A 54889-nucleotide genomic window follows, 5' to 3' on the forward strand; every position below is an offset into this window, starting at 1 on the left:
ATTCCGTGTTTCAGAAGCTGAGCTTGAAGGTCGTGAAGTTGGCGCTACTATCGGTGTAGATCTGTTCACAGTTGGTCAAATCGTTGATGTAACTGGTCAGTCTAAAGGTAAAGGTTTCCAAGGTGGTGTTAAGCGTTGGAACTTCCGTACTCAAGACGCTACTCACGGTAACTCTGTTTCTCACCGTGTTCTAGGTTCTACAGGTCAAAACCAGACTCCTGGTCGCGTGTTCAAAGGCAAAAAAATGGCTGGCCATTTAGGTGCTGAACGCGTAACTGTGCAGGGTCTTGAAATTGTATCTATCGACGCAGAACGTTCAGTTCTAGTGGTTAAAGGTGCGATTCCTGGCGCTACTGGTGGCGACGTAACTGTTCGTCCTACGATCAAGGCCTGAGGGGAAATAACGTGAATTTAAATACTGTTTCCGGCTCTGCTGTTGAATTATCAGAAGTTGCGTTCGGTCGTGAATTTAATGAAGCTCTTGTACACCAAGTTGTTACAGCTTACTTAGCTGGTGGTCGTCAAGGTTCTAAAGCTCAGAAATCACGTGCAGACGTTTCTGGCGGTGGTAAAAAACCATTCCGTCAAAAAGGTACTGGCCGCGCTCGTGCTGGTTCTATTCGTAGCCCAATCTGGGTTGGCGGTGGTAAAACTTTTGCTGCTCGTCCACAAGACTGGTCTCAAAAAGTAAACCGTAAGATGTACCGCGGTGCTATGCAATGCATCTTGGCTGAACTTGTTCGTCAAGATCGCTTAGTTCTAGTTGAAGAGTTTGCTGTTGCAGCTCCAAAAACTAAAGAATTGCTTGCAAAACTTAACGACTTGAATGCTACTCGTGCATTGATCGTTACTGATGCTGTTGATGAGAACTTGTATCTAGCTGCTCGTAACCTTCCACACGTTGATGTGGTTGATGCGACTGCAATCGATCCTGTTAGCTTGATCGCGTTCGATAAAGTTGTTATGTCTGTAGCTGCTGCTAAGAAAATTGAGGTAGAACTCGGATGAACAACGAACGTTTATATCAAGTCCTGCAAGGACCTGTTTTCTCAGAAAAAGCACAAGTTTTAGGTGAAACTGCTGGTGTTCAAGTATTCAAAGTTGCACTTGATGCAAACAAACTTGAAATCAAAAAAGCAGTTGAACAATTGTTTGGTGTAGAAGTTGTTAAAGTTAACACTACGATCACTAAAGGTAAAACTAAACGCTTTGGTAAAACATTAGGACGTCGTTCTGATGTTAAAAAAGCATACGTCACCCTGAAAGCTGGCCAAGATGTTGAAATGGCTGACTTGGGCGATGCCGCTGAAAGCGCAGCGGAATAAGGACGAAAACTATGCCTATTCAAAAATGTAAGCCAACGTCTCCAGGACGTCGCTTTGTAGAGAAAGTGGTTCATGATCACCTTCACAAAGGCGCGCCTTATGCTCCACTAGTTGAAGCTAAAAAACGTACTGGCGGCCGTAATAACAACGGTCACATTACGACTCGTCACGTTGGTGGCGGTCACAAACAACACTACCGTTTAATCGACTTCAAACGTAACAAAGACGGCATTCCAGCTGTAGTTGAGCGTATTGAATACGATCCAAACCGTACTGCGCACATTGCGTTGTTGAAGTATGCTGACGGTGAACGTCGCTACATCATCGCGCCTAAAGGTTTACGCGCTGGTGATTCAGTTCAATCTGGTAACGATGCTCCAATCCGTCCAGGTAACTGCTTGCCACTTCGCAACATGCCTATCGGTTCTACTCTTCACAACATCGAACTTAAAATCGGTAAAGGCGCGCAGTTAGCTCGTTCAGCTGGTACTTCTGTTCAGTTGTTGGGTCGTGACGGTTCTTACGCTATCGTTCGTCTTCGTTCAGGCGAGATGCGTAAAATTCATGTTGAATGCCGCGCTGTGTTGGGTGAAGTATCTAACTCAGAAAGCAACCTTCGCTCACTAGGTAAAGCTGGTGCATCACGCTGGCGTGGTGTTCGTCCTACCGTTCGTGGTATGGCGATGAACCCAGTTGATCACCCACACGGTGGTGGTGAAGGGCGTAACAAAGGTATTCAACCTGTAAGCCCATGGGGTCAAAAAGCTAAAGGGTACAAAACACGTACCAACAAGCGTACGACTAAGATGATTATTCGCGACCGTCGCGTTAAGTAACAAGTAAAGGAATCTGACAATGCCTCGTTCTCTGAAAAAAGGCCCATTCGTCGATGCGCACTTGTTCGCTAAGGTTGAAGCGGCTATCGCGGCTAATAACCGTAAGCCGATCAAAACTTGGTCGCGTCGTTCGATGATCCTCCCGGATTTTGTTGGTTTAACAATTTCTGTACACAATGGCCGTAACCATGTTCCAGTGATCATCTCTGAACATATGGTTGGACACAAGCTTGGTGAATTTGCACCGACTCGTACCTACCGTGGTCACGGTGTTGACAAGAAATCTAAACGTTAATAGGTGCTATGATGGAAGTAACTGCTAAATTACGCGGTGCCGCTATCTCGGCACAAAAAGCTCGTTTGGTTGCAGATCTTATCCGCGGCAAATCTGTTGCGCACGCCCTTAACATCTTAAACTTCAGCAACAAAAAAGCTGCAGTATTGGTTAAGAAAGCGTTGGAATCTGCAATTGCAAACGCTGAACATAATAACAGTTTAGATGTAGACGACCTTAAAGTTTCTACGATTTACGTTGATGAAGGCATGAGCCTGAAACGTATTATGCCACGTGCTAAAGGCCGTGCAGATCGTATTACTAAGCGTACTTGTCACATCACCGTTAAGGTAGGGGTTTGATATGGGTCAGAAGGTTCATCCAATCGGTATCCGCCTAGGTGTTGTGAAACGTCATAACGCTAACTGGTATGCGAGTCCGAAACAATACGCTGAATACTTGCTTAAAGATTTGCAAGTTCGTGAGTTTTTAACTAAAAAACTTAAGAATGCAATGATCAGCAATATTCTTATCGAACGTCCAACAGGCGCTGCTAAAGTAACTATTAGCACTGCTCGTCCTGGTATCGTAATCGGTAAAAAAGGCGAAGACATTGAGAAATTACAACGCGAATTAACATCTATTATGGGTGTTCCTGCGCAAGTAAGTATCAACGAAATTGATCGTCCAGACTTAGACGCGCGTCTAGTTGCTGAAGCTATCGCTTCTCAATTGGAAAAACGTGTAATGTTCCGTCGTGCTATGAAGCGTGCGGTTCAAAACACTATGCGTGCTGGTGCGAAAGGTATCAAAGTAGAAGTTTCAGGCCGTTTAGGTGGTGCTGAGATTGCTCGTACTGAATGGTATCGTGAAGGTCGTGTACCTCTACATACTCTTCGTGCAGATATCGACTACGCGACTATGCGTGCTGAGACTACTTACGGTACGATTGGTGTTAAAGTTTGGATCTTCCGTGGTGAGATCTTGGGTGGCATGAAACAAGTCATGAACCCAGCTCCAGCTGAAGAACGTCCAGCTAAACGCGGTCGCGGTCGTGGTGAAGGTCAAGAGCGTCGTGGTCGTCGCAATGATCGTTCTGCTGAAAAAGGAGAATAATCCATGTTGCAACCTAAACGTACTAAATTCCGTAAGGTGCAAAAAGGCCGTAACACTGGTCTAGCTCACCGCGGTAGCTCAGTATCTTTTGGTACTATCGCACTTAAATCAATCGAACGTGGTCAAATGACTGCACGTCAAATTGAAGCAGCGCGTCGTACAATTAGCCGTCGTATTAAACGTGGTGGTAAAATCTTTATCCGTGTATTCCCGGACAAGCCAATTACTTCTAAACCACTTGAAGTGCGTATGGGTAAAGGTAAAGGTTCTGTGGAATACTGGGTTTGCCAAATCAAACCAGGTAAAGTCTTGTACGAAATTGATGGTGTTAACGAAGACCTAGCTCGCGAAGCGTTTACGCTTGCTGCTGCTAAACTTCCGTTTAAAACCACTATCGTGACTCGGACGGTAATGTAATGAAAACTAAAGATCTACGTGAAAAGTCGGTAGAAGAGTTGACAGCTTTGCTTGATGAGCAACAGCTAAACCAATTCCGTCTTCGTATGGCGAAAGCAACTGGTCAATTGGGTAAATCGCACGAAGTGCAATTGACTCGCAAGACTATTGCTCGTATCAAGACCCTCCTTACCGAAAAACAGGGGAACGGACAATGAGTGAAAATACAGTCCGCACGTTAACAGGCAAAGTAGTAAGCGACAAGATGGAAAAATCTATCGTTGTTCTTATCGAACGCCGTGTTCAACACCCGTTGTATGGCAAATCAATCCGCCGTTCAACAAAATTACATGCTCATGATGAGAACAACACAGCTAAAGTTGGCGACGTTGTAACCATTAAAGAAAGCCGCCCAATGTCTAAAACTAAGTCATGGACTTTAGTTGAAGTTGTTGAAGCAGCTGCTGAGTAATTAACGTTCTTGTTGCATCATCGGTCAATTTCGAGTACTCTTTGAGCCTTTCGAAATTGTGACCGGTGATGCTCGGTTTTGGAGTAGGGCAATGATTCAGACCGAAACTATGCTCGACGTAGCAGACAACAGTGGTGCTCGCCGCGTACAATGTATTAAAGTACTTGGTGGTTCACATCGTCGTTATGCTTCTGTTGGCGACATTATTAAAGTTACTGTAAAAGAAGCAATTCCACGCGCACGTGTTAAAAAAGGTGACGTGATGAATGCAGTAGTTGTACGTACAAAATTCGGTATCCGTCGTCCAGACGGTTCAGTGATTCGTTTCGACGATAACGCTGCTGTTATTTTGAACAACAACAAAGCGCCGATTGCAACTCGTATTTTCGGACCAGTGACTCGTGAACTTCGTACTGAACAGTTCATGAAAATTATTTCATTGGCTCCTGAAGTTCTATAAGAGGCGATCATGGCTAAGATTAAAAAAGGCGATCAAGTAATTGTGATCGCAGGTAAAGAAAAAGGCAAACAGGGTACTGTTCTGTCTGTTTCTAATGACCGCGTTAAGGTTGAAGGCCTTAACTTGGTGAAGAAGCATCAAAAGCCGAACCGTGTTACTGGCGCTGAAGGCGGCATCGTAACTCAAGAAGCTTCGCTTCACATTTCAAACGTGGCAATTTTTAATGCTACAACCCAAAAGGCTGACCGTGTTGGTTACCAAACGATTGATGGCGTGAAAACTCGCGTATTCAAATCTAATGGTGAATCAGTGGCGGTAGCGAAGTAATAGGTTGAAAAAGGCAATGGCCAGACTTAAAGCACGTTACAACGACGAACTTAAAGCTCAATTAAAAGAACAATTGGGAATTAAGAATGTGATGGAGATCCCTCGCATCACTAAAATCACTATCAACATGGGTGTTGGTGCAGCTTCTGCTGACAAGAAACTCCTTGATGGTGCTCTTTCTGATATGCAAGCTATCGCTGGTCAAAAACCAGTTCTTACGTTAGCTCGTAAATCTATCGCTGGTTTCAAAATCCGTGATGGTTGGCCGATTGGTTGTAAAGTTACTTTACGCGGCGAACGTATGTACGAATTCTTAGACCGTCTGATCTCGATTGCGATTCCTCGTATCCGTGACTTCCGTGGTTTCTCTGCGAAATCATTTGATGGTCGTGGTAACTACTCAATGGGTCTTAAAGAACAGATCATGTTCCCTGAGATCGATTTTGACAAGATTGACCGTATTCGTGGTATGGACATTACCATCACTACGACTGCTCGCACCGATGACGAAGGCCGTGCGCTAATGCGTGCATTCGGCTTCCCGTTCAAATAAGAGGTCGAAATGGCTAAGAAAAGTATGATTAATCGCGAATTGAAACGCGAAGCTACTGTTGCTAAATACGCTGCAAAACGTGCTGAATTAAAAGCAATCATTGCAAACGTAAATGCTTCAGATGAAGAACGTTTCGATGCGATGATGAAATTACAAGCATTACCACGTAATGCATCTCCAGTACGTCTACGTAACCGTTGTGGTTTAACTGGTCGTCCTCATGGTTACTTCCGTAAGTTCGGCTTAAGCCGTAACATGGTACGCGATAAAGTAATGCAAGGTGATGTACCTGGCGTTGTTAAGGCAAGCTGGTAAGGAGCACTATAAATGAGTATGCAAGATACCGTTGCCGACATGCTAACACGTGTTCGTAACGCACAAATGGCAAAGAAACAAACTGTTTCTATGCCTAATTCTAAGTTGAAAGTTGCGATTGCTAACGTACTTCAACAAGAAGGTTATATTTCAAACGTAGAAGTTGCTGAAGTTGAAGGCAAAGCAACTCTTACTTTGACTTTAAAATATTTTGAAGGCAAGCCAGTTATCGAAACTGTGAAACGCGTAAGCCGTCCAGGTCTACGTCAGTATCGCGGTAAAGATGCACTTCCAAGCGTTAAGCAAGGTTTAGGTATTGCAATTGTTTCTACAAGCAAAGGCATCATGACTGATCGCGCTGCACGTGCTGCAGGCGTTGGTGGTGAAGTTATTGCTTTTGTTTCTTAATAGGTGATTCCTCATGTCTCGTGTGGCTAAAGCCCCAGTAACTGTACCTAACGGTGTAACAGTTACTCAGAACGGCCGGCAGGTCGAAGTGAAAGGCAGCAAAGGTACATTGTCTTTCAACCTGCATGCGCTGGTCGAGCTAAAACAGGAAGACGGTACTCTAGTTATTGCTCCTAAAGCTGAATCTAAAGACGCTTGGATGCAAGCTGGTACTGCTCGCGCTGTGCTTAACAACCTTGTAAAAGGTGTAAGCGAAGGTTTCGAACGTAAGTTACAACTTATCGGTGTTGGTTATAAAGCTGCGGTTAAAGGTAACGTTGTTAACCTTAACCTTGGTTTCTCTCACCCGATCGACTATACGCTTCCTGAAGGTGTAACTGCTGAAACTCCAACTGCAACTGAAATCGTACTTAAATCTGCTGATAAAGCAGTTCTAGGTCAAGTCGCTGCAGATATCCGTGGTTACCGTCCACCAGAGCCTTATAAAGGTAAAGGTGTTCGTTATTCTGACGAAGTTGTACTTCGTAAAGAAGCTAAGAAGAAATAAGGCGCGAGGTTCTTATGAACGAAAAGAAACAATCCCGTTTGCGTCGTGCGAAAAGCACACGCTTGCACATCCGTGCATTGGGTGCGACTCGTTTGTGTGTAAACCGCACTCCGCGTCACATCTATGCTCAAGTTATCTCAGCAGATGGCGGCAAAGTATTAGCGCAAGCTTCTACTCTAGACGCTACTCTACGTGCGGGTACTACTGGTAACGTTGAAGCAGCTCAGAAAGTAGGTGCTTTAATCGCGGAACGCGCTAAAGCAGCTGGTGTTACTAAAGTTGCATTTGACCGTTCTGGTTTCAAATATCATGGTCGTATCAAAGCCTTGGCTGATGCTGCCCGTGAAAACGGCTTGGAGTTCTAATCATGGCTAAAGTTGAACAAAACGAAGGTCTTGTTGAAAAGCTGGTTGCCGTTGATCGTGTAGCCAAAGTTGTTAAGGGTGGTCGTATCTTCTCTTTCACAGCATTAACTGTTGTGGGTGATGGTAATGGTCGCGTAGGTTTTGGTCGTGGTAAAGCGCGTGAAGTTCCAGCTGCTATTTCTAAAGCACTTGAAGCTGCTCGTCGTAACATGATTACTGTTGACCTTGTTGATGGTACTGTTCAGCACCCTATCAATGCTCGTCACGGTGCAAGCCGCGTTTACATGCAACCTGCTTCTGAAGGTACTGGTGTAATTGCTGGTGGCGCGATGCGTGCAGTTTTAGAAGCTGTTGGCGTACGTAACGTATTAACTAAATGTTATGGCTCTACAAACGCTGCTAACGTAGTAAACGCGACTTTTAATGGTTTGCGTGATATGACTTCTCCTGAGAAAGTTGCTGCGAAACGTGGTTTAACAGTAGAACAAATTCAAGGGTAATCAATCATGAAAACGATTAAAGTTACCCAGACTAAATCTGCATCGCACCGCTTGAAAAATCACAAGCTGAGCCTGAAAGGTTTAGGTCTGCGTCGTATTGGTCATACTGTAGAAGTGCAAGATACGCCTTCTAACCGTGGTATGATCAACCAAGTCTACTATATGGTTAGTGTAGAGGAATAAGCCATGACTCTGCGTTTGAATACAATTGCACCTGCAGAAGGTGCTAAGCGTGACAACCTTCGTTTAGGCCGTGGTATCGGTTCTGGCGTTGGTAAGACTGGTGGTCGTGGTATCAAAGGTCAAAACTCACGTAAGAGCGGTGGTACTCGTCCAGGTTTCGAAGGTGGTCAAACTGCACTTTATCGTCGTTTGCCTAAATTCGGTTTCACTAGCCAATTGGCTTTGAAAACTGCTGAAGTACGTTTATCTGAGCTTGCTAAAGTTGAAGGAGACATCGTGTCTCTTGAAACTTTAAAAGCTGCGAACGTTGTACGTAAAGACATGACTCGTGCTCGTATCGTACTTTCTGGTGAAATTACTCGTGCATTCACTGTACAAGGTGTCGCATTGACTAAAGGCGCTAAAGCTGCTGTTGAAGCTGCTGGCGGTAAAGTCGAGGAGTAATCCCCAGTGTCTATGACTCCTAGTTCTTCAGGTCATGTCAACATGATGAAAGGCCAACCATTTCATGTGAAATACCGTGAAATTATTCGTCGAATGATGTTTCTCATTGGTGCGTTGTTGGTATTTCGACTAGGAGCGCATATTCCAGTACCAGGGATTAATAATGCTGCGCTAGAAAATCTGTTTAATGCAAACCAAGGTACCATCCTTGGTTTGTTTAACATGTTTTCAGGTGGTGCATTAGAGCGAATGTCGATTCTTGCTTTAGGGATCATGCCATATATCTCTGCATCGATTATCGTGCAGTTGATGTCTACTGTGGTTCCTCAGCTCGAAGCCTTGAAAAAAGAAGGCGAGCAGGGCAAACGTAAGATTAACCAATACACACGACAAGGCACGCTGTTCCTTGCACTTGTGCAAGCAATCGGTATGTGTGCTGGCCTGATCAGCCAGGGAATTACCCTGACCTCTGGTCTAGCTTTTTATGTTCCTGCAGTAACCTCATTGGTTGCGGGGACCATGTTCCTAATGTGGCTGGGTGAACAGATTACCGAGCGTGGGGTGGGCAATGGTATTTCCATGATCATCTTCGCAGGTATCGTTGCAGGATTGCCGACTTTAGTTATGCAGTCTCTAACTTCAGTTGATAATGGCCAGTCTAGTCTAATTGGACTAGCAATTTTTGGTCTGTTATCGATTGCTGTACTAGCAGCGATTGTGTTTATCGAGAAGGCGCAACGTCGTATTCCGGTGAACTATGCCCAAAAGCAGCAGGGACGTCGTGTATTTACTGCACAGCAAACGCATTTGCCATTAAAAATTAATATGGCGGGTGTAATTCCGGCAATTTTTGCCAGCTCTTTACTTTTGTTCCCAGCGAGCTTAGGTCAGTGGGTTGGTAGTTCGGATCCAAGTGCAGGAATTATCAAGCGTAGTCTACAAGACTTGGCATTGGTGTTATCGCCTGGTCAGCCGTTGTATTTGGTGCTCTTTGGTGCGTTAATTATCTTTTTCTGTTACTTCTATACAGCACTGGTATTTAGTCCTAAAGAAGTGTCAGAGAACTTGAAACGCAGCGGAGCTTACGTGCCTGGTATTCGTCCAGGTGAGCAAACTGCTCGTTACTTAGATCATATTCTCAATCGTTTGACCTTTATTGGCGCGATATACATCACTGTCATCTGTTTAATGCCGATGATTCTGCAAAGCTCTTTTGGTATTCCATTTAGCTTGGGCGGAACATCGTTGCTGATCGTGGTAGTGGTGGTGATGGACTTTATGGCTCAGCTTCAAGCACATCTCACCTCGCACCAGTATGACAATCAAACGTTAATGAGAAAAACGACTGCTCATCCTAAGGGATAAGCGCACTTAGAGGTTTCATCATGAAAGTACAAGCTTCTGTAAAGAAAATTTGTGGTAGCTGTAAAGTTATCCGTCGTAATGGGGTTATCCGCGTAATTTGTAGCGCAGAACCTCGTCATAAGCAGCGTCAAGGTTAATCTGATCAAGACCTGTTGATTTCAGTAGGCGAATTGGGTTATTATCCGCCCCTCAAGATTTTTGTGGGGCGGTTGATTATCTCTACTGCCTTTTTGGAGAAAATTGAATGGCTCGTATTGCCGGTGTAAACATTCCGGATAACAAGCATGCTGTTATCTCTCTAACGTACATCTTTGGTATTGGTCGCCACACTGCTAAGTCAATCTTAGCTGCTGCGGGTATCCCAACTACTACTAAGATCCGTGAATTAGATGACGCTCAGCTTGATGCGATTCGTGCAGAAGTTGCCAAGGTTCCGACCGAAGGTGATTTACGTCGCGAAATTTCCATGAACATTAAACGTTTAATGGATTTAGGCTGCTACCGCGGTCTTCGTCATCGTCGCAGCTTGCCTGTCCGTGGTCAACGCACCAAAACTAACGCACGTACCCGTAAAGGTCCGCGCAAACCAATTAAGAAATAAGATTTCTGGAAGCTAAAAGATGGCTAAAGATACTCGCACACGCAAGAAGGTCACTCGTACCGTCTCTGAAGGTGTTGCACACATTCACGCTTCTTTTAATAACACCATTGTGACTATTACCGATCGTCAAGGTAATGCACTGGCTTGGGCCACTTCAGGTGGACAAGGCTTCCGTGGATCACGTAAATCAACTCCGTTTGCTGCTCAGGTAGCTGCTGAAGTTGCTGGTAAAGCAGCTTTAGATTACGGTTTGAAAAACTTGGACGTCCTTGTTAAAGGTCCTGGTCCAGGTCGTGAGTCTGCGGTTCGTGCATTAGGTGCAGTGGGTTATAAAATTAACAGCATTACCGATGTGACTCCAATCCCTCACAACGGTTGCCGTCCACCTAAAAAACGTCGCGTGTAAGGAGAAACATTCATGGCTCGTTATATTGGTCCAAAATGCAAACTCTCTCGCCGCGAAGGGACAGACCTGCAATTAAAATCTGGCGTTAAACCATTTGACGTCAAAACTAAAAAACACGCTAAAGCTCCTGGTCAACATGGTGGAGCTCGTGGCGGTAAACAATCTGAGTACTCACTACAATTACGTGAAAAACAAAAAGTACGTCGTATGTACGGTGTTTTAGAGCGTCAATTTAGTAACTACTACAAAGAAGCTGCTCGTGTGAAAGGCGCAACTGGTGAAAACCTGTTGAAACTGCTTGAAAGCCGTCTTGATAACGTTGTTTATCGCATGGGTTTTGGTTCTACACGTGCAGAAGCTCGTCAGTTAGTATCTCACCGTTCAATCACTTTAAATGGCCGTCGCGTTAACATCGCGTCTATCCAAGTTAAAGCTGGTGACGTGATTGCAGTTCACGAAGGCGCTAAACAACAATTACGTATCAAAAACGCAATTGAATTAGCTGCTCAACGTGGCATTCCTTCTTGGATGGAAGTAGATCATTCTAAACTAGAAGGTACGTTCAAAGCTGCACCGGATCGTTCTGATTTACCTGCTGAAATCAACGAAAGCTTGATTGTAGAATTGTATTCTAAATAATCCTTGAGGTAGCAATATGACGCGTACTGCAAATGAGTTTCTAACTCCGCAAGCGATCAAGGTCGAAGCGGCAAGCGGGACCTCGGCAAAAGTTATTCTAGAACCCTTAGAGCGTGGCTTTGGTCATACTCTGGGCAATGCTTTACGTCGCATCCTTCTTTCTTCTTTACCTGGCGCTGCTGTGGTAGAAGTTGAGATTGAAGGTGTTGAGCACGAGTACAGTACTTTGGAAGGCTTGCAGCAGGACATCGTCGAGCTCTTGCTGAACCTAAAAGGATTGTCTATTAAGCTGTTCGATCAAAATGAAGCTTATTTAACATTAGAGAAACAAGGTCCAGGCGACGTAACTGCGGCTGACCTTCGTTTACCTCATAATGTTGAAGTGGTTAACCCTGAACACTTGATCGGCACGCTAAGTGCATCAGGCAATCTGAAGATGCGCCTGAAAGTGGCTCAAGGCCGTGGCTATGAGACTTCTGACTCACGTTTTCCAGAAGGCGAGACTCGCCCAGTGGGTCGTTTACAGTTAGATGCATCTTACAGCCCGATCAAACGTGTGTCTTACACAGTGGAAAACGCTCGTGTAGAACAACGTACTGACCTTGATAAACTGGTCATTGATCTTGAAACCAACGGTACAGTTGATCCTGAAGAAGCAATCCGCAAAGCGGCAACAATCTTGCAACAACAAATTGCAATCTTTGTTGATCTTCAGAAAGATCAAGCTCCTGTGGCTCAAGAACCTCGTGAAGAAGTTGATCCAATTTTGCTTCGTCCAGTAGATGATCTAGAGCTAACTGTTCGTTCTGCTAACTGTTTGAAAGCAGAAAACATTTACTACATTGGTGATCTTGTACAGCGTACTGAGGTTGAGTTACTTAAAACTCCTAACCTTGGTAAAAAATCGCTTACTGAGATCAAAGATGTTCTGGCTTCCAAAGGCTTACAACTCGGCATGCGTTTAGAGAACTGGCCACCAGCTAGTCTCCGTATGGACGATCGTTTCGCCTATCGTAGCCGTTAATTAAGTAGGACTATCACCATGCGTCATCGTAATAGTGGTGTGAAATTAGGCCGTACAAGCAGTCATCGTAAAGCGATGTTCCAAAACATGGCTAACTCTTTGTTCGAGCACGAGTTGATCAAAACAACTGTGCCTAAAGCAAAAGAATTACGTCGTGTTGCTGAGCCTTTAATCACTTTAGCTAAAGTCGATACAGTAGCAAACCGTCGTTTGGCGTTTGCTCGTACTCGTTCAGCTGCAACTGTTGGTAAATTATTTACCGTTCTTGGCCCTCGTTACAAAGAGCGTAACGGCGGTTATCTACGTGTTCTTAAAGCGGGCTTCCGTGCAGGTGATGCTGCACCGATGGCTTACGTTGAGCTAGTAGATCGCGAAGTTAACTAATTTCGTGTAGAGCAGCAAACATTGTTCGAAAAGGTCGGTTGAATAAACCGGCCTTTTTTATTGTCTTGCATTTACCTATTATCAGACAGTTTAGTAATTTGTCCTGAAAAGATAAAAAATAATCACTTTTATTTAAACTTGACATTGTGTATTGTCAATTTTGTGCTTTAATAAAAATATATGACAATGCTCAGGTAAAAGAAGAATATGGAAAAGCAAGTTGATATTTTAATTGTAGGCGCGGGGATCTCGGGAATTGGTCTGGCAGCCCATCTTTCTAAACATAGTCCTCAACGCTCATTCGAAATCATTGAACGTCGTGAAAGCTTTGGCGGTACATGGGACTTGTTTAAATATCCTGGCATCCGTTCAGATTCGGACATGTCGACTTTTGGTTTCAATTTTAAGCCTTGGAAAAAAGAAAGCGTATTGGCTTCCGGTTCAGCAATTAAAAATTATCTTGCAGAAGTGATTCAAGAATTTAACTTGAGCTCAAAAATTCATTTTCAACATCGCGTCGTTAGTGCCAATTATGATTCAGTGACACGTAAATGGTCAGTCGTAGTTGAAAACGCTCAGGGCAAAAAGCAGACCTGGATCGCTAACTTCGTTCTTGGCTGTACTGGTTACTACAATTATGATCAAGGTTTCCAGCCGGAATTCCCGAATCAGGAAGCATTCAAAGGTACATTCATTCACCCGCAGCATTGGCCTGAAAATCTGGACTATAGCGGAAAAAAAGTGGTGATTATTGGCAGTGGTGCGACAGCGATTACACTGGTTCCTGCCATGGTGAAAGGTGGTGCAGGGCATGTGACCATGTTACAACGCTCTCCTACCTATATCGCCTCAGTTCCTTCGATCGACATGATTTACTCAAAAATGCGTAAATTAATGCCTGAAGATGTGGCCTATAAGCTGACCCGTGCGCGTAATATCGGCATGCAGCGTGGTATCTATGCACTCGCACAAAAACAGCCAAAACTACTGAAAACATTACTATTAAAATCTGTACAGTTTCAGTTGAAAGGGAAAGTGGATATGAAACACTTTACCCCGAATTATGAACCTTGGGATCAGCGCCTATGTGTAGTGCCAGATGGGGATTTATTCAAAATCCTGCGTGAAGGTCATGCATCTGTAGAAACAGATCATATCGAAAAATTTACTGAAACTGGGATTCAGCTGAAATCAGGTAAACATCTGGATGCGGATATTATTGTGTCTGCTACTGGTTTAAATATTCAGATTCTGGGTGGTATTCAGGCCACGATGGATGGCAAGCCTTTGGATACGTCGAAGCATATGCTGTATCAAGGGGTGATGGTCAGTGATGTGCCAAATATGGCGCTGATTATTGGTTATATCAACGCTTCCTGGACCTTGAAAGTGGACATTGCCGCAGAATATATCTGCCGTCTGCTCAATTATATGGATCAGCATGGTTATAATGAAGTGATTCCAGAAGGGGATGCTACGGAATTACTTGAAGATACGGTGATGGGTAGTTTAACTTCAGGCTATATTGCCCGTGCAGCGGATGTGATGCCGAAACAGGGTAAGCATGCACCTTGGAAAGTATCCAATAATTATCTGGCAGACCGTAAAGAGCTGAAAACTGCATCTTTTGAAGATGGAGTATTGAAATTTAAAACGAGATCCAGTGCTGTACCAGCCAAGCCAAGATTGGTGTCTTAAGTTAGACATAGATAAAAGGAGTACCTGATGTACTCCTTTTTCACATTTCAAATTAGAGTGATCTGGAAATCAGTTCCTTCATGATTTCATTGGTTCCTGCATAAATGCGGTTCGCGCGATTATCCAGATACGCTCGTGCAATCGGGTATTCCAGCATATAGCCATAACCGCCATGCAGTTGCAGGCATTCATCAACCACTTTGCTATACAGTTCAGAAATTTTGTATTTAGCAGCTGCGGCAGCATCAATTCCCAATTCCTGAGTAAGCTGTAGTTGCATACAACGGTCCAGATAAGCCCGACAAATTTCAATTTCGGTACGCAGTTCTGCCAGTTTAAAACGGGTATTTTGAAAAGCGCTGATCGGTTTGCCAAAGGCTTGACGTTCTTTGGTGTATTTCACTGTATGTGCGAATGCCGCTTCTGCCCCTGCCTGACATATGATGGCCACAATTAACCGTTCCCAAGCCAGTTCTTTCATCAGCATCATAAAACCCATGTCTTCCTGACCTAGCAGGTTTTCTTTAGGCACACGGACATTGTCAAAGAACAGTTCACAGGTATCCTGACCTTTCATGCCGATTTTATTTAAGGGTTTACCTTTACTAAATCCTGCACGATCTGCTTCGACCATAATTAAAGACAGGTTAGCAGAGCCTTTCTCGCTATGGCCCGTTTTACATACCACAATTGCCATATCACAAAGATAGCCATTGGTAATGAAAATTTTAGATCCATTAATCACATACTCATCACCTTCTAATACCGCACTGGTGCGTACTGCCTGCAGGTCTGAGCCAGTTCCGGGCTCAGTCATCGCAATTGCCGTGACCACTTCACCTGTTGCCATTTTCGGGAGCCATTGCTGCTTTTGTGTTTCATTGCAAAAGTTCAGAATATAATTGGCCACGATATCGGAGTGCAATGAAAATCCTGTCGCAGAGTCGCCTGCATAGGCCTGTTCTTCGATCAGGATCATGCTGTATAAACGATCCACCCCTGAACCGCCATAAGCTTCAGGCATCGTGGCACAGAGAAGGCCAAGTTCACCGGCTTTATTCCAGAGCTCACGATCGATATGCTGTTGCTGTTCATATTTTTCTGTATGAGGAGTCACTTCCTTTTCATAAAATTTACGGACCGTCTCCCGAAAGGCTTCATGTTCATCATTGAAAAGTTGACGTGGCAGCATGCTGGCCAATGGACGGATCGCGCTCGAATGCATCTTATAATTCCCTTATTGTGATATTTTATTTAACTTAAGATAGAGCAGACGAGGGAGCAATGAGCTGAATGTTCAAATCTGGGGAATCTACTGATGCTTTTGGTCATTTGTATGAAATACCTCGAAATTCAGCAATGGCTTAAGGTAAACTACTCAGGTTTGTAACGAGTTGGGAAAATTCGATGACTGATGACATCACCTTAGAAGAGCGCAAAGTGATTTATCGCGCGCGTCGTGGCTTGAAAGAGATCGATGTATATTTTGATCCCTACGTGAAAAACTATTATCTCAATGCTGATCCCTTCGAAAAACAGATGTTTGCTGAGCTGGTTGCACAGGAAGATCCGGACCTGCTGGACTGGTTTATGGAAGTGTCAGAACCCCCACGCCCTGAATTAAAAGATTTTATCAAGAAACTTAAATTTTACGTTCATGGATAATCGCTGTTTTAAGCTGAAACGCAGTAAGTGTGCACTGGTGTTTCAGCTTTTTATTTTTGCTGTATTGATGTTCCTGCTGTATCAGTTATTGCCTGTGACAATTTGGTTGGTTTGCGGCGTCATCGGTCTGGTCATTTACCAGTTGTTTTATCGTAAGACACCGCACATTGAGCAGTTTGAATATCTGGATGGACGTGAATGGTCACTGACAGCAGCTGCGCAAGGTACACGGCGAGTGTTGATCAGTCACGTGATTGATCACCAAGCTTATATCGTGGTGTATTTCCAGCATGCAAAAGCACGTCCGTTGCTCATCTGGTGTGACCAGTTGCCTTTTAAACAATGGAAATCTTTGAAAGTTTTAACAAAAATGCTTTAATTGTCAGACAACTGATATTCCGAAATTTTAAATAAATTGATTAAAAATAAAGATTTATCCGCCAACCCCGCTTGAATTGTCAGACAAAAAATCATATTTCTCTGCAAAAACAATGAATTGTATGACAATTTTTCGGCTGCTTTTTTTATAAGCAGGTACATTTAACTCACCAACAGCGAACACAGGAGATCATGATGGAATTTCCAATGTGGATGTTTTTGATCGTTGCGATTGTGATGGCCCTAGTCATAGGACGGCTGGGAACGGTGCTGAAGGACAGATTTTCACCTAAATAACAGAATTAAGCTCGAGAACCTATTTTCTTCTCGACTTGCCAAGTTGATAAGTAGCATGTGCTGAACCGTCGCAATGCTACTTTTTTTTTGCCCAAAATTTGGGATTTTATCTACTACAATCAATTGCAGCTGGGCGATTTAATGGCAAAGTGTCTGGTCTAAATTAGAGTAAATACTCTTTTATTCGTTATATGCTTCTGATATGTTTAGCAGAATAATGGACATAATCACAATTATAGAGGACAGGAAAATGTCGAGCGTCCGAAAAATATGCCAAGGTATGGCGACCATTGCAATAACAACAACAGTTCTAACAGGATGTTCTCAGGTCATTAAAACCGGTGCCAATGTGGCGCTGGGTTTCACTGAAAAGCATATTGTTCCACCAATCCTGGCGATGGATGATGCCGAGATGGTGTGTAATTCCGGGAATTCTTTAACGCCGGCTATCATGTCGACCAAGGGAATGGGGGCTGATCCGACTCGTGTTGCAGTACTGATGTATTCTGCAGCCGGAATTTGTGCCGAGCAGAAAGCGCTGGATGCAGAGCTACGGTATCTGCGTGCTTCTAAAGTCAATCAGGTGACTGAAGCTCAGGATGCGCGGATTGAGCAGAAACGCTGGGCTGCACTGGCTGCACAACGCCAGTATACGGGTTATCAGTTATTTCAGACCCGTTATGGGAAAAAATATAAAAAAGCGCTGGGGGAAAGCTGCCCACGCATGAACAGTGATATTGAACAGACAGTTTATCTGCTGGGCATGCTGAGTGGCTTGCAAGCCATGACCAATGACATTAATTCTGGTGGGGCCGTACAAGTACCCAAAGATATTGCGGCTGTGGTTGAGCGTGGCATGGCCTGTCTGGATAATACCAAATTCTGGGGCGCGCCAAATGCAACCCGTGCTGTAATCTGGACTTTATTGCCAGGGGCAGGTGATGGGAAACCTGATCCTTACCAAACTCTGAAACAGTCAGTACAAATTGGTGAGCAAAAAGGTGTACGTTTATCACATGCCTTATATGCTGTAGCCGCACAGGCCAGTGGGGATGATGCCAAAATTCGTGATGCGTTAAGAACCTTTGATCAGGCACGTAGTGATGAGAAGCCGGTCAATCCTCAGTTCAAGCTGATCGACAGTATGGCTGCCATTATGGTGAATGGTATTTCTGACCGTTACTGGACTGAAAATACCGGTATTCGTAGTGCAGATGATGGCATGCAAACCTTCTGGGATGAAACAGATAATTCCTCAGAACTGGATGATCTGTTCAGAGCTGATCTATAATTTAATGAAAAATTAAGTGAATGATGCTCATAGAGGTCATTTTCAATATGTTGAAAGGAGTTCAAGGAGCCGATGCAAGATCAACATCTTCGACGAAAAATTATTTTTCTGGCGGCTTTTGTCTCTCTTTCAGCGAGTTTGCAAATCTTTAACGATGCTTTCATCTACTGGCAGGAAAGCCTGCTCGGGGAATTCTGGCGGCTCTGGACTGCGCACTGGGTGCATGTCGGCTGGGCCCATTATTTTCTGAATATTCTTGCCTTTATCTGTTTGCCTTTCATTTTTCCCCGTGCATCTGTGTGGCATTTCGTCTCAATCCTTTTGATTCTGCCACCGTTGATCAGCCTGAGTTTTTATTTTTTCCTGCCAAATATTGAAGCATATGCAGGACTATCCGGGGTATTACATGGGGCCTATGTCGCAGTCGCCTGTGTGCATCTGCTTTATCAACGTGAACGTGGATTTGCCGTACTGGTATTATTTTTAATCTTTGCCAAACTAATTTGGGAAAATACCATTGGAAATCAGGAAACTGCACAACTTATTGGCAGTCCGGTACTGGTCGAAGCGCATTTGTTAGGGGTAATCTGGGGAGTAGTAGTCGCATTACTCTATATCTTGGGTAACTATGTTGGGGATAGCTGAAACTGTTGGCAGAAAAGACAAAAAGAAAAGATAAATTGTCATTTTTATTCTGCTGATTTTCATGCAGAGTCAAAACAGAAAATAATAATACTGACCCTTGTAAAGGAATTTTCGGGGCAGACAGAAAGACCAGCGCTTAAAAGAATGTAAGGCGCGAAAACAAGAATAGGAAAATACATGCACAACGATAATCAAAACAGATCAGGATTAGGTCTGTTACGTTATATCTGGACAGAGTGGATCTCGACCTTTGTCGTGCTCATCTTGCTCTTACTGACCTTAGTGATTGGAACCGGGGAAATGATTCATGGTCAGTTACTGCGTATGGGCGAGCGTCTGTATGGTGATCCGGCGACAGGCATGCAATATTCGTTTTTGCGTGCTGAACCGAAAGCACCACAATGTGATCGTAATATTAATGTCGATCAAAAAGTTCAGGAGCAGATGAAAGCAGATGCCGCCGATGAATATGCCGATTTCTTCGGTGTACGTTCTGAAGCGGATGTGCGTGCTGCAGTTATGCAGGCACAACAGGTCTGTGAAGAGTCCTACCAGTTCTATGATAAGGCAATAACGCATATTGAAGCGCATCCAAGTATTCGCGCTTATCGCAGTTTTGAAACCTCATTCTTTGGCATTTTCAAGTTTGGGACTGAAAACCGTGCCTTACTGTTGATTATCATGGTGGTATTTGCTGCAATCAGTGCGACATTAAAAACCCATCATATCGGTCTACGTAGCCCAGCCACCCGTATCGATTTCAAAGTCTATTCCGTGGCGATGCTGATCGCGAACAGTTTCCTAGTCTATTCTTCCTATAGCCAATATATGTCGGTGCTGAATTCCGGGGTGCCGATGGGAGACATGAAGTATGTCTACTGGCTATGGATGATTCTCTTTGGAACATTGACCCTGATCAGTTTGTACCAAGTCATTAAGCCACCCCAGGCGACCCGAGAAGGGGGTAGTTTCGGACTGGCTTTCTTAAGCGTGCCACTGTATGCCTATATGGCTATCAGTACCGGGTTTAACTTTGTCTTCTTGATGGATTACCCGATGGGTCAGGGCATCTATCTGGGGCAACTGGTTGAATTTTCGAGCATCTTCCTGAATCTGGCCTTATTTATCTGGGCCGGTATGTTGCTGAAACAAACCCGTGTCGTAGACATGTTCCTGAATATCCTGCGTCCATGGAATCTGGCTCCAGAAACCTTGACCTGGTTAATCCTGCTGGCAGCTGCACTACCTACTGCTTATACCGGTGCATCCGGGATTTTCGTGATTGCTGCGGGTGCAATCATTTATAAGGAAGTTTGGAATGCCGGTGGTCGCCGTCAGTTTGCCTTGGCAGCAACTGCGATGTCCGGTTCACTCGGTGTAGTACTTCGCCCATGTCTATTAATTGTTGTGGTGGCTTCATTGAACAAGGAAGTGACGACAGATATGCTGTATCACTACGGTGTCTACGTCTTCTTGCTCAGTTCAACATTGTTCCTGATCATTTCGCTATTCTTTGCTGAAAGCAAGTTCCGTATTGCTGCACCTGGTCTGGCTGCACCTCAGTCTGCACGTGCCTTTGTAAATGTGATTCCTTATATCGTGATTTTCATTCTGATCTGGCTGTTCTACAAATATGCCTTGTCTACAGATCTGAATGAATTTACTGCACCTGTCATGATGCCAGTCATTCTGTTGATGATCGTGCTATTTGATAAGTTACGTCATGAGCCTGCACCATTACCGCCAATGGGACATTGGGATGAAACCTTAACTACCACCTTAGGTTCAGCAAATACGCCTGCAATGGCGACCGCGGGTACAGCCATGAATGCTGAATATCGTGAAGCAGAGCATATTGAGCAGCAGGGCAGTGAGCTGGCTGTAGACCATGGTGTAAAACGTTCGACTGTTGGTAAAAGCTTGCGTCAAGTCGGCTTCTGGAAATCATTACACATTTCGACCAGTGAAACGGTTGGACACATTGGTGCGCTGGTGATCCTGATGGCACTGTCTGTCAGTGTGGGTGGCCTGCTGGAACGTATGGAAATTATGGAAGCGTTCCCGACAGATATCAGCAGTACCATTCTGGTGATTTCCATGATTGTTGGCCTGATGGTGTTCGTTGGCATGATTATGGATCCATTCGGCGCAGTGATCCTAATTTCAGCAACGGTTGCACCAGTGGCCTATCAGTATGGAATTCATCCGGTGCACTTCTGGATGATTACCTTGATTGGTTTCGAGCTGGGTTATGTGACACCGCCAGTTGCCCTGAATCATCTGTTAGCAAGGCAATCCATTGGTGATGCTGAGGTAGCCGAGGCGGATGCAGAAGTTCGACATAAGTCCTTCTATTACCGTTATGAGCGCTGGATTTTACCGATGATCGTGTTACTGCCAGCGATGTTGATCATTGCCTATGTACCTTATGTATTTAAGCTCTTCGGCTGGTATCAGTAATTTAAGCAAATAAAAAAAGCACTTTCGGGTGCTTTTTTTATTGTGGCCTTAACGCAGTCTAAGCTTATTTTGTAAAGCAGGACTACACAGTAAAATCCCACAAAAAATCAGCCCTAGTCCGAGCAGACTATAGAGATCCGGAACTTCCTGCCAGAATATAAAACCCCATAAGCCAGCAAAGAAAATCGCAATATAGTTCACTGGCCCAATCTGACCAGCAGGTGCCAGTTTATAAGCATTGGATAGAAATAACTGGCTGGTATTTGCCAATAAACCGGCTGCAATTAAATAACCGAGTTCAGTCAGAGTATAAGGACGCCAATGCCAGAACATTGGAACCATGGAAATCAGGGTGCCGATCAGACAGAAATAAAACACAATCCGTTCTGGTGGTTCGGTTTGAGTTAGGGCGCGTACAGTAACAAAAGCCATAGCAGCCAGGAAGCTGGCACTCAAGCCAATCACAGACATCAGGTTAAATAAACCGGAATCAGGCTTAGCCACGCACAACACGCCAATAAAACCGATCGCAGCAGCCAGTAACATGCTTTGAGTGACTTTTTCTTTTAGAAACAGCCAGGCAATCAGTGGAATAAAAATCGGTGAGGAATAGGTGAAGACCATGGCATTGGAGAGCTTTAAATGTGCAATGGCATAGAAAAAGCCATACATCGCTGTCAGACCTGCGACAGAACGCCAGGTGTGCATCCAGAGTTTTTCAGTTTTAAAAAAGCTAATGCCTTTATTAAAGATTAATGGCAGAAAGATAAACAGGCCGACAAAATTCCGGAAAAATACCACCGTGGCATTGTCAACCGTGTGTGAGGCGAAGCGGATACAGACGCCCATGACTGAAAACAGAAAAGCGGAACAGGTCAGAAAGACAATTGCCTTAACCAGATGCGAGGGAGAGGCTACACTCATGGGGGAACTTAGCTAGAAAATCTGTGGATATTCTAGCTGAAAATCCCTAACTCATTCTGACTATTGTGCCAGTTGTGCTTCGAGTAACTTGATTTGTTCCTCTTTGAGTTTAATCAGCTCATCCGCATCACTATGCTGTTGCTTCAGGCTTTTTTCCTGCTCATTGAGCTGTTGCTGGATATCTTCCAGTTTGGCAATTTCTTCTTTCGCCAAAGTAGCATTCTCAGTAAGTTCTTCTCTTATAATAGAGGCATCGACTAGGACATTTTCAGAAGTAGGCACAATTTCTTCCAGTTCAGCTTCTGCTTTAGGTGCTGCTTGTGTCACCGGTGCATGCATCAAGTTACCCTGATGTGCCGGTAATGTTTCATTTTGCGTGAGAAAAAACTGTGTAATTATTAAAACAGCAATAATCACAACAATTAATCCACTCACTATTCCCCATAAAAGTTTAGGATTTTGTCGATGATCTAGAGTCATTTAGGTTCCCGAAATTATTCTTTTGGCTGACGGGGTTTAAACTGAATCACACCAATTTCATCCGGAACGGCTGGTGACTCAGGTTCCTCGATATGGGTAGGACGGTTTTCTTCATACCCACATTCGATACATTCAATCCATTCAGCTTCACCAGAGGTCAGCATAACGATCCGATCTAACGCCTGACATTTAGGACATTTTGCGCCTGCAATGAAACGACGTTTGATAGCCATCATACTCACCCTGTGATTTACTTAAAAACGTAGTTTAAGCGTTTTTAGAGCGGTTCGTCCAACCTTGATGACGTAACAAAGCATCTATTTTTGGCTCTCGTCCACGGAAATTGATAAATGCGTCAAGTGCTGTATCTTTTCCGCCAACTGCTAGAATTTTTTGTCTAAACTGCTTTCCGGTTTCAGTGTTAAAAATTCCTTCTTCTTCGAAGCGATCGAAGGCATCACTGGCCAAAACTTCTGCCCATTTATAAGAATAATAGCCCGCTGCATATCCACCCGCGAAGATATGACTGAAGCTGTGCTGGAACCGGTTATATGGTGTAGTGGGTAAAACGGCGTATTTTTCACGAATCTCGTTCAAGGTTGCCTGAATCTGTTCAGCATTCAATGCCGGATTGGCACGGTGAATGCTCAGGTCGAATAAAGCAAATTCCAGCTGACGCAAAGTTTGCATACCGGACTGGAAGAAGCGAGCATCCAGTAAGGCTTTTAACAAGTCAGCAGGTAAGGCTTCCTTGGTTTCGATATGTTCGCTAAGCAGGTTTAAACTGTCCTGATCCCAAGCCCAGAATTCCATAAACTGGCTTGGTAGCTCAACAGCATCCCAATCCACGCCGTGTGTACCAGCCACAGCAATATTGTCCACTTCTGTCAGCATATGATGCAGACCGTGACCAAACTCATGGAACAGGGTAATCACTTCATCATGAGTCAGTAGTGCAGGGCGGTTACCGACTGGTGGAGTAAAGTTTGCCACCATATAACAGATCGGTTTTTGCAGACCTTCAGCAATTTGCATGCGTGACCGGAAGCCGCTCATCCAGGCACCGCCACGTTTGCCCTGACGCGCATAGAGGTCAAAATAGAAACCGCCAATCACTTCGCCTTGGTCTTCCAGTTCAAAATAACGTGCATCTGGATGCCAAACTGGCGCTTCACGTTCAATCACCTGAATGTCATATAAACGTTTCAGGATACTGAACAGACCTTGCAAGATTTTTGGAGCTGGAAAGTAGGGTTTGAGTGATTCCTGAGACAGATTAAACTGCTGCATTTTCAGCTTTTCAGAATAGTAACTGCTGTCCCAAGGTTTTAAGTCAGTAATACCATCTTCAGCAGCGATGGCTTTCAGTTCAGCCACTTCCTGTTCAGCAGGCGCACGGGCATGTTCTGCCAGATCACGCAGGAATTCATCCACAGCTTCGACATTTGGTGCCATTTTGCTGGCCAGTGAATATTCGGCATAGTTATTAAAGCCTAATAGCGCTGCTATTTCCTGACGTAGTTTCAGGATCTCTTCCATGATGGCTGTATTGTCAAATTCAGTCTGTTCGGACTGATCTGACGCGCGTGTGGTATAGGCTTTATAGAGTTCTTCACGCAGGCCACGATCTTGGGCATGAGTCATAATTGCCAGATAAGACGGAAAATCTAAAGTGGCAACCGGCTGATCCAGTTCACGTTGCTGGCCATATTGTTTTAACAGTTCAATATTACTTTCAGACAGACCAGCTAATTCTTCTTCCTTAAGTGGTCTGAAATAGGCTTGAGTTGCATCCAGTACATGATTGGAGAAATCTGAGGAAAGTTGTGATAAACGTGCAGAAATTTCTGCATAGCGTTTTTTTGCTTCACCCTCTAGCGCTACGCCTGACAATTTAAAGTCACGTAGCGCCAGTTTAATTGCACTTTGCTGAGCTTCCGGTAATTCATTAAAAACTGGTGCATCCTGTACATGTTGATAGGTTTGATACAGGGCCGTATGCTGACCTAGCTGAGTATAGTAATCACTTAGACCCGGTAATAATGCCTGATAGACATCACGGGTTTCACTATTATTCATGACTGCGTTCAGATGCGACAAAACGCCCCAGGACTCGCTCATATTATTTTCTAGCGTATCAACCTGTTTTAGGACCGCAAGTTGTTCCTGGACAGTATAAGGTGTCTGGGTCAGTTCATTTAGAAATTGCAAACCTTGCTGAATGCAGTTTTCAATTTTTTGTTTAAGGTCTGCCAGCGTAATCTGATCGAATTGTGGAACGGGTAAAGTTGCTTTTTCTAATGTCATGTCGTTTCTGCCGAAGTCATTTCCTATGTTAAATCTAGATGTAGGGCTTATTGGCAGGGAAATCAAGCTATCTATAATTTTTTCTCAATTTTTTGATTTAAGGTTGTTAAAGATTTATTGATATTTTTTAATTGTTCTAAGATGCCGCCATTGGATGAAGGAAGAGATTCTAGTTCATTTATATCGATAATAGAGATATTAGTGATTTTTGTTTTCCAGAGGTTCAAAGGATGTTTATAAAAATAAGTCACAGTGAAGGTGATAGATGTATTCTTTAATGATTCTTTAAGACCTCCATATTGTCCCCAACCATATATGTAACTTTGATTAGGTGGAAATACTGTTATTCCATTTTTAAAAATACCAGAATCAAAAAATTGCTTATTAGAATTTAATTTCTCAATTCCAAATGCTGCTTGAGGAATAGGCTGGTCGCTGAAGATTCTTACATTGTGAGCAATAGATTTACCGATATTTTTAATATGAAGTTGAATTAAAGATTCTTTTCCATAATGAGGTGTAGCAAAAATTAGAACCTGTGGCTGTTGATCTGATTTAAACACTGCATAGGTTACAAGTAGAGCTGTGAGGGAAATGATTAATGTAAGAATATTAACTGTATCCAATTTATAATTTTCCTTTTAATTAGTATATTGATTATAAATAAAAAGAGCGCCGTAGCGCTCTTTTTATGATCATCAAACATTATTCAGTCTTGGCTTTTGCATTCGACTTTTTCTTTTTGATCTTGGCTTTTTTCTTTACTTTATCTTTAGCCTTTGCTTCAGACTTTCCTGCAGATTTTTTAGCAGGCTTTTTGCTGTAGGAACTGGGCTTTGATTTGTCTTTTTTGCGTCGTATGGGCTGTTCTCCATCATCACTGGGCTGGGCTTTTTGCGCACGCTCATGATTATTGAAGACTTCCTCTTTTGCTTCCAGACGTGGTGCAGGTTTTTTTTCTGCGACACGTGGAGCACGGGCGCGAATTGGACGACCCGCATGAGTCAATTGCTGGATCAGCTCAAAATCAATTTTGCGTTCTTCCAAATTGACTCCTGCAACCTTGATCTTCACTTCATCACCTAGGCCGAAGATCTGACCACGGTTCTGGCCGACCAGACTCTGGCTGCTTTGATCAAAGACAAAGAAGTCATCGCCCAACTGGCTGACATGCACCATACCATCGACATAGAGGTCTTTCAGCGTGACAAATAAACCAAATTCAGCCGTTGCACTGATAATGCCAACAAACTCTTCACCTAAATGCTGCTGCATATAGTGACATTTCAGCCAGGTCGTTACAGAGCGGGAAGCTTCATCAGCACGGCGTTCTGTTGCTGAGAAATGCTCACCGGCATCATCTAAAGAGGCACCTGAAATTGGATATGGCTTTTTACTCAGATGGGCTTTGATAGCACGATGTAATAACAGATCTGGGTAACGGCGAATTGGAGAGGTGAAGTGCGTATACGCTTCATAAGCCAGACCAAAGTGACCAGCATTGTCGGCACCATAATAGGCCTGCATCATGGAGCGTAATAACACGGCATGAATACTTGGCGCATCAATCCGGTCTTTGGTCGCTTCAATGACTGCCTGATAATCGGCCTGGGTTGGCTGTTCCGGGAATGGCAGACCCAGCAGTTTCACGAAATCACGAACTTTCTGGATACGCGAAAACTCAGGTGGTTGATGCACCCGGTACAGCATCGGTATTTCATTTTTCAATGCATATTCAGCTGCTGCAACGTTGGCCAGCAACATACATTCTTCAATCAGCTTATGCGCATCATTACGGGTACGTGGCAGAATTTCATTAATACCACCCAGCTCATCGAAAGTCATATAGGTTTCAATGGTTTCGAATTCCATTGCATTACGTTCAGCACGCAAGCCTTTTAGAATTTGATACAACTGGAACAGGGTATTTAGTGATTTACGTACACTACGATCTTCAGTAATCGCTGTACTGTCACCTTCAAAATACTTCGCGACCTGGTCATAAGTCAGACGTGCTTTGGAATGCATCACCGAAGGATAGAATTCATACCCGGTCACTCGGCCAGCACGTGACAGTTTCAGGTCACAGACCATGCACAGACGATCGACATTCGGATTTAATGAACACAGGCCATTAGAGAGTGCTTCAGGCAACATTGGTAAAACGAAGTGTGGGAAATACACGGATGTTCCACGTTCTTGAGCTTCATCATCCAATGGTTTGCCCGGACGTACATAATGACTCACATCAGCAATTGCAACGACCACACGATAGCCACCGCCCGGACGTTTTTCTGCATAGACTGCATCATCAAAGTCACGTGCATCTTCACCATCAATAGTGACAAGCGCTAAATCACGTAGATCGACACGGCCGTCACGATCTTTGGCAGAAGGCTCTTTAAAACTTTCCGCTTCTTTCAAGACTTCTTCAGGGAATTCATATGGCAGGCCATATTCCAGAATCGTCTGTGGAATGATGATTTCGGTATCGGCTTTGTCTGCCATCGACTGCACAATATGGCCAGTCGCAAATTCTTCTTTGGTCGGGTAGGTGTCAATTGCCACGCGGATTGAATCGCCGACTTTGACCTTGGCATGCTCGATCAGCTCTTTTTCTAGAGTAATAGGCTGATGTGCATTTGGATTAGCTGGCTGAACAAAGTATTCGCCTTCGTATTCAGACACTTTACCAATGATCTGTTTGACACGATGCTGCAAGACCTCGGTAATAAAGCCCCATGCCTTACCTTTGCGGTCTACTGAGGTCTGACGGACTTTGACACGGTCACCATTAAAGACCTGACGCAATTCACGCTCAGGTAAGAGCAGGTCATCTTCACCTGAAATATTGGCTGTACCGCTTCCCTTGGAGTTGATATATACCGTTGCTTCATGCTCAGGTTGTTCCGCCGCGATCTGGAACTTGTAACCGTCTTTCATCAATTGCCCGTCACGTACCATCGCAATCAGACGATGGCTCAGGGCATCAATACTTTTTTGATCGGCAATTTCAAAATATTCCACCAGGTCGGCATGGGACAGGGCAGTTTTTTCTTCTATAGTTTCGAGAATCAGGGTACGGCTTGGAATAGGGTTGTCATAACGTTCGGCTTCAGCTTTTGCTTCAGGATCGACCCAATTTTTCATCATATCTTTAAAGTGTCCTTGGAGATAGGTTTAGCATAAGTCATGTCAGTGCAGACTGCACGTAAATGATTGCAATAATCTGTTTAAGTTTTCGATTTTTGGCTAATTTTAGATAACTGGGAATTTATCGGGTTTTTCAGGACTTAAATGACTAAAAACAGGGAAATTGTTTAAAAAGTATTTAAACGAGCAAAAATATGCAGTTTTTTTTCAAGCTGTGCTTGCAGTGCTATGCCGAAATTTGTATTATGGCGGCACGTTACGGTGAGATGGGTGAGTGGCTGAAACCACGTCCCTGCTAAGGACGCATACGGGTAACTGTATCGAGGGTTCGAATCCCTCTCTCACCGCCACTTTACTTATGTCGCGCTCATAGCTCAGCTGGATAGAGCACTTGGCTACGAACTAAGGGGTCGGGAGTTCGAATCTCTCTGAGCGCACCAACTTGAACAATGAACCGCACATGTTGCGGTTTTTTTGTGCCTAAAATTTACAGAATCCGCCTCAAACACATGCTAAAAATAAATCCTAGATGACTCAATAATAATAAGGGCAGCGTGATGAGAAAAATCATTGTCCAGGAATTTCTGACTCTAGACGGTGTAATGCAGGCACCCGGCGGTCCGGAAGAAGATACATCGGGTGGCTTTCAATATGGTGGCTGGGTGGCGCCGTATTTTAGTGCTGAACCCGATTCAGCATTTGATCACATCATGCAAAAATGGATGCAGTCTACCGATATTTTGATTGGTAAGAATACCCTTCAGATTTTTGGACCTTACTGGCCGAAGCATGCTGAAGACTGGCCAGGAATTAATGAAGTAAATAAATATGTGCTATCCACCAGTTTGGATCACTCGGACTGGCAAAATACGATCTTTCTAAAAAGTATTGATGAAATCGTTAACCTGAAGGCTTCAGGGGAGGAGGATCTTCGGGTGTATGGCAGTGCCGCAGTGGCACAGGCACTTTTTAAGCATGATCTTGTGGATGAACTCTATTTAATGACCTTTCCTGTAATATTGGGCAAAGGAAAACGTCTATGTGCCGAAGACTCTACGCCGGCAGCATTTGCACTGACAGATCATCAAGTTACCTCAAATGGCGTGGTATTGAGCGGTTATCAGCGGGCAGGCGAGGTTAAAACTGGTCTGGTTGAATAGCTCCATTAGGCTGTGAACAAATGAATATGAGGCAATTAAAAATCAATTTGGTCGATTCTAGAATTTGCCAAGTCTGGGTTATTGTTTTTAACTCTAAATCCGCAGGAATTTTCATCAAAAAAACTGAAATATTGCAGTATCGTTTAATTACTGTACGTTCGGTTATGATTTTATTAAAAAACACTTAACAAGTACTGAAAACTCTATATAATGCACTCCATCAAGACGTCGCGCTCATAGCTCAGCTGGATAGAGCACTTGGCTACGAACTAAGGGGTCGGGAGTTCGAATCTCTCTGAGCGCACCAATCTTGATAAAGAATTCTGAAAAAACCGCACATTGATGCGGTTTTTTTACATCTGTAGTTTTTTAATTTTTCATATAAAAAACCAATAATTAGAAATGAACTTAAGATTTTAATTTCCGCTGTATCTTCAAGGCGTAGACCGTATTGCCACCAACAGCCGGCAACATGTCATGATAGGGAAGGCTACGCATAGCTTTCAGTAAGAATGGCGCCTGATCATGAATTTTCATAGAACTGGTGATCTGGAATAGCGTTCCCTGAGATTGATGCAAAAGCTTCATTCCACCCCGTACAAATTTTAAATCTCCGCCATTGGCATAGAACTGGTTTTGTAAGGTATTTGGCTGTTCAAAACGCATTTTAAAATTAAAGGGAATCTGAATGACGCCCAAGCCGACTGATACCTTGTAGTTAGCATCAATACTTTGCGGGTTGACTGGATTCAGTTCCACTTTTTTGATTTGTCGTGGAAAGAGTTTCTGGCTGGCCTGAGCCGATAACCAGGGCTGCAGCTTCTCAGTCGGATGCGAGAAATATTGATAGGTGGTACTGAATCTTAGATTTTCTGAATCTTTACCGGCCTTGACCTGATAATTGGGCAAAATAAAGCTGACTGGCTGTCCTGATTTCTGACTGAGCTGGGCAATTTTCTGGGTTTGCTGATTACTGAGCTGAACCTGGGGCACTGCCGTATTTAAAGCTACGGCAGCAGGATATTTAAAGCGCTGTTGTAAAGCTTCAAGCAGAAAGGCATTGGTGCCGGCGGGAATGCCGAGTTTGGCTTCCGGTAGGGCATTTAGAATCTTGCTAAACAGAAAACCTTGTGGCTGGTTTAGATCGCCCCATTGCGTTACTGTCATTAAGGTTTTATTGGGACCCAGTGCAAACCATTCCAGCTTTCCGGCCCCATAGGGAATTGGCGCATCCAGAATCAGTGTGCTGATACTGTTATTTTCCAGATGATGCTGCATCACCACAGTTTCTTTAAAATTTAAGACTGGAATTGGGGTAGGAATATGCACCTGATATTTGACTTGTTGAATGCTCCCTTGCTGCTCAATTATTTTGGCGGATTTTAGGGTCGGAAACAGGCTGACATAATTCGGATAATGTTGCAATAATTTTTCGACTTGTGCTTCGGATGTAGGTAAGACCACAGCCGCACTGTAAAACTGGGATTTGCTACTAGAAGCTGTTTTAAAAGTCGGTAGATGGGTTTTGCCGGCGGGATGCGCATAAATCAGGATACGCTCGCCAGTGAGTTCGGCCAGTTGCTGAGAATTGCCTTGAAATACATCAAGACTGCTTGGCAGATTAGGGGTCCATGGCGTTATTTTTGCGAAAGCCGGTGAGATTGCAAATAAGGTGCTACTCATCAGCAAATAGGGGATTAATCCTTTCATCCAATATCCTATTGTGTGTTTTTTGTTTTTATAATGATTTATTTAAAACTAAATTCAGTTATTTCCAAAGCAAAGTTATGTAATTGATAGCATAAGCCATGAGTTTTAAGCATATTTTGATATAGTATGGGTCAGGATTTTATATTTTTGATGTGATGCTATGACTGAGTCAGCACCGACTTTATCCACCCGTTATTATCTCACTCTAGAAGAATCTCAGGATGGATTTGCCCTGGCCACTTTTGGTAAAAAACAGATTTCACGCTTTCTAACGCCTTTGGTCAGCATCGGAATTATTATCTGGGGCTTTTCAATGGGCCTGAATGGGGTTGGTCGTTATTATGTGGCTTTGGGTGCCTTCTTCCTGATTCTGCAGGGTATCATGCGCTACTGGTTCCTGCCGATGATGTTTAAGCGCCAGTTTGTAAAATATCAGTTTGAAAAAAGTGAACAGGGCATTGACCTGTTTCAGGACTATGCAGAAATTTTCAATAACGAGCGTAGCAAGGTCGTGCATTATAATGAAGTACAAAGTTTTGCCATCGGCAAGCTGACCTATATGCTGGAACTGAAAAACCGTACAGTGGTGATTGTGCCAAAACGTGCCTTTAAAGATGGTACTGAGCAAAGCATTTTCGAAAATACCTTCAAGAAATAAGACAGATCAAGAACAGGAAAGAGATCATGAGTATACGTCCATCGAAAATTGTTTGTGTCGGTCGCAGTTATGCTGACCATGCCAAAGAGCTTGGAAATGCGGTACCTGATCGTCCTGTACTGTTTATCAAGCCACCGAGTGCTTTGACATCACTGGATGCTGGTATTGAATGGAATCCGGACTGGGGTAACTGTCATTATGAGTGTGAACTAAGTTTGCGTATTGACCGTACCTTAAGCAAGGAAAATGATCCTGCCAAAGTTTTGCAGGCAATTGGCGCTGTGACTTTAGGTCTGGATCTGACCTTACGTGATCTGCAGGATGACCTGAAGAAAAAAGGTCAACCTTGGGAACGGGCCAAAGCTTTTGATGGTTCTTGTGTACTTGCTGACTGGATGCCAGTAGGCGATGTGATTGCTGACTGGAAAGATGTGCACTATACGCTGGAGATCAATGATGAGCTGCGTCAAAAAGGCGATACAGCTTTATTGATTTTTGATATTGCAACTTTATTGGCAGACATTAGTCAAGTATTTACACTTGAAGAAGGCGATGTGGTCATGACCGGTACACCAGCAGGGGTGGCTGCCTTGCAATCGGGTGATCAATTGAAAATGACCCTAAAAGGCCAAAATCAGGATTATGTCTGGACGACATTTGTAAAGTAAGACCGAATTTTTGAGATCAAGGAGCCGAAGGGCTCCTTTATTTTGCTTAGAAAAGTGTAATGAGCAAGGGATAATTTATCAAATTGATCAGACGCGGTTGCCATTCGGTTTCTAGATATAGATTGGGTAGTGTCTAAATCGTTTTTTATGCATCCCCATTCTTAACTGAATCACCCCCTCATTGATCTGTTTTGAAGTATATCTTCTACTTCTAACATTTCTAGTATGTAGCGGCTCAAATCGAGAACAGGACTATATTTTTTGAATCATCGTCAGGCACTAGATGTCAAAGCATCTGCCATTATGTTTGTACTATGTATGTTGGGGGGGGTGCAGCAGGTCGTGCTGAAATGGGCGACCAGTGATATTTCTGCCCTGATGCAAATTGCATTACGTTCAGCCTTATCTGTATTTATGGTTTATCCTTTAATTCAGCAGAGTGTGCGCCGTCAGCTTTGGAGTGCACGATACTTGTCTGTGGGTTTACTGGTGGGTGTGCTGTTTGCCGCTGAATTTTATCTGGTGGGTGAGGCACTGCGTTATACCTCAGCTTCGCATACCATTGTCTTGCTCTATACTGCACCGATTTTTGTGGCTTTAGGCTTGCATTGGAAACTGCCGGCGGAACGTTTGTCTCATGTACAATGGAGCGGAATTTTTCTTGCCTTTAGTGGTATTGTAGTGAGTTTCCTGCTACGCCCGCAGACAGGATCTGCTTTACAATCTCATGCCTTATGGGGAGATTTTCTGGCATTACTGGCTGGTGTATTCTGGGCAGCCACGACCGTGAGTGTACGTTTGAGCTCGCTGGCTGAAGCGCCTGCAACCCAGACCTTATTCTATCAATTGCTGATCGCTGGCATGGTATTGTTGCCTTTGTCCTTTTTGACTGGGCAAGCCAGTATTCAATGGACAACTTTGTCGATTTCCAGCCTGATTTTTCATACGGTGGTGATTTCCTTTGCCAGTTATTTAATCTGGTTCTGGATGCTAAAACATTATCTGGCTTCACGTTTAGGGGTGTTTTCCTTTTTAACTCCAGTTTTTGGCATGCTGTTTGGTGTGTTAATTCTAAATGAGCATGTCGAGATCAGTTTTATTGTAGGGACCTGTATGGTAATGCTGGGCGTGATTCTGGTGAGTTTACAAGGATGGTTAAAGAAGCCTGAGCCTCAGATCAAGACTCAGACATCTATATAAAAAGATGGTCAATGAAAATAACGACACCTGGTTTTTGGATAAGTATAGCTTTAATGACAGCAAGGACGATTATCCGCTGAAAATCAAATCAATCTACTTAAAAATCCTCTCAAAAGAGAGGATTAAATTTATTTACTGCGGAACAGTTCTGATAATGGAAAATTGAGTTTTTCTTCCAGAAATTGATCAGTTTCATTCAGCTTGGGTGAGAATTTTTGCATCCAGAGATCATCAGTATGCACATCAGTCAGATGCTGTTTGCGCGGTAAAGGATAAGGAAGCTGTAGATAAAAATTCCAGAAGCTGACCTGATCTAGATCGCGTACCAACACATATTCATTATCATCCGTGCGTTTAATCAGATTCTGTTTTTCAAACATGCTGACATAACTTGGCCAGCGTCCAATTTCATCCCGTCCCAAAACTTCCAGTGCCTGTGCTTCACTGACACTTTCCCCAGTTTTCTGCTTTTTATAAAATAACTCTAATAGATCAAGTAACATGACGATCGGATGGCGCTTATTGTCCTGTCCAGATTCGAATGCAGTCAGGGCATAGCTGATTTCCACGCCCAACAATACAATAATCCACGACAGATAAATCCAGAGCAGGAAAATAGGGACAGCTGCGAAAGCTCCGTAAACAATTTCATAACTGGTAAAGTTTGACATCAAAAAGCCGAACAGGTTTTTCAGCAGCTCGAAGACGATGGCACTAAACAGGCCGGCAATAAAAGCAGATTTGAGTGGTACACTCCGATTAGGAATAGTCCAGTTCAGAATAAAAAAGCCAAGCACGGTCAGAGAAAACGAAATTACCCAGAGAATAAAGGCGCCATCCAGTTCATAACCGGCAAAGTTGTTACTGAGAATATTCATGGAAGCCAAAGTAGAAGAAATTACAAAGGCGCTGCCCAGCAAAATTGGACCGAGTGAAATAATAGTCCAGTAACGCATAAAACCGATAATGCCACCGCGGGTTTCAGTCACACGCCAGATCCGATTAAAGACCGTTTCGATGCTACTGAGCATCAGTACTGTGGTAATGAATAAGAAAAGAATACCGATAATAGTTAAATTGCTGGACTTCTCCGTGAAGGCATTGAGCGCTTTATCGAAGGCGATGGTCGTTTTAGGTAGAAAGTTACTATAGATCAGTTGTTGGAGCTGTTGTCTTGCCGGTTCCAATGCTTTGATTGAAGAGATAATGACCAAAAAAACGGTCAGCATAGGGACTACCGCAAACAGGGTGGTATAGGTCAGTGAACCTGCCTGCTCACGACACCGGTCAGCCTCAAAACGCCGTAGTACAAATAAAATAAATTGAAACCAGTGTTTTTCATAAAAAGGTAACTTCTTTAAATATTCAACGATCATGCGCTTTCAATCTCAATTTTTTTATTCATCATGAATTTTCATTCTTCAGCTTACCCAAAAAAGTTGCGAAATACCGTATAGTTTTATTTTTTTAAGTAATGAATAAGAACTTTATGCAACCTTATGTCCTTGTTTTATATTACAGCAAATATGGCTCAACCAAAGAAATGGCACATCTGATTGCGAATGGTGTTGAAGCAGCAGGGATGGCTGTAAAAATTCGTACTGTTCCGAATATTGCGACGGTGGTGAAAGAAGCAGAACCGAGTATTCCGGCAGAAGGCGATATCTACTGTACTTTAGATGATCTTGCCCAGTGTTCAGCTTTGGCATTAGGTTCACCTACCCGGTTTGGAAATATGGCTTCAGAAATGAAATACTTTTGGGACCAGACCACCAGCTTATGGCTGAATGGTGCTTTGCATGGTAAGCCAGCCTGTGTTTTTACCGCGTCAGGCTCAATGCATGGCGGACAGGAAAGTACTTTACTGACGATGCTACCGCCATTGTTTCATCATGGCATGATGATCATGGGATTAAGCAATGCGACACCAGCTTTGTCTAATACTAAAAGTGGTGGCACGCCTTATGGCGCAAGTCATGTTAGTGGCCCACGACATGACCAAGGCTTAAGCCAGGATGAGAAAATTTTGTGTGAAGTACAGGGTAAACGTCTGGCCGAAGTTGCTTTAAAACTCTATCAGGCTTAAGAAATTAATTAAAAAAGGAAATGAAGAATCAGCTTCATTTCCTTGATTTTATTAATCTTCTTTTTGATCTTTTTGATCTTTTTGATCTTTTTGATCTTTTTGATCTTTTTGATCTTTTTGACTGAATCTGTGTTTGCAATTCAGACACTGATAATCCAGAAACAGATTACGATCTACTGAAACGCCTGCTTTTTTACCTAAGAAGTTTCCGACCACGCCCCCAGTAATGCCTACGCTGATTGCGCCTACGAAGGTTCCAACCGTGCCGCCTACAATTACCCCTAAAGGACCTGCGACTGTACCAATGGCAGCGCCAATTGAAGCGCCAGAGGCTGCGCCACCCACTGTACCGGCCGTGGCACCGGCTGAGGTCATTAAAATACCACCAATTTTTTTCAAATTCTTTTCGTGATCACGTAGCTCAATTTCCATTGAACCACATTTAGGACATTGCATAGGATTTTCCATCAGCGATTAGTATTTATTCATTTTAAGCAAATGTGTGACATGGGATCTTACTTAGACCAGTAGCTATCCAACACATCCGGCTTAACAGTATGTCGGTTCTGAATATTGAAGTCAGGAACATTCCATACCAATTTGATTCTAGTGGAATTTTATTCAGAGAAGTTTAGCTGAGTTGTAAATACATGCATTTTCCACTTTTATAATTTTTTGCTGGATAAGACGATTAATATGTAGGGTTAAGGTATCAATGCACTTTTTTATGGGTTTAGGCGGGCATTTTTTGTCTAAAGGGTGATGAATCTAAGGTAGATTATATTTGTTCTTAGCTAACCGAAATTAAAAAAATCCAATAAAAAAGAGTGCCGAAGCACCCTTTAAAATATTCATTTGTAAACTTAATCGCGAACAAATTCGACAGTACCATTTGCCAAAGATTTCACACGCGCTAATGATTCAACGCGGTAACCTTTTTCAAGTAACAGGTCACGGCCTGGCTGGAATGATTTTTCAATCACAATTCCGATCCCTACCACTTCAGCATTCGCCTGATGAATCAAGTCAGCAAGACCAAGTGCTGCCTGACCATTTGCCAGGAAGTCATCGATTACTAAAACTTTATCAGTTGAGCTGATGTGTTTGTTTGAAATGGCAATCGTGCTTTCAGTCTGTTTGGTAAATGAAAATACTTTAGAACGGTATAAATCATCTTTTAAAGTGAGAGACTGGTATTTACGTGCAAAAATCACTGGAACACCAAGCTCTAAGCCTGCCATGACTGCAGGTGCAATACCCGATGCTTCAATAGTAATAATTTTGGTAATACCAGCATCTTTAAACAGACGCGCAAATTCCTGACCAATTTGCTGCATCATGATTGGATCAATTTGGTGATTTAAGAAAGAGTCAACTTTCAAAACTTCTTCAGATAGAACGATACCTTCGGCTAAGATTTTCTGTTCTAGTGCGTGCACGGGAGAATCCTCAAGAGCAGGTGCTTTTTAAAGCAAAAGCGTATTGTAAAAAGCACCCAAAAAAAATCAAGCGAAATTCACCAAAAAACCTTAGTTCGTTTTACCGTTATAGCCGGTCAGCAGTAAACCGTAAGAGGTTTTCTTATCGACATGCGATACTTTAACTGGTAAGTAGTCCAGTTTCGGTGCTAACCAGAAAGTAGTTTCACGGCCTGGTTTGTTGTGCTTAATCACTACTTTAATGGTACTAAATGAACCATATTTGGTGCTTACCGTTTCTGTACCTTGTTTGACGAATTTACGGCCTTCCACCTCTTTGGCATCAGCAATGTAGTAATTCGATTTTAAACCACCATTTTTCAGGTCTTCACGAATCTGCAATTCAGCATTTAGCTCATCCAGTACATCCGCTCTCCAGGCAAAAGAACGTTTTTCATCATCTTTCTTGGTACTGATTGTTTTGCTAGAAGGATTGAAGTTAATACTCATGGTATTGCTATGCACCAGAATCTTACTGGTACGACTGAAACTGCTTGAACCAATCTTGCCATTATTAAAAGTGAAACGGCTGGTTTCAGTCGCCGAAGCAACACCACCTGCTTTGGCTGCAAAAACATAGGTCCAGTTATTACCAGATTTGCTCAAGGTACGGGTAGCAGAACCCATATTTTTTCCATTGTAGCTAAACTGATAATTGGCTTGGAAAGGCGCCATGGCGAAGGTCTGGGTGGATAAACCAGTAAGTACCATTGCGGTAGTCAAGCCTGCAGTCACACCTAAAGTTTTGAATACAGTTTTCGCCATAAAAAATTGTCCTGTGTAATTTCAGATAAAATTGATCACTTTCCACTTTTTATTATTTGGTCAAAATATGGAAAATGAAGGGAGATTTTCAATAAAAATGTATATTTCATGTAGTTGCTGGCGTGTTTGTTTAGGTATTGAATTACACACAGTTTAAGTCGGTTCTTTCTGTTTGATCGGTGTGACTTTATTGTCATCCATGTCGTCTTCGTCCCATTTCTCTTCTTTTTCCTGAGAAAGCTTTCTGAACAGGGCTGCAAGATTCACATTACCAATCACGACCAGTTCAGCTTCACGAAGTACTGCATGGTTCACATGAACCTTACCAAGTGTCTCAATCACCGAGCGGTTTTTACCTAACCAGCGATTCAGATCTAGATGCAATAAATCATCTTTTACTTTAATGACGCCGAGTTTTTCCAGAATCATGCCAAGAGGATCCTTATTCAGCACGCGCTGATAGAAAAACAGGGCAAATCGTACCCCTAGTTTATAAAAGACATTTGGGTATTTGGCTTCGATCAACTGGGTATCACTGATCTGTTCAAATACGATGAGCTGCGTATTCTTATTCAGCTCCATTTGCACCAGTTTTAAATCAACCGATAAGGTCACGTTCAGACCTTTATAGTCCAGCGTGGCATAGAGTCGTAACCAGTCATCATGCAGATCGGCATGCAGATCTTTCAGCATGGAAACATTGTCAGTGACAAAACGTTGAAATGTCGCATTCAGGAAAACTTGAGACAAAGGGAATTCGCGTTCATCCTCAATAAATCCTTCCGCCTTTTGATACGCTTGGCGAATTTTATTAGAAATATTGGAAATTAGCGTTTGCATCTTTAAGCATCCTGGCAACTATATGTTTTAATTCGAAGTGTATCTTGTCGAATTGTATAAAAAATACAAGAGTTTCAGCTTGCAGTTTAGCAAAATAAATAGCACCATTTTTAGGGTTTTAGTTATGTAACGTTGAAGATTTGATAGGTTTGGCATTTTTAAAAGAAAAATGCAAAGCTGTTTATTTTTTAATTTTTAAAAATGCTGTTTGAGGGATGAACTCAAGTCTGGGTTCGTAGCGATGAGATCAACCATGATATTAATGCCTCTGGTCAAAGCCTGGTGGAAAGATCCAATTTTTAATAGCGCCGTATTTGCAGCTGTTATTTTGCATGTGATTTTTCTCACGCTGGAATTTGGTATGCCACAAGATCAGGAGAGCATGACTAAAGAAATTGCAGTCAGTATTCGTCAAACTGATGAAAAAATTGAGCATGCAGATTTTCTGGCTCAAACTGACCAGCAAGGTTCAGGTAAATTTCGTGAAGCACATCGTATGTCGAGCGATATGCCTGCACCGTTGATGGAGCAAAAGACCGGAGAAGAGCAGCAAGAAAGTCCGGACATGTTGCAACAGCAGCGCGAATTAAGCTTTGAAGAAAAAGTACTGATGACGACTTTAAGCTGGCAAAAACAGGCAGAAGAAAATCAGCGCAAAAAAATGCAGGAACAGTTACAAAGTCAGTTTCAGGCCAAAGCCGCTATGGTAGCCAGTCTTGAAGCCCAATATCTGCAACGACAACAAAACTTCAGTCGTCAGCAAAAAATTAAAACCGTAGATGGCATCCAGTCCAAACAGGATGTCTCTGCTGCTTATCTGGAAAAATTCCGTCAAAAAGTGGAGTTCTATGGTAACCGCTATTATCCAGACGCGGCCAAACAGCAGAATCTGGCAGGAGAGGTGCGTTTGATGGTGATCTTGAACCAGAACGGCGGAATCCGTGCAATTCGCTTAATTGACAGTTCAGGACATAGCTTGCTAGATGAAGCTGCAAAATCTTCAGTACGCAAGGCAGCACCGTTCGGAGCATTTGATGCCAAGATGTCGGATATTTCCGAGTTACGAATCATTCGAACCTGGCGTTTTGATCCGGCTGAAGCGGAGTTTGAGGTGCGTTAATCCGGGCGCTTCGCCTGTATATAACTACCTTGCTGAGTTCCATCGTCTCAGACTACATTTAAATGGTTTTCATCTATGGCTAGATATTTGGGAAATATCATCAAGTCCTGGTACTTTGGATCTGCTTTTAAGCCAATACACTCTTTATTTTGCCACCATGTTCCTTCAGCAAATTGATCCAGAGCACCATAGGCCAGATACCATTTAAAGGTACCATCTGCTTGCAGAAGCAACTCCGAACCTAATTCCATAACTCCGTTTAAATAATAATGGCCTGCCCATAAGCTTTGGTTCTGTTGAAATTTGATTTTTGGGCACATGTGAATTGAGTGGGCATAAAGTAGTGAACACAGCCAGGGAGAGAAAATAAGTAATGCAGTCGAGAACAATCTTTTCATTACGTTCTCCTAAAATTTTTGAAGCACAGTTCTTTGTTAAAGTTCATTATGTGCTTATGGATTTCTGGAGGAAATCATGAATGCGTAAGCAGATATTTTTTAAAACTCTGTATCTAAGAACAGATCAAGAAAAAAATAAATAAGGATCGATGAGTATTTAATTTAAATGTGCATCATAGCGCCGTAAAACTTCACAGACTTCCACGCTGAAATATGTATACCAGCTATTTTTCCCTAGCTCTTGAGCGGCCTGATGTTCAGCATCTGCATGCCAGGCGCGAGTATCATGAAGACTGTTCCAGTAAGAAAGTGCAATTTCCTGAGTACCTTCGGTTAAGGCTTCAAAATACTGGCAATGAAATTGTGAAAGGGCTCTTTCTCTCATTCGCTGGGCTGTTTCAAAATAACACTGATCTAATTCTTTAATTCGCGCTTTGAAAATCACGACATATTGCATAGTAGTTTTTATTTTATTTCTTAAATTGAGCTTATTATGAAGTGAATAAAATGAAAAAAGCGAGCCTTGGCCCGCTTTTTAATTGTTGAATTTTAATCTCTTTCCAGATAGGGATTAGCAATACCAAGTTTGTCCAGAATCTCGATCTCAATGTCTTCCATTTCTTCAGCATCTTCCTCTGAAGTTTCATGGTCATAACCCATCAGATGTAAAGTGCCATGTACCAGCATATGGGTGAAATGGATCAGTGGAGCTTTGTCCTGTTCAGCAGCTTCACGCAGCACTACTGGAATACAAATCACCAGATCACCGATCGGGAAAGCATCCAGAACCTGTGCCATTTCATCTGGAAGTTCACTTGGAAAAGATAGGACATTGGTCGGTTTATCCTTGCCGCGATATTCCAGATTGAGTTTATGACTTTCATCATTATCGACACAGGCAATGCCAATTTCACAATCACTTTGGGTGCCGATATGGCGCAAAGTGGTTTCTACAACTTTTTTAATATAGGCACGTTTCAGCACCAATTCTGGTGACTGAAAGTCCTGTTGCAGGGAGAGACTAAGTTTCAACGTGAATCCTTAAAAATTAAATAACAATGCAGCGTTAATGCTGTGCATCAGCCGCAGCATCATTCTCAGCTATCAAGGCTTCCTGACGGGCTTTACGCTCAGCACGAGCCTCAGCGCTTAAACGCTGCTGTTCACTGTCCCAGCCTTCGTAGGCTTCAACAATTTTCTGAACCAGCTGGTGACGCACGACGTCACGAGAATGGAAACGGGTAATATGAATCTCAGGGATTTTATCAATCACACGTAAGGCATGTGCCAGACCAGACTGCTGACCACGTGGTAAATCCACTTGAGTCACATCACCAGTAATCACTGCACGTGAACCAAACCCTAAACGGGTCAGGAACATCTTCATCTGTTCAGGTGTGGTGTTCTGGGCTTCATCCAGAATCACAAAAGAATGATTCAGGGTGCGACCACGCATATAGGCGAGCGGTGCAACTTCAATAATCTGACGTTCGATCAGCTTGGCCACTTTTTCAAAGCCGAGCATTTCATACAGGGCATCATAAAGGGGACGCAAATACGGGTCGATCTTCTGGGTTAAATCCCCCGGCAGGAAGCCGAGTTTTTCACCTGCTTCAACTGCAGGACGAACCAGTAGGATACGCTGGATTTCATTACGCTCCAGCATATCTACAGCGGCTGCAACGGCAAGATAGGTTTTACCAGTACCCGCAGGACCAATACCAAAGGAAATATCACTTTGCAGAATACGCTGTACATAACGTTTCTGGTTGGCACCGCGCGGATTGATTCGGCCTTTTCGAGTCTGCAGCCAGACATTGTCCAGACCGGTATGTTCCTGTTCTTCCAGGTTCTCCTGGAGTTCACGATCGGTCTGGCTACCTTGAATCATCATATGCAAAGTATCTGCACTGATCTGCTGGCTGTGTTCAGATTCTTCATGAAGACGTTGCAAGAGCATTTCGGCTCTCTCAACGGCATCGATTCCACCATCGATAAAGAAACTTTCACCTCGGTGGGAAATTTTGACGTCTAAACGTTGTTCAATTTGTTTCAAATGACCGTTATAGGCACCTAAGACGGCTTGTAAACGGTCCATCGAAATTCCAGGAAAAGCTACTGTACGTCGAATCGTTGCAGTCAAGAGTGTTCCTTTTAAAAGTGTACGTTATATGCTCTACATTACGCCACGTCAGGCTCAAGATTCAAGAGCTCACCGTAAACTAAATTTAAAGTTTTAATTTCGGTAATTTCGATCTCTGCAAAACGTCCTACCCACGATGCATCGCCAATAAAGGTGACATAACGGGTGTTGTCTGCTGTACCGACCAGAACGTTCGGATCTTTATCAGAAACTTTCTCAACCAGTACGCGCTGGACTGTACCGAGCATGGCATCTGTTTTACGAATACTGGACTGTTTAATCCAGTCCTGAACTTTGGCCAAGCGTTCTTTTTTCACCTGTTCAGGTGTCGTATCTTCCAGCTCTGCGGCAGGGGTGCCCGGACGTTTGGAATAAACAAAACTATAAGAATGGTCGAAATCCAGATCCTGAATAAACTGATAGGTTTCTTCGAAGTTCTCATCGGTTTCGCCCGGGAAGCCGATAATAAAGTCTGAAGATAAATGCATGTCTGGGCGAACTTTACGTAGTTTCTCGATTTTCTCGATATACACATCAATGGTGTGGTTACGTTTCATCGCCTGTAAGACATCATTGGAACCGCTTTGTACTGGTAAATGCAGATGTGACACCATTTGTGGCAGGTCACGATAGCACTGGATCAGATCATCGTTGAATTCCAGTGGATGCGAAGTGGTATAACGAATACGACCAATACCCGGAATTTCTGCAACCAAGCGTAACAGATCGGCAAAAGTACAGATTTTACCGTCGAAGGTTTCACCGCGATAGCCATTTACGTTTTGACCGAGCAGCGAAATCTCACGCACGCCTTTTTCTGCCAAGCCAGCAATTTCTGCCAGAACGTCATCCAGTGGACGAGACACTTCTTCGCCACGTGTATATGGAACTACACAGAAAGAACAGTATTTTGAACAGCCTTCCATGATCGAAACAAAGGCTTTATAACCTTCAACACGTGGTTCAGGCAGGAAGTCAAATTTTTCGATATCCGGGAAAGAAATATCCACCAGCTTGATTTTTTCTTTTTTCGGTTTTTCGACCTGCTCAAAATGCTGGTCCAGCATTTGCGGTAAACGGTGCAGGGTTTGCGGACCAAAAATCATGTCTACATAATTGGCACGTTTCTGGATATTGTCACCTTCCTGAGAAGCCACACATCCACCGACACCAATAATCAGATCCGGATTTTTTTCTTTCAGCTTGCGCCAGCGGCCCAATTCTGAGAATACTTTTTCTTGTGCCTTTTCACGGATCGAGCAGGTATTCATCAGCAGAATATCCGCTTCTTTAGGATCAGTGGTCAGCACATAGCCATGGGAATCGCCCAGCAGATCTGCCATACGATGACTGTCATACTCATTCATCTGACACCCTTGCGTTTCGATATACAGTTTTTTAACTGAATCATCGATGGCTGGGGTGTGCGCTGGCTGGGTGACAGTGTTTTCTGAGGCAGCTGGGGCACCATTCGGAATGAAGGTTTGAACCGTCATGTAGGCTCCTACAAGGTAATACGTCGAAAGAGTGAACGGATAATCCGCTTGCATAGACAAACGGGTAAATAAAAATTTAATTCACGTTCTGAAATCTTTAAAAGGCGCATATTTTAGCAGGAAAGTCGCTTAAACTTATAGCCTAAAATGCGGCTGGGAAAATATTGATTTATGGACAAAAAGTGTCTGAAAATTAATATTGTCTAATCATAAGGTTACATAAGTGAACAATACAGTGGGTTATAATTTTTCGGCTAACTCTTATGATAGGCAATAGGGGCTGGGCGAAAAATCGATGATAGAAGGCAAATTGATGTTTAAACACACTAAAAATATGAAGAAATATTATAAATTACTAAACTTGAGTGTGGCGTGTCTGTGTTCAATGAGTGCGCAGGCAGCAGAAGAACAATTTAATGATGCTTTAAGAGCGGCAAATACTGGAAATGTCGGACAATTACAACAATATCAGTCTGTCATGCAAAATGATGCCTTGGGCTATTATCCTGAATACTGGATTCTGAACCAGAACCTTGGCTCCCAACCTGCCAGTCAAATTATCAGTTTCGCCCAACGCTATCCTCAATCGGCTATGGCAGAAAAACTTGCAGCCGATTATGTCGAAGAAAAAGTCAAAATGGCTGACTTTTCTACTGCACAACCAGTTCTGCAATATGTCACCAATGCCGATCCGGCTGAATCCTGTGCAGTTGCACAAGTCCGTGCCAAAAGTGGCGATCAGCTGGTTTATGCTGAGTTTAAGGATGTTTGGCTGACCACAAACTCTCAACCTGAGTCTTGTACGGGCTTAGGACGCATGATGTTATCCAGTCCGCTTATGACCAATGAAGACCGCCAGCAGCGTTTGTGGGTGCAATTACGTGCTGGTCAGTCTGGACAGGCGATTGCCACTGCACAAGGTTTAGGGCTTAACCTGTCTCTGGCTCAGCTCAATACGATTCAGGCCAATCCAACCAATTACTTATGGTCGGCTCCTAAAAGTACTGCTGCTGATCATGCCTATCTGATTTATGCGTTGGGGCGTCTGGCAGACAGTGATCTCGATTCAGCAATGTCCATTGTAAAACGTACTGCTGAAGGCACGCCGGTACAAGTACAAAAAACACTATTCAGAACTGTTGGTTATATTGGCGGCACTACGGTAATGAAAAATAATTTTAACCGTGAAGTGCTGAACTATCTGGATGCCAGCTATGGTTTGCCATTTAGTCCAGAAGAAGCCGAAATTTATGCCCGTCAGGCGATTCGTTTTAGTGCCTGGGAAAGTCTGATTCGTGCCATTGATGCAATGAGTGTGAACCAGAAACAGGAAGACCGCTGGCAATACTGGCTGGCACGTGCCAGTGAACAGCGCACAGATCGCGCTTCAAAACGGGCAGCAGAAAGTATCTATAAAAAACTGGCGGTCGGTGAGGATTATCATAACCTGCTAGCGCGAGATAGATTAGGCCAATTAACGGCTTCTACACCGAATTCAGCACAGCCATCCAGTCAGGCTATGCAACGCTTGAACCAGGATATCCATTTCCGCCGTGCCTTTGCCTTACGTAATATTAATGCACCAGAGAATTATATTAACCGTGAATGGAACTGGGCAGTGCGTCAGGCTTATTTAAGAAAAGATGACGATTTACTGTTGGCAGCAGCCAAACGCGCGATGGATATGGGGTGGTATGACCGTGCCATTTATGCAGCGGATCGTACTGCGGACAAGCATAATTACAATTATCGTTATCCGATGCCACATCAGAATTATGTGGTGAGCCATAGCCGTAATGCCGGCATTGATGCTGCCTGGGCTTATGGTTTGATGCGTCAGGAAAGCCGGTTTAATACCGGCGCACGCTCTCATGTAGGCGCTGGTGGTTTGATGCAGATCATGCCGGACACCGCCAAACTGGTCGCTCGTCAAATGGGTGAGACTTATAACCCGGCAGCCTTAACTGATATGAACACCAATATCCGTTACGGAACTTACTATTTATCAACAATTCAGCGTCAATTGAGCAATAGTCCAGTACTGGCAACAGCAGGTTATAATGCCGGCCCGAACCGTGCCCGCCGTTGGCAACCCGAATTCCAAAGTATTGCTGCGGATCAATATACCGAAACCATTCCTTTACTGGAAACGCGAGATTATGTGAAACATGTCATGACGAACGCGACATATTACGGTATTTTATTAGGCCAGGGCGCACAATCGGTCGGTAAGCGTATGCAAGCCATTCCATTACGTAATACACCATAGCATTCAAAAAATCTAAGGGAAGGATAGTTTGTTGATCAAGGGAATAAGGGGTGCTCAAATTTCTGCTGGATGGGCTGCACTTTTATTTTTAGCAGCAAGTCCAGCTGCCTTTGCATTGCCAACGGGTTATGTCATGGACATCCAGATGGTACCGGCACTTTGCAGTCTGGATCCGGCCTACAGTAAAAAAAGAAAATGTCTTGAAGGTTATTCCCTAAATATTTCTGGTCTCTATCCTCAAACCACATCGACACATTGCACTACTACCAGTTCTGCAAAGTTACCGCCTTTGCAGGCTAAAGTGGTGGCGCGTATCATGCCGGATGAAAATACCCGCGCATTGCTCTGGCATAATATTGGCGGCTGTATTCCGATGAATGCTACACAGTATTTTCGTACGGTGATCAATCATGCTGATCGTCTGAAAGTTCCTGAAGAACTCACCGAGCAGGAAAGTCATACCGTTTCCATTGATATGCTGCGTTCCAAATTTCTGAAAATCAATCCGCAACTACCTCCAACAGCATTGCGCTTTAACTGTCATCAGACCCGCGCATCCAGCCTGCTGACCTCGATTCAGATCTGTTATAACGCCAATGGGGGCTATAAAGGCTGTCCTGCAAACATTATTAATACATGTCCAAAAACTGTTACAATAAAAGGGACATACTAAGCCTTTTAGTCAAATTAATTTATATTTCCTATCATACTTTTGTTGAAATCCATTCTCTTTTACATGCATCTCGAAGAGGATTGGAGTACAATCTTTGCCGTTTATGATTATTAAGATTAGATAGGACAGCTATTTAATCATTATGACGATCCTCTCAATTGGAGATAATTACATGAAGCAACCTGTTCGCGTTGCCGTTACTGGCGCTGCTGGTCAAATTGGTTACAGCCTATTATTCCGTATCGCAAGCGGTGAAATGCTTGGTAAAGACCAACCAGTTATTCTTCAATTATTAGAAATTCCTGTTGAGAAAGCTCAGCAAGCGCTTAAAGGCGTAATGATGGAACTAGACGACTGTGCTTTCCCATTATTGGCGGGCATGATCGGTACTGATGATCCTAAAGTAGCTTTCAAAGATGCAGACTATGCTCTATTAGTTGGTTCACGTCCACGTGGTCCTGGTATGGAACGTGCTGACCTTCTTAAAGTAAACGGCGAAATCTTCATTGGTCAAGGCCAAGCACTGAACGAAGTTGCTAGCCGTGACGTTAAAGTTCTTGTTGTAGGTAACCCTGCGAACACTAACGCTTACATCGCTATGAAATCTGCTCCAGATCTTCCAGCGAAAAACTTCACAGCAATGTTACGTCTTGACCACAACCGTGCGTTAACTCAACTTGCTCAAAAAGCGGGTGTTGCAGTTTCTGACATCGAAAACATGACTGTTTGGGGTAACCACTCTCCAACTATGTATGCTGACTACCGTTTTGCTAACGTAAACGGCGAAAGCTTGAAAGACAAAATCAACGATGCAGCTTGGAACAAAGACGTATTCCTTCCAACTGTTGGTAAACGTGGTGCTGCGATCATCGAAGCACGTGGTCTGTCTTCTGCTGCTTCTGCTGCGAACGCTGCAATCGACCATATGCGCGATTGGGCTCTTGGCACAAACGGCAAATGGGTAACTATGGGTATTCCTTCTGACGGTTCTTATGGTATCCCTGAAGGCGTAATGTTCGGTTTCCCTGTAACTACTGAAAACGGTGAATACAAAATCGTTCAAGGTCTTGAAATCGACGAATTCAGCCGTGAACGTATCAACGTTACACTGAACGAGCTTGAAGAAGAGCGCGCTGCAGTTGCTGACATGATCAAATAATTTAATCTTTTAAGATTAAGTTAAAAAAGCACTCCATTTGGGGTGCTTTTTTATTGCTATTTCTACAAAATTTAAAGAACAAAAAATAACATCTTGTGAAGGAGGGACAACTGAACTTTGCGAGTAGCTCATCTAGTTTAATAAGAAGAATCATCAACAAAAGAGGAGGTACTGAGATGTTAGAGCAGCGACCTACCATGGAACTTTTTTTTGAGCAACTCGGCTTGGATTCAAGCCCGGAAGCAATCGATGAATTTATTAAAACCCATCAGATTGGGATGGATGTCCCCTTACATAAAGCTCCTTTCTGGACCAAAAACCAACATGATTTTCTGATTGGCCACTGGAAAGAAGATGATGACTGGGCAATTTTCGTAGATGTACTCAATGAGCAATTGCATATTGAGGCAGAAGGGAGTGGTTCTTGTGATCTGCCTTCTTCTAAGCATCAATAATATTTTCAAATCAATGAACTGATTATTTTTATGATGGAGTGAGCGAATGGTATTAGAACAGCAAGTGACGTTAGAATTATTATTTGAGCAATTAGGCTTGCCTGCTGATGAAGCATCAATTGATGAATTTACCAAAAATCATCAGCTACCATCAGACGTGATTTTGCCGGATGCAGATTTCTGGAATGAGGGGCAAAGCGCTTTTCTTCGCGAACACTGGCATCAGGATGATGAATGGATCGTAATCATTGATAAACTAAACCAGCTTTTACATGTTGAAAGTGATAAAGAAGGCCCTGAAAGCAATTAAAGTTTCTTTATACAAAAAGACACAACAAAACCTAGTCCTTTGACTAGGTTTTTTTTATCTTATCTTATAAGTTAGTCCTATAAATAACTACAATATATCTGATATAAGGAGGGCATATGCTCGGGAAGAACCAACCATCCTTAGAAATGTTATTTTCTCAACTCGGCCTAGCTAACAGCCCGGCGGCCATCGAGCTTTATGTGCGTACTCATCAGCTACCTGCCCATATGTCATTGCATGAAGCACCTTTCTGGAATAAGGCGCAGCGTTCGTTGCTAATTAGTCATCTGGTACAAGATGATGACTGGGCAATCTGGATTGATGAACTGAATCAGCAATTGCATCTGGATGCAGATCGACGCCGTCTGGCTTGATTAAATTAATTCATAAAAAATGCCTCATCAATGTGAGGCATTTTTTATAAAAATAGATTTCGTTGTTCTAATGCATACGGCTACGCAAAATCTGAATAAACCATTCCAGTTGACGATATTCATCAAATGCCGGATGCTGGCCTACCAGTTCATGGTCAAAATGAGCTGTTTTACTGTATTTATTTAGCCAATGACGAGTCATGGCAGGCTCTTTCTTACTCGCAGATGCATAAGCCAGGAAGAAATAAATATCCGCATGCTCATAATTGGTCATCGGTTTTAGAATCTGCTGGGTAATGAGCGCATAACGATCTTCTTTGGTCAGCTCAAAGTAGATCATATAGGCTTTGGCCAGATGCAAAGACAGATTGATATACAAATCAAGTGGCATTTCTTCAAATTCAATCCGGCCTTGCTCCAGCAGAACGATCGCTTCTTGCAGGAAATGCACCTGCTCTTGACGTAACTGACTGATAGTCACCAGTTGCAGACGAAGATCAGCTCGTTCAAGCGCCAACTCAGGCGTATTGCCATTTAAAAATAGCTGATCTGTTTCACCAATGCGTGCAATGATCTCTTTGGGGGTTGGTCGCATGAACGCAGTCCTCATATCTCAATGATTGCTATATGAGGCTGAAAATTGAAATTTAAAGCGTGGAAAAAAGATTAGAGCAAATGGGTATCACTTCTTAGCCAGGCAGTGATTGATAAACGCTGGTGTTTGGCTTTTAAAACTTCATGCATTAAATCACTTTGGAAGAAAGCAATACGGTTTGGCTTAGGCTGGATAATATGCCATTGATCATTTTTATCCTGCAAATGTAGTTCGCCGCCCCAGTTATCTTGCCAATCATCATGTAAATAATAAACCGCAGAAATCATCCGGCCATTCTTGCCTTGAGGATTATCGCGATGCAGGGCATAGAACTCACCTGCGTTATAGCAGGCAAAATGGGCTTCCACATCTTTAATGCCGAGGAAGAAAGCGCGGTTCAGCTCATGACCTAAGGCCTGTAAGGTTTGCACATGCTGGTTAGAAATTTCCAGATCTTCATTGAGCCAGAGAATGTGATCACTGCGGATATTGCTAACTACGCCATTCTGAATGGCTGCATCACGAAAGCGTTCCAGATTGCTGGTACATTCAGCAATCAGCTGTTCAACATAGGATGGGGCATAAGCATTGTCGATCATGCTAAAACCATACTGATCTAGATCATCAAGAATCTGATCAACTGGCCAGGTTGCCGGGAGTTGAACTGCTTCCATAGAAACTCACCTAGAAGGGTAAATTGGGGTCGCGCTATTCTATGTAAGAATCGGGTCTGAACGAAACTATTTTTCATGTTAAAATAGCGGTTGATATTAGGAATTAATGAAACATGAATTACCGTCACCATTACCATGCTGGCAACTTTGCCGATGTCATGAAGCATGTATTGTTGCTTCAATTATTGACTCGACTCAATGCAAAAGATAAACCATATCGCTATGTGGATACACATGGTGGTGCAGGTAAATATGATTTATCCACCTCTGAAGCGCAAAAATCAGGGGAATTCCTGAACGGTATTCATCGCCTGATCAAACTGGATGATTCGGTCAAGCGTAATGCACCAGAAGGTGTACAACAATATTTAAAAATTGTTGAGAAAATGCGTGAAAACTTTGGTAAAGGTGCATATCCGGGTTCACCCTGGTTTGCGCTGGAAGGCATGCGTGAAATTGACAAGGCCACTATTTTTGAAATGCAGCGTGATGTGTTTCAGCAGCTACGTCATAACATTTTCGATAAACGTGCCGGTCTGCATGAGCGTGATGCGTATGAAGGCTTGCTCGCAGTCATTCCACCGAAAGAAAAACGTGGTCTGGTCATGATCGATCCGCCTTATGAGCTGGAGCGTAAAGACTTCCCTCAATTGGTTGAATTACTGGTTGCTGCTTATAAAAAATGGCCGACAGGCGTATTTGCAGTTTGGTACCCAATTAAAGACCGTGCCATGATTGAGCGTTTCGAGAAGAAAATGTTCAAGACCGGGATTCGCCGTCAGTTGGTATGTGAAATCTGTGTATGGCCAGATGATACGCCGGTGGGTTTAAATGGTTGTGGTTTACTGGTGATTAACCCACCTTGGAAGTTCTCTGAAGATGCAGACGAAGCGTTGCAATGGTTATTCCCGCATTTGCGTATGCAGGAAAATGGCGGTCATGCTGCAGTTCGTTGGTTAGTAGGCGAATAATATTTTAAAGATCGGGTCATAGTTAGGATCGACAAGAATGACAAGTACAAATAAGCCGGAACACGAATCTTCTAAAGATTTGCCATTTGATGGCATCACCTTCGAGGTGGAAGAGGTTGAGCATACCCAGGAAGGGCAAAGAGTTAAGCGTCGAGGTATCTATCTGTGGCCTAACCTGATTACAACCGCTGCGTTGTTATCAGGCTTTTACTCGATTATTGCCAGTATGAATGGCGAGTTTCAGCAAGCCATTTATGCGATTTTCCTGGCGGCCTTGTTTGATGGTCTCGATGGTCGTGTGGCAAGAGCGATTGGGGCACAAAGTCCATTCGGTGAACAGTTTGACTCACTATCCGATATGCTGGCCTTCGGTGTAGCGCCAGCCATTCTCATGTATAGCTGGGGATTAAGTGATTTAGGTCGTATCGGGCTGGCGGCTTGTTTTGTCTATACCGCTTGTGCGGCTTTCCGTCTGGCACGCTTTAATGTTCAGATTGGCGTAGTGGACAAACGTTATTTTATTGGCGTTGCGAGTCCATTAGCAGCCGTCATTATTATTTCACTGGTTTGGGTGGGATTGGATTTCCCGGCTGTGTTTGATATTCGTGACTTTACTGTACAAATCATTAATGCTGCGATTATTGTAATCGTTGGCTTGTTGATGATTTCTAATATCAAATACTATTCATTTAAAACTGTAGAGCGTAGACGAGTACCGTTTTTCGTGTTGCCAATCGCAGTGTTTATCTTTGCAGCGATGACTTATAATATTCCGGTAGGGATTCTCGTGATCTCTGTCATCTATGCCTTGTCTGGTTTCCTTACAACATTTATGGCAAAAAGACAGAGTACCTTATAACAATATAAAAATAAGGAGTTTGAGATGCAGTTTCTTCAAGATTTTCTAGATCGTTCGAAACAGCTGAATCAGACTCCTGCTGTTTCCCAGCATAATCTTGCCTATCATGGACCAAACCAGAAATATAAAATTATTCATCAGGGCCTGACGCTTCCTGATCTGCCTGCACCCCTTCATTATCTTAACTTTTTGAGTATCATCGGTCAGCCTAATGCACCGATGTTGGCAAACCCGAGTGCTATTCAAACCAATGCACTGGATACAGTCACAGTAATCTGTAGTACCAGTCCGCATATGGCTGGGCAATTAAATTGCTATTCAATCAAAAAGGATTGCAAGTTTCAGTATGGCCTGTTTCAGTTTCTGGATCGTGAAAAACTGACAGGCGACTTTCCGCATTTTCGTTTACAGCGTTTTGATTCTGAACTGAGCTTTGATCTCAGCATCCATACGACCAATCTGATTTCACACTTCACCCAAATGCGCTTTGCACTGGCTGATCATTGGTCTTTGCTCTGTTATTGTCAGGGTACCTTACATTATAAAGATCAGAAATATCTTATTGAGAGCTTAGGTAGTTTTGAATTTGCACGAAGCTTTAATTTTCCCTATTTGCCTTTAGCCTTTCTGACTTATCAGATTATTAACCTGAGTGAAGGACGACAATTATTGCTGGCACAAATTCGGGATAGTCTGAACAGCATTGTGCAGTCACGAATTTATCTGCGTGACCTGAAAAATATGACCAGTCAAATGTTCGATCAAAAAGTCTATTTCAAGGTGCATCGGGTTTATCCGAGTGTGACTACCCCAAATGGGCAAAAGATGTATCTGCCGCGTGAGTTTGAATGGTGCTATGAAGATGGCAAAGGAACACAGATCTGGTTGCAGGGACAAAGTCGGGGAGATTTCAAATTTGGTCTGGCTGCGGGTTATGTTGGAAGCTTTAATTACGAAGTCAGAATTAATGGCAAGACTGAGTATGGAGAAGGGGGCTATTGTGAATATATAGATTGTCGCTCCTTGCGCTTTCAGGAACACGATAAAAAAGAGAAATTATTAAGTACATTGGCCAATCCTGTACCTTTAATGCTCAAAAAATAGGGAAAATCGGCATTTTTGTAGAAATAATAATCAACTGAAGTATTTTCTTAAAAATAGGGGTTGCGCTTGTTTGGGATTGGTCTATAATGCACATCCATCGGCGGTGATGAAGATTAAAACTTCTGATAAAACAGTAACTTAGTTAAGATTGGTTAAGTTGGGTTTTAGAAAGGAAGTTTAAAAATAATTTTCATTACTGGTTGACTTTCTAGAGATAGAGAGTAATATAGCCGACCTAGCTTGCTACTGACGAAGTAGCAAGAAGATCATTAAGAGATTATGAAGAACAACTTGTGTGGATTTTTACTGGTTGATTGATCGAAATTATTTTCATTGATTGATTGGTTTGAATTACTCGAAGTTTATTTGAGCGAAATTTAAGTCAGGAAATTGATGAGCCAAGTTTAAGAACTTTACTTATAAAGTTCGAAATGATTTTAACTGAAGAGTTTGATCATGGCTCAGATTGAACGCTGGCGGCAGGCTTAACACATGCAAGTCGAGCGGGGATAGGGTGCTTGCACCTGATTCCTAGCGGCGGACGGGTGAGTAATGCTTAGGAATCTGCCTATTTAGTGGGGGACAACGTTCCGAAAGGGACGCTAATACCGCATACGTCCTACGGGAGAAAGCAGGGGATCTTCGGACCTTGCGCTAATAGATGAGCCTAAGTCGGATTAGCTAGTTGGTGGGGTAAAGGCCTACCAAGGCGACGATCTGTAGCGGGTCTGAGAGGATGATCCGCCACACTGGGACTGAGACACGGCCCAGACTCCTACGGGAGGCAGCAGTGGGGAATATTGGACAATGGGGGGAACCCTGATCCAGCCATGCCGCGTGTGTGAAGAAGGCCTTTTGGTTGTAAAGCACTTTAAGCGAGGAGGAGGCTTACCTGGTTAATACCTGGGATAAGTGGACGTTACTCGCAGAATAAGCACCGGCTAACTCTGTGCCAGCAGCCGCGGTAATACAGAGGGTGCAAGCGTTAATCGGATTTACTGGGCGTAAAGCGCGCGTAGGTGGCTAATTAAGTCAAATGTGAAATCCCCGAGCTTAACTTGGGAATTGCATTCGATACTGGTTAGCTAGAGTATGGGAGAGGATGGTAGAATTCCAGGTGTAGCGGTGAAATGCGTAGAGATCTGGAGGAATACCGATGGCGAAGGCAGCCATCTGGCCTAATACTGACACTGAGGTGCGAAAGCATGGGGAGCAAACAGGATTAGATACCCTGGTAGTCCATGCCGTAAACGATGTCTACTAGCCGTTGGGGCCCTTGAGGCTTTAGTGGCGCAGCTAACGCGATAAGTAGACCGCCTGGGGAGTACGGTCGCAAGACTAAAACTCAAATGAATTGACGGGGGCCCGCACAAGCGGTGGAGCATGTGGTTTAATTCGATGCAACGCGAAGAACCTTACCTGGCCTTGACATACAGAGAACTTTCCAGAGATGGATTGGTGCCTTCGGGAACTCTGATACAGGTGC

Annotated in this window: 67 protein-coding genes, 3 tRNA genes, 1 rRNA gene and 1 pseudogene (2 of these 72 cut by a window edge); 52 read left to right on the forward strand and 20 right to left on the reverse strand. The window is 43.3% G+C overall.

The annotated features are described in order from the left end of the window. From rplC to F897_RS05090, 28 genes and pseudogenes are all read left to right on the forward strand, one after another. Positions 1 to 394: the 3' portion of a 50S ribosomal protein L3 gene (gene rplC / locus F897_RS04960; protein WP_005233737.1), read on the forward strand. It extends 245 nt beyond the left edge of the window; the window shows 394 of its 639 coding nt (coding positions 246-639); its start codon lies off the left edge, out of view; it ends in the stop codon at positions 392 to 394. An 11-nt stretch (positions 395 to 405) separates the two neighbouring features. Beyond that, positions 406 to 1008 (forward strand): 50S ribosomal protein L4, encoded by a 603-nt coding sequence (gene rplD / locus F897_RS04965; protein ID WP_004786925.1) that lies wholly within the window; start codon positions 406 to 408, stop codon positions 1006 to 1008. Beyond that, positions 1005 to 1325 carry a 50S ribosomal protein L23 gene (gene rplW, locus F897_RS04970; RefSeq protein WP_004786923.1) on the forward strand — a complete coding sequence of 107 codons (321 nt, stop codon included), beginning with the start codon at positions 1005 to 1007 and terminating at the stop codon, positions 1323 to 1325. The genes rplD and rplW overlap by 4 nt, the downstream gene beginning before the upstream one ends. 11 nt (positions 1326 to 1336) lie before the next feature. Beyond that, on the forward strand, positions 1337 to 2161 hold the full coding sequence (gene rplB / locus F897_RS04975; protein ID WP_005233738.1) for a 50S ribosomal protein L2: 825 nt from the start codon (positions 1337 to 1339) through the stop codon (positions 2159 to 2161). Between the two features lie 19 nt (positions 2162 to 2180). Beyond that, on the forward strand, positions 2181 to 2456 hold the full coding sequence (gene rpsS, locus F897_RS04980) for a 30S ribosomal protein S19 (RefSeq protein WP_004673001.1): 276 nt from the start codon (positions 2181 to 2183) through the stop codon (positions 2454 to 2456). 11 nt (positions 2457 to 2467) lie between these two features. After that, positions 2468 to 2797: a 50S ribosomal protein L22 gene (gene rplV / locus F897_RS04985; RefSeq protein WP_001982638.1), complete on the forward strand. Its 330-nt coding sequence runs from the start codon at positions 2468 to 2470 to the stop codon at positions 2795 to 2797. Position 2798: 1 nt separating this feature from the next. Further along, a pseudogene (gene rpsC, locus F897_RS04990) lies at positions 2799 to 3615 on the forward strand (30S ribosomal protein S3). Beyond that, positions 3555 to 3968, forward strand: coding sequence for a 50S ribosomal protein L16 (gene rplP / locus F897_RS04995; protein WP_004786917.1), 414 nt, complete (start codon positions 3555 to 3557; stop codon positions 3966 to 3968). The pseudogene rpsC and the gene rplP overlap by 61 nt, the downstream one beginning before the upstream one ends. Beyond that, the gene (rpmC, locus tag F897_RS05000; RefSeq protein WP_004786915.1) at positions 3968 to 4165 is read left to right on the forward strand and encodes a 50S ribosomal protein L29; all 198 of its coding nucleotides are present in this window, start codon (positions 3968 to 3970) and stop codon (positions 4163 to 4165) included. Before rplP ends, rpmC begins: the two co-directional genes overlap by 1 nt. Further along, positions 4162 to 4419 carry a 30S ribosomal protein S17 gene (rpsQ, locus tag F897_RS05005; RefSeq protein ID WP_004786913.1) on the forward strand — a complete coding sequence of 86 codons (258 nt, stop codon included), beginning with the start codon at positions 4162 to 4164 and terminating at the stop codon, positions 4417 to 4419. The genes rpmC and rpsQ overlap by 4 nt, the downstream gene beginning before the upstream one ends. Positions 4420 to 4510: 91 nt before the next feature. Beyond that, the gene (gene rplN / locus F897_RS05010; protein ID WP_001982634.1) at positions 4511 to 4879 is read left to right on the forward strand and encodes a 50S ribosomal protein L14; all 369 of its coding nucleotides are present in this window, start codon (positions 4511 to 4513) and stop codon (positions 4877 to 4879) included. Between the two features lie 9 nt (positions 4880 to 4888). Further along, a complete protein-coding gene (gene rplX / locus F897_RS05015; RefSeq protein ID WP_004786911.1) occupies positions 4889 to 5206 on the forward strand; it encodes a 50S ribosomal protein L24 in 318 nt (105 codons plus the stop codon). Positions 5207 to 5222: 16 nt separating this feature from the next. Then, positions 5223 to 5759, forward strand: coding sequence for a 50S ribosomal protein L5 (rplE, locus tag F897_RS05020; RefSeq protein WP_004786908.1), 537 nt, complete (start codon positions 5223 to 5225; stop codon positions 5757 to 5759). Between the two features lie 9 nt (positions 5760 to 5768). Continuing rightward, the gene (gene rpsN, locus F897_RS05025) at positions 5769 to 6074 is read left to right on the forward strand and encodes a 30S ribosomal protein S14 (RefSeq protein ID WP_004786907.1); all 306 of its coding nucleotides are present in this window, start codon (positions 5769 to 5771) and stop codon (positions 6072 to 6074) included. A gap of 12 nt (positions 6075 to 6086) precedes the next feature. After that, a complete protein-coding gene (gene rpsH / locus F897_RS05030) occupies positions 6087 to 6482 on the forward strand; it encodes a 30S ribosomal protein S8 (RefSeq protein WP_004786905.1) in 396 nt (131 codons plus the stop codon). A 13-nt stretch (positions 6483 to 6495) separates the two neighbouring features. Then, complete coding sequence (rplF, locus tag F897_RS05035; RefSeq protein ID WP_004786903.1) at positions 6496 to 7029, forward strand: 50S ribosomal protein L6; 534 nt, start codon at positions 6496 to 6498, stop codon at positions 7027 to 7029. 14 nt (positions 7030 to 7043) lie between these two features. After that, positions 7044 to 7394: a 50S ribosomal protein L18 gene (gene rplR, locus F897_RS05040; protein WP_004281497.1), complete on the forward strand. Its 351-nt coding sequence runs from the start codon at positions 7044 to 7046 to the stop codon at positions 7392 to 7394. Positions 7395 to 7396: 2 nt separating this feature from the next. Next, positions 7397 to 7894 carry a 30S ribosomal protein S5 gene (rpsE, locus tag F897_RS05045; RefSeq protein ID WP_004786901.1) on the forward strand — a complete coding sequence of 166 codons (498 nt, stop codon included), beginning with the start codon at positions 7397 to 7399 and terminating at the stop codon, positions 7892 to 7894. 6 nt (positions 7895 to 7900) lie between these two features. Beyond that, entirely contained in the window at positions 7901 to 8077 is a 177-nt protein-coding gene (gene rpmD, locus F897_RS05050; RefSeq protein WP_004786899.1) for a 50S ribosomal protein L30, read from the forward strand. A 3-nt stretch (positions 8078 to 8080) separates the two neighbouring features. After that, positions 8081 to 8521 (forward strand): 50S ribosomal protein L15, encoded by a 441-nt coding sequence (rplO, locus tag F897_RS05055; RefSeq protein ID WP_004786897.1) that lies wholly within the window; start codon positions 8081 to 8083, stop codon positions 8519 to 8521. A gap of 45 nt (positions 8522 to 8566) precedes the next feature. Then, positions 8567 to 9886: a preprotein translocase subunit SecY gene (secY, locus tag F897_RS05060; protein ID WP_171065444.1), complete on the forward strand. Its 1320-nt coding sequence runs from the start codon at positions 8567 to 8569 to the stop codon at positions 9884 to 9886. Between the two features lie 20 nt (positions 9887 to 9906). Then, the gene (rpmJ, locus tag F897_RS16965; RefSeq protein WP_000867907.1) at positions 9907 to 10023 is read left to right on the forward strand and encodes a 50S ribosomal protein L36; all 117 of its coding nucleotides are present in this window, start codon (positions 9907 to 9909) and stop codon (positions 10021 to 10023) included. 107 nt (positions 10024 to 10130) lie between these two features. Further along, entirely contained in the window at positions 10131 to 10487 is a 357-nt protein-coding gene (gene rpsM, locus F897_RS05065; protein ID WP_005233747.1) for a 30S ribosomal protein S13, read from the forward strand. Between the two features lie 19 nt (positions 10488 to 10506). After that, complete coding sequence (gene rpsK, locus F897_RS05070) at positions 10507 to 10893, forward strand: 30S ribosomal protein S11 (protein WP_001040166.1); 387 nt, start codon at positions 10507 to 10509, stop codon at positions 10891 to 10893. A 12-nt stretch (positions 10894 to 10905) separates the two neighbouring features. Further along, the gene (gene rpsD, locus F897_RS05075) at positions 10906 to 11532 is read left to right on the forward strand and encodes a 30S ribosomal protein S4 (protein ID WP_004786890.1); all 627 of its coding nucleotides are present in this window, start codon (positions 10906 to 10908) and stop codon (positions 11530 to 11532) included. Between the two features lie 16 nt (positions 11533 to 11548). Further along, entirely contained in the window at positions 11549 to 12556 is a 1008-nt protein-coding gene (locus F897_RS05080; RefSeq protein WP_004786889.1) for a DNA-directed RNA polymerase subunit alpha, read from the forward strand. Between the two features lie 18 nt (positions 12557 to 12574). Continuing rightward, positions 12575 to 12940, forward strand: a complete 366-nt coding sequence (gene rplQ / locus F897_RS05085; protein ID WP_004786886.1) for a 50S ribosomal protein L17 — start codon at positions 12575 to 12577, stop codon at positions 12938 to 12940. A gap of 207 nt (positions 12941 to 13147) precedes the next feature. Then, positions 13148 to 14638 carry a flavin-containing monooxygenase gene (locus F897_RS05090; RefSeq protein ID WP_005233748.1) on the forward strand — a complete coding sequence of 497 codons (1491 nt, stop codon included), beginning with the start codon at positions 13148 to 13150 and terminating at the stop codon, positions 14636 to 14638. Positions 14639 to 14690: 52 nt separating this feature from the next. On the opposite strand, the gene F897_RS05095 is transcribed toward F897_RS05090, so the two are convergent. Then, positions 14691 to 15863 (reverse strand): acyl-CoA dehydrogenase family protein, encoded by a 1173-nt coding sequence (locus F897_RS05095; RefSeq protein WP_005233750.1) that lies wholly within the window; start codon positions 15861 to 15863, stop codon positions 14691 to 14693. A gap of 182 nt (positions 15864 to 16045) precedes the next feature. Here F897_RS05095 and F897_RS05100 point away from each other — a divergent pair, with 182 nt between their 5' ends. The 5 genes from F897_RS05100 (at position 16046) to F897_RS05120 (ending at position 21374) form a co-directional block, all read left to right on the forward strand. Then, the gene (locus F897_RS05100; protein WP_005233752.1) at positions 16046 to 16303 is read left to right on the forward strand and encodes an FAD assembly factor SdhE; all 258 of its coding nucleotides are present in this window, start codon (positions 16046 to 16048) and stop codon (positions 16301 to 16303) included. Further along, on the forward strand, positions 16296 to 16682 hold the full coding sequence (locus F897_RS05105; protein ID WP_005233755.1) for a hypothetical protein: 387 nt from the start codon (positions 16296 to 16298) through the stop codon (positions 16680 to 16682). Before F897_RS05100 ends, F897_RS05105 begins: the two co-directional genes overlap by 8 nt. Before the next feature lie 546 nt (positions 16683 to 17228). Continuing rightward, positions 17229 to 18269 carry a hypothetical protein gene (locus F897_RS05110; RefSeq protein ID WP_005233756.1) on the forward strand — a complete coding sequence of 347 codons (1041 nt, stop codon included), beginning with the start codon at positions 17229 to 17231 and terminating at the stop codon, positions 18267 to 18269. Positions 18270 to 18341: 72 nt separating this feature from the next. Further along, on the forward strand, positions 18342 to 18914 hold the full coding sequence (gene rrtA / locus F897_RS05115; protein ID WP_005233757.1) for a rhombosortase: 573 nt from the start codon (positions 18342 to 18344) through the stop codon (positions 18912 to 18914). Positions 18915 to 19091: 177 nt separating this feature from the next. Then, positions 19092 to 21374 (forward strand): TRAP transporter large permease subunit, encoded by a 2283-nt coding sequence (locus F897_RS05120; protein ID WP_005233758.1) that lies wholly within the window; start codon positions 19092 to 19094, stop codon positions 21372 to 21374. A gap of 48 nt (positions 21375 to 21422) precedes the next feature. On the opposite strand, the gene F897_RS05125 is transcribed toward F897_RS05120, so the two are convergent. The 6 genes from F897_RS05125 to rnr form a co-directional block, all read right to left on the reverse strand. Continuing rightward, positions 21423 to 22298, reverse strand: coding sequence for a DMT family transporter (locus F897_RS05125; protein ID WP_005233759.1), 876 nt, complete (start codon positions 22296 to 22298; stop codon positions 21423 to 21425). 60 nt (positions 22299 to 22358) lie between these two features. After that, positions 22359 to 22778 carry a hypothetical protein gene (locus tag F897_RS05130; protein ID WP_005233760.1) on the reverse strand — a complete coding sequence of 140 codons (420 nt, stop codon included), beginning with the start codon at positions 22776 to 22778 and terminating at the stop codon, positions 22359 to 22361. A 14-nt stretch (positions 22779 to 22792) separates the two neighbouring features. After that, complete coding sequence (locus tag F897_RS05135; protein ID WP_171064841.1) at positions 22793 to 23005, reverse strand: YheV family putative zinc ribbon protein; 213 nt, start codon at positions 23003 to 23005, stop codon at positions 22793 to 22795. 40 nt (positions 23006 to 23045) lie between these two features. Further along, entirely contained in the window at positions 23046 to 25085 is a 2040-nt protein-coding gene (locus tag F897_RS05140) for a M3 family metallopeptidase (RefSeq protein ID WP_005233761.1), read from the reverse strand. Positions 25086 to 25156: 71 nt separating this feature from the next. Next, positions 25157 to 25711 carry a hypothetical protein gene (locus tag F897_RS05145; RefSeq protein ID WP_005233762.1) on the reverse strand — a complete coding sequence of 185 codons (555 nt, stop codon included), beginning with the start codon at positions 25709 to 25711 and terminating at the stop codon, positions 25157 to 25159. Positions 25712 to 25790: 79 nt separating this feature from the next. Beyond that, the gene (rnr, locus tag F897_RS05150; RefSeq protein ID WP_005233763.1) at positions 25791 to 28238 is read right to left on the reverse strand and encodes a ribonuclease R; all 2448 of its coding nucleotides are present in this window, start codon (positions 28236 to 28238) and stop codon (positions 25791 to 25793) included. A 260-nt stretch (positions 28239 to 28498) separates the two neighbouring features. On the opposite strand from rnr, the gene F897_RS05155 reads away from it, so the two are divergent. From F897_RS05155 to F897_RS05170, 4 genes are all read left to right on the forward strand, one after another. Then, positions 28499 to 28588, forward strand: a tRNA-Ser gene (locus tag F897_RS05155). A gap of 13 nt (positions 28589 to 28601) precedes the next feature. Then, positions 28602 to 28678 (forward strand) — tRNA-Arg (locus tag F897_RS05160). 117 nt (positions 28679 to 28795) lie between these two features. After that, positions 28796 to 29398, forward strand: coding sequence for a dihydrofolate reductase family protein (locus F897_RS05165; RefSeq protein ID WP_005233766.1), 603 nt, complete (start codon positions 28796 to 28798; stop codon positions 29396 to 29398). A 230-nt stretch (positions 29399 to 29628) separates the two neighbouring features. Further along, a tRNA-Arg gene (locus tag F897_RS05170) sits at positions 29629 to 29705 on the forward strand. Positions 29706 to 29806: 101 nt separating this feature from the next. Here the strand turns inward: F897_RS05170 and F897_RS05175 are convergent. Beyond that, the gene (locus F897_RS05175) at positions 29807 to 31108 is read right to left on the reverse strand and encodes an SRPBCC family protein (protein WP_005233777.1); all 1302 of its coding nucleotides are present in this window, start codon (positions 31106 to 31108) and stop codon (positions 29807 to 29809) included. Positions 31109 to 31268: 160 nt separating this feature from the next. On the opposite strand from F897_RS05175, the gene F897_RS05180 reads away from it, so the two are divergent. From F897_RS05180 to F897_RS05190, 3 genes are all read left to right on the forward strand, one after another. Then, positions 31269 to 31766, forward strand: coding sequence for a YcxB family protein (locus tag F897_RS05180; RefSeq protein WP_005233780.1), 498 nt, complete (start codon positions 31269 to 31271; stop codon positions 31764 to 31766). Positions 31767 to 31792: 26 nt separating this feature from the next. Then, complete coding sequence (locus tag F897_RS05185; RefSeq protein ID WP_005233782.1) at positions 31793 to 32434, forward strand: fumarylacetoacetate hydrolase family protein; 642 nt, start codon at positions 31793 to 31795, stop codon at positions 32432 to 32434. Positions 32435 to 32695: 261 nt separating this feature from the next. Further along, a complete protein-coding gene (locus F897_RS05190) occupies positions 32696 to 33634 on the forward strand; it encodes a DMT family transporter (protein ID WP_005233783.1) in 939 nt (312 codons plus the stop codon). A gap of 128 nt (positions 33635 to 33762) precedes the next feature. Here F897_RS05190 and F897_RS05195 read toward each other — a convergent pair whose 3' ends face one another. After that, complete coding sequence (locus F897_RS05195) at positions 33763 to 35010, reverse strand: YihY family inner membrane protein (protein WP_005233785.1); 1248 nt, start codon at positions 35008 to 35010, stop codon at positions 33763 to 33765. A gap of 113 nt (positions 35011 to 35123) precedes the next feature. Between F897_RS05195 and wrbA the strand changes: the two genes are divergently transcribed. Further along, positions 35124 to 35720, forward strand: a complete 597-nt coding sequence (wrbA, locus tag F897_RS05200) for an NAD(P)H:quinone oxidoreductase (protein ID WP_005233787.1) — start codon at positions 35124 to 35126, stop codon at positions 35718 to 35720. 51 nt (positions 35721 to 35771) lie between these two features. Here the strand turns inward: wrbA and F897_RS05205 are convergent, their stop codons facing one another. The 4 genes from F897_RS05205 to F897_RS05220 form a co-directional block, all read right to left on the reverse strand. Continuing rightward, a complete protein-coding gene (locus F897_RS05205) occupies positions 35772 to 36188 on the reverse strand; it encodes a hypothetical protein (RefSeq protein ID WP_164071337.1) in 417 nt (138 codons plus the stop codon). 395 nt (positions 36189 to 36583) lie between these two features. Next, positions 36584 to 37159 (reverse strand): xanthine phosphoribosyltransferase, encoded by a 576-nt coding sequence (locus F897_RS05210; protein ID WP_005233791.1) that lies wholly within the window; start codon positions 37157 to 37159, stop codon positions 36584 to 36586. 90 nt (positions 37160 to 37249) lie between these two features. Next, positions 37250 to 37909 carry a DUF3108 domain-containing protein gene (locus F897_RS05215; protein WP_373686180.1) on the reverse strand — a complete coding sequence of 220 codons (660 nt, stop codon included), beginning with the start codon at positions 37907 to 37909 and terminating at the stop codon, positions 37250 to 37252. 207 nt (positions 37910 to 38116) lie between these two features. Then, complete coding sequence (locus tag F897_RS05220; RefSeq protein WP_004786832.1) at positions 38117 to 38803, reverse strand: hypothetical protein; 687 nt, start codon at positions 38801 to 38803, stop codon at positions 38117 to 38119. A 262-nt stretch (positions 38804 to 39065) separates the two neighbouring features. Between F897_RS05220 and F897_RS05225 the strand changes: the two genes are divergently transcribed. After that, the gene (locus F897_RS05225; RefSeq protein WP_171065445.1) at positions 39066 to 39923 is read left to right on the forward strand and encodes an energy transducer TonB; all 858 of its coding nucleotides are present in this window, start codon (positions 39066 to 39068) and stop codon (positions 39921 to 39923) included. A gap of 47 nt (positions 39924 to 39970) precedes the next feature. Here F897_RS05225 and F897_RS05230 read toward each other — a convergent pair whose 3' ends face one another. The 5 genes from F897_RS05230 to miaB form a co-directional block, all read right to left on the reverse strand. Continuing rightward, positions 39971 to 40321 carry a hypothetical protein gene (locus F897_RS05230; RefSeq protein ID WP_005233798.1) on the reverse strand — a complete coding sequence of 117 codons (351 nt, stop codon included), beginning with the start codon at positions 40319 to 40321 and terminating at the stop codon, positions 39971 to 39973. Between the two features lie 157 nt (positions 40322 to 40478). Continuing rightward, entirely contained in the window at positions 40479 to 40778 is a 300-nt protein-coding gene (locus F897_RS05235) for an antibiotic biosynthesis monooxygenase family protein (protein ID WP_005233800.1), read from the reverse strand. 92 nt (positions 40779 to 40870) lie between these two features. Next, positions 40871 to 41353, reverse strand: a complete 483-nt coding sequence (gene ybeY, locus F897_RS05240) for an rRNA maturation RNase YbeY (RefSeq protein ID WP_005233802.1) — start codon at positions 41351 to 41353, stop codon at positions 40871 to 40873. A gap of 34 nt (positions 41354 to 41387) precedes the next feature. Beyond that, positions 41388 to 42464 (reverse strand): PhoH family protein, encoded by a 1077-nt coding sequence (locus tag F897_RS05245; protein ID WP_004786823.1) that lies wholly within the window; start codon positions 42462 to 42464, stop codon positions 41388 to 41390. Between the two features lie 38 nt (positions 42465 to 42502). Further along, positions 42503 to 43960 carry a tRNA (N6-isopentenyl adenosine(37)-C2)-methylthiotransferase MiaB gene (miaB, locus tag F897_RS05250; protein ID WP_005233804.1) on the reverse strand — a complete coding sequence of 486 codons (1458 nt, stop codon included), beginning with the start codon at positions 43958 to 43960 and terminating at the stop codon, positions 42503 to 42505. Between the two features lie 334 nt (positions 43961 to 44294). On the opposite strand from miaB, the gene F897_RS05255 reads away from it, so the two are divergent. From F897_RS05255 to F897_RS05280, 6 genes are all read left to right on the forward strand, one after another. After that, a complete protein-coding gene (locus F897_RS05255) occupies positions 44295 to 46229 on the forward strand; it encodes a lytic transglycosylase domain-containing protein (RefSeq protein ID WP_420864474.1) in 1935 nt (644 codons plus the stop codon). A gap of 34 nt (positions 46230 to 46263) precedes the next feature. Further along, positions 46264 to 46902 carry a ribonuclease T2 family protein gene (locus F897_RS05260; protein WP_171065446.1) on the forward strand — a complete coding sequence of 213 codons (639 nt, stop codon included), beginning with the start codon at positions 46264 to 46266 and terminating at the stop codon, positions 46900 to 46902. Between the two features lie 172 nt (positions 46903 to 47074). Then, positions 47075 to 48061 (forward strand): malate dehydrogenase, encoded by a 987-nt coding sequence (locus tag F897_RS05265; RefSeq protein WP_004786815.1) that lies wholly within the window; start codon positions 47075 to 47077, stop codon positions 48059 to 48061. 176 nt (positions 48062 to 48237) lie between these two features. Then, positions 48238 to 48516: a DUF2789 family protein gene (locus F897_RS05270; protein ID WP_005233810.1), complete on the forward strand. Its 279-nt coding sequence runs from the start codon at positions 48238 to 48240 to the stop codon at positions 48514 to 48516. A gap of 46 nt (positions 48517 to 48562) precedes the next feature. Continuing rightward, positions 48563 to 48826, forward strand: a complete 264-nt coding sequence (locus F897_RS05275) for a DUF2789 family protein (protein WP_005233812.1) — start codon at positions 48563 to 48565, stop codon at positions 48824 to 48826. A gap of 116 nt (positions 48827 to 48942) precedes the next feature. Next, positions 48943 to 49200 (forward strand): DUF2789 family protein, encoded by a 258-nt coding sequence (locus F897_RS05280; RefSeq protein WP_004786809.1) that lies wholly within the window; start codon positions 48943 to 48945, stop codon positions 49198 to 49200. A gap of 67 nt (positions 49201 to 49267) precedes the next feature. On the opposite strand, the gene F897_RS05285 is transcribed toward F897_RS05280, so the two are convergent. Then, positions 49268 to 49795, reverse strand: coding sequence for a hypothetical protein (locus tag F897_RS05285; protein WP_005233815.1), 528 nt, complete (start codon positions 49793 to 49795; stop codon positions 49268 to 49270). A 71-nt stretch (positions 49796 to 49866) separates the two neighbouring features. Further along, on the reverse strand, positions 49867 to 50469 hold the full coding sequence (locus tag F897_RS05290) for a 2OG-Fe(II) oxygenase (protein WP_005233818.1): 603 nt from the start codon (positions 50467 to 50469) through the stop codon (positions 49867 to 49869). A gap of 113 nt (positions 50470 to 50582) precedes the next feature. Here F897_RS05290 and F897_RS05295 point away from each other — a divergent pair, with 113 nt between their 5' ends. The 4 genes from F897_RS05295 to F897_RS05310 form a co-directional block, all read left to right on the forward strand. Then, positions 50583 to 51440 carry a 23S rRNA (adenine(2030)-N(6))-methyltransferase RlmJ gene (locus F897_RS05295; RefSeq protein WP_004786802.1) on the forward strand — a complete coding sequence of 286 codons (858 nt, stop codon included), beginning with the start codon at positions 50583 to 50585 and terminating at the stop codon, positions 51438 to 51440. A gap of 37 nt (positions 51441 to 51477) precedes the next feature. Continuing rightward, on the forward strand, positions 51478 to 52299 hold the full coding sequence (pssA, locus tag F897_RS05300; RefSeq protein ID WP_005233819.1) for a CDP-diacylglycerol--serine O-phosphatidyltransferase: 822 nt from the start codon (positions 51478 to 51480) through the stop codon (positions 52297 to 52299). A 24-nt stretch (positions 52300 to 52323) separates the two neighbouring features. After that, on the forward strand, positions 52324 to 53403 hold the full coding sequence (locus F897_RS05305; RefSeq protein WP_005233821.1) for a DUF6670 family protein: 1080 nt from the start codon (positions 52324 to 52326) through the stop codon (positions 53401 to 53403). A 438-nt stretch (positions 53404 to 53841) separates the two neighbouring features. Then, a 16S ribosomal RNA gene (locus F897_RS05310) occupies positions 53842 to 54889 on the forward strand; it runs 491 nt beyond the window's last position.

This window comes from Acinetobacter variabilis (genome assembly GCF_000369625.1).
Classification (GTDB): Bacteria; Pseudomonadota; Gammaproteobacteria; order Pseudomonadales; family Moraxellaceae; genus Acinetobacter; species Acinetobacter variabilis.

What these genes read in the sequence shown, in the direction of transcription:
- rpsN (WP_004786907.1), top strand. Translation starts at nt 5,769, where the DNA reads ATGGCTAAGAAAAGTATGATTAATCGCGAATTGAAACGCGAAGCTACT.
- F897_RS05205 (WP_164071337.1), bottom strand. Translation starts at nt 36,188, where the DNA reads ATGGAAAATCCTATGCAATGTCCTAAATGTGGTTCAATGGAAATTGAG.
- F897_RS05265 (WP_004786815.1), top strand. Translation starts at nt 47,075, where the DNA reads ATGAAGCAACCTGTTCGCGTTGCCGTTACTGGCGCTGCTGGTCAAATT.
- rplR (WP_004281497.1), top strand. Translation starts at nt 7,044, where the DNA reads ATGAACGAAAAGAAACAATCCCGTTTGCGTCGTGCGAAAAGCACACGC.
- wrbA (WP_005233787.1), top strand. Translation starts at nt 35,124, where the DNA reads ATGCAACCTTATGTCCTTGTTTTATATTACAGCAAATATGGCTCAACC.
- F897_RS05305 (WP_005233821.1), top strand. Translation starts at nt 52,324, where the DNA reads ATGCAGTTTCTTCAAGATTTTCTAGATCGTTCGAAACAGCTGAATCAG.
- F897_RS05140 (WP_005233761.1), bottom strand. Translation starts at nt 25,085, where the DNA reads ATGACATTAGAAAAAGCAACTTTACCCGTTCCACAATTCGATCAGATT.
- F897_RS05225 (WP_171065445.1), top strand. Translation starts at nt 39,066, where the DNA reads ATGCCTCTGGTCAAAGCCTGGTGGAAAGATCCAATTTTTAATAGCGCC.
- rpsD (WP_004786890.1), top strand. Translation starts at nt 10,906, where the DNA reads ATGGCTCGTTATATTGGTCCAAAATGCAAACTCTCTCGCCGCGAAGGG.
- F897_RS05105 (WP_005233755.1), top strand. Translation starts at nt 16,296, where the DNA reads ATGGATAATCGCTGTTTTAAGCTGAAACGCAGTAAGTGTGCACTGGTG.
- F897_RS05175 (WP_005233777.1), bottom strand. Translation starts at nt 31,108, where the DNA reads ATGAAAGGATTAATCCCCTATTTGCTGATGAGTAGCACCTTATTTGCA.
- rrtA (WP_005233757.1), top strand. Translation starts at nt 18,342, where the DNA reads ATGCAAGATCAACATCTTCGACGAAAAATTATTTTTCTGGCGGCTTTT.
- F897_RS05180 (WP_005233780.1), top strand. Translation starts at nt 31,269, where the DNA reads ATGACTGAGTCAGCACCGACTTTATCCACCCGTTATTATCTCACTCTA.
- F897_RS05100 (WP_005233752.1), top strand. Translation starts at nt 16,046, where the DNA reads ATGACTGATGACATCACCTTAGAAGAGCGCAAAGTGATTTATCGCGCG.
- F897_RS05220 (WP_004786832.1), bottom strand. Translation starts at nt 38,803, where the DNA reads ATGCAAACGCTAATTTCCAATATTTCTAATAAAATTCGCCAAGCGTAT.
- F897_RS05230 (WP_005233798.1), bottom strand. Translation starts at nt 40,321, where the DNA reads ATGAAAAGATTGTTCTCGACTGCATTACTTATTTTCTCTCCCTGGCTG.
- rplB (WP_005233738.1), top strand. Translation starts at nt 1,337, where the DNA reads ATGCCTATTCAAAAATGTAAGCCAACGTCTCCAGGACGTCGCTTTGTA.
- F897_RS05290 (WP_005233818.1), bottom strand. Translation starts at nt 50,469, where the DNA reads ATGGAAGCAGTTCAACTCCCGGCAACCTGGCCAGTTGATCAGATTCTT.
- miaB (WP_005233804.1), bottom strand. Translation starts at nt 43,960, where the DNA reads ATGACGGTTCAAACCTTCATTCCGAATGGTGCCCCAGCTGCCTCAGAA.
- rplV (WP_001982638.1), top strand. Translation starts at nt 2,468, where the DNA reads ATGGAAGTAACTGCTAAATTACGCGGTGCCGCTATCTCGGCACAAAAA.
- rplN (WP_001982634.1), top strand. Translation starts at nt 4,511, where the DNA reads ATGATTCAGACCGAAACTATGCTCGACGTAGCAGACAACAGTGGTGCT.
- rnr (WP_005233763.1), bottom strand. Translation starts at nt 28,238, where the DNA reads ATGATGAAAAATTGGGTCGATCCTGAAGCAAAAGCTGAAGCCGAACGT.
- rplF (WP_004786903.1), top strand. Translation starts at nt 6,496, where the DNA reads ATGTCTCGTGTGGCTAAAGCCCCAGTAACTGTACCTAACGGTGTAACA.
- F897_RS05130 (WP_005233760.1), bottom strand. Translation starts at nt 22,778, where the DNA reads ATGACTCTAGATCATCGACAAAATCCTAAACTTTTATGGGGAATAGTG.
- rplW (WP_004786923.1), top strand. Translation starts at nt 1,005, where the DNA reads ATGAACAACGAACGTTTATATCAAGTCCTGCAAGGACCTGTTTTCTCA.
- rplX (WP_004786911.1), top strand. Translation starts at nt 4,889, where the DNA reads ATGGCTAAGATTAAAAAAGGCGATCAAGTAATTGTGATCGCAGGTAAA.
- rpsM (WP_005233747.1), top strand. Translation starts at nt 10,131, where the DNA reads ATGGCTCGTATTGCCGGTGTAAACATTCCGGATAACAAGCATGCTGTT.
- F897_RS05095 (WP_005233750.1), bottom strand. Translation starts at nt 15,863, where the DNA reads ATGCATTCGAGCGCGATCCGTCCATTGGCCAGCATGCTGCCACGTCAA.
- rpsQ (WP_004786913.1), top strand. Translation starts at nt 4,162, where the DNA reads ATGAGTGAAAATACAGTCCGCACGTTAACAGGCAAAGTAGTAAGCGAC.
- rpmD (WP_004786899.1), top strand. Translation starts at nt 7,901, where the DNA reads ATGAAAACGATTAAAGTTACCCAGACTAAATCTGCATCGCACCGCTTG.
- F897_RS05185 (WP_005233782.1), top strand. Translation starts at nt 31,793, where the DNA reads ATGAGTATACGTCCATCGAAAATTGTTTGTGTCGGTCGCAGTTATGCT.
- rpsE (WP_004786901.1), top strand. Translation starts at nt 7,397, where the DNA reads ATGGCTAAAGTTGAACAAAACGAAGGTCTTGTTGAAAAGCTGGTTGCC.
- F897_RS05295 (WP_004786802.1), top strand. Translation starts at nt 50,583, where the DNA reads ATGAATTACCGTCACCATTACCATGCTGGCAACTTTGCCGATGTCATG.
- rpsH (WP_004786905.1), top strand. Translation starts at nt 6,087, where the DNA reads ATGAGTATGCAAGATACCGTTGCCGACATGCTAACACGTGTTCGTAAC.
- rpsK (WP_001040166.1), top strand. Translation starts at nt 10,507, where the DNA reads ATGGCTAAAGATACTCGCACACGCAAGAAGGTCACTCGTACCGTCTCT.
- rplE (WP_004786908.1), top strand. Translation starts at nt 5,223, where the DNA reads ATGGCCAGACTTAAAGCACGTTACAACGACGAACTTAAAGCTCAATTA.
- F897_RS05080 (WP_004786889.1), top strand. Translation starts at nt 11,549, where the DNA reads ATGACGCGTACTGCAAATGAGTTTCTAACTCCGCAAGCGATCAAGGTC.
- F897_RS05165 (WP_005233766.1), top strand. Translation starts at nt 28,796, where the DNA reads ATGAGAAAAATCATTGTCCAGGAATTTCTGACTCTAGACGGTGTAATG.
- F897_RS05110 (WP_005233756.1), top strand. Translation starts at nt 17,229, where the DNA reads ATGTCGAGCGTCCGAAAAATATGCCAAGGTATGGCGACCATTGCAATA.
- rpmJ (WP_000867907.1), top strand. Translation starts at nt 9,907, where the DNA reads ATGAAAGTACAAGCTTCTGTAAAGAAAATTTGTGGTAGCTGTAAAGTT.
- F897_RS05235 (WP_005233800.1), bottom strand. Translation starts at nt 40,778, where the DNA reads ATGCAATATGTCGTGATTTTCAAAGCGCGAATTAAAGAATTAGATCAG.
- rplQ (WP_004786886.1), top strand. Translation starts at nt 12,575, where the DNA reads ATGCGTCATCGTAATAGTGGTGTGAAATTAGGCCGTACAAGCAGTCAT.
- F897_RS05270 (WP_005233810.1), top strand. Translation starts at nt 48,238, where the DNA reads ATGTTAGAGCAGCGACCTACCATGGAACTTTTTTTTGAGCAACTCGGC.
- rpmC (WP_004786915.1), top strand. Translation starts at nt 3,968, where the DNA reads ATGAAAACTAAAGATCTACGTGAAAAGTCGGTAGAAGAGTTGACAGCT.
- F897_RS05120 (WP_005233758.1), top strand. Translation starts at nt 19,092, where the DNA reads ATGCACAACGATAATCAAAACAGATCAGGATTAGGTCTGTTACGTTAT.
- F897_RS05255 (WP_420864474.1), top strand. Translation starts at nt 44,295, where the DNA reads ATGAAGAAATATTATAAATTACTAAACTTGAGTGTGGCGTGTCTGTGT.
- F897_RS05195 (WP_005233785.1), bottom strand. Translation starts at nt 35,010, where the DNA reads ATGATCGTTGAATATTTAAAGAAGTTACCTTTTTATGAAAAACACTGG.
- secY (WP_171065444.1), top strand. Translation starts at nt 8,567, where the DNA reads ATGAAAGGCCAACCATTTCATGTGAAATACCGTGAAATTATTCGTCGA.
- pssA (WP_005233819.1), top strand. Translation starts at nt 51,478, where the DNA reads ATGACAAGTACAAATAAGCCGGAACACGAATCTTCTAAAGATTTGCCA.
- rplO (WP_004786897.1), top strand. Translation starts at nt 8,081, where the DNA reads ATGACTCTGCGTTTGAATACAATTGCACCTGCAGAAGGTGCTAAGCGT.
- F897_RS05285 (WP_005233815.1), bottom strand. Translation starts at nt 49,795, where the DNA reads ATGCGACCAACCCCCAAAGAGATCATTGCACGCATTGGTGAAACAGAT.
- F897_RS05215 (WP_373686180.1), bottom strand. Translation starts at nt 37,909, where the DNA reads ATGGTACTTACTGGTTTATCCACCCAGACCTTCGCCATGGCGCCTTTC.
- rpsS (WP_004673001.1), top strand. Translation starts at nt 2,181, where the DNA reads ATGCCTCGTTCTCTGAAAAAAGGCCCATTCGTCGATGCGCACTTGTTC.
- F897_RS05280 (WP_004786809.1), top strand. Translation starts at nt 48,943, where the DNA reads ATGCTCGGGAAGAACCAACCATCCTTAGAAATGTTATTTTCTCAACTC.
- F897_RS05275 (WP_005233812.1), top strand. Translation starts at nt 48,563, where the DNA reads ATGGTATTAGAACAGCAAGTGACGTTAGAATTATTATTTGAGCAATTA.
- F897_RS05090 (WP_005233748.1), top strand. Translation starts at nt 13,148, where the DNA reads ATGGAAAAGCAAGTTGATATTTTAATTGTAGGCGCGGGGATCTCGGGA.
- F897_RS05125 (WP_005233759.1), bottom strand. Translation starts at nt 22,298, where the DNA reads ATGAGTGTAGCCTCTCCCTCGCATCTGGTTAAGGCAATTGTCTTTCTG.
- rplP (WP_004786917.1), top strand. Translation starts at nt 3,555, where the DNA reads ATGTTGCAACCTAAACGTACTAAATTCCGTAAGGTGCAAAAAGGCCGT.